Raw genomic sequence first — 57671 nt, forward strand, 5'->3', positions numbered from 1 at the left:
ATTTAGTTCCTTGGATGTAACCGTGCTTAGTTCCATATGAATTTTTATAAGTTACTTTCATCCATTTAGAAAAACCACGCCCCTTGCGCGTCACCTTAGAATTACGCCCTAAATATGACAAAGGAGTGCTGTTAGCATCAGCCTTAGTATATAAAATTGCAGAACTATTGACGTAATAAGTATTCGTAGAGTACTTTAATTCATGATAACCATAAAAACCACCAGCAACTAAGATTGCCACTAGTGCAACCGAGGCGCCACTAATCCAATATTTCCAATGGCCCCGACGGTCCTGTTGACTTCTTTTTTGCAACTTGTTCATCTCCGTTAATTAAACTTTTTAACTAACCTATATTAACATATAAAAAGTACTGCTTCCCAGTATATATCCAAAAGCTAATAATCTTAATAATTATGCACTAGTAGCTGCTCGTAACTGCTGATTTGATTAACCATTCACCATCTACTTGTTTAAATCGGATTCGCATTTGAAGACTGAAATCCCCCCGCATGCCATAAATTTTTGCACTAACCACGTTGCGACAAGTTAAAGTCCCCTGATCATCGATCCGCACGCTTTCTTCTTGATGGGAATAATAGGTCATTGAATGGTCTTCAATTGCTGCTATCCATTCCGGTTTCGTTTGTTTAATTCCGGTCATATGGGTCAATACAAAATCATCAGCTAAAATTTGCTTTAACAATAGGATGTTGCTAGTTACCATTGCTTGGTATAGTTCGCGGTACTTGGTAATAATGGCGGTGGTGATATCGTTCATAGTGATGCCTCCTTAAAAATATTAATTAGCTGAGAAATAACGTTTAACGCCCCTTTTCCATAAATAATATGAAAAATATAATAATATAATTGTAATTATAATCAACGGGGCAAATAGTGATGCTAAGTGAGCAAGCGTCATATTATTCTGATTTAAATAAATAATTCCGTTGGATAATGGTAATACTGGAATTAAGTTGGTTAAAATCATTCTGATGGGCTTGGGATAAATTGCTGCTGGTCGATTAGCAGCATCAATTAGATATTCTGGAACCCCGTTCAATGCGGTCATATTATCCTTCCAAAATGCAACTTCAACTACGATTTGGTTGATAGCAAAAACAAATAAAACACTAACTACGTAGAACAATAATATCAAAAGATAACTAGACTGGGGTTCAAACCTAATTAGTAGGTAAATCGTCAGGGGTAAATAAACCATTAAATTGATCAAACTGGGGAAATCTAGTTTCCTTAGGGTGTAATAAAAGTATGAATTCGTCGGGTAGAGCAACGGATAATCTAAATTGCCCTCAATAATATCTTCAGACAGCGATTCATGGGCGCCAATAAATAAAAATTGGTAAGTGTATGTAATCGCACTCAAGCTAATAATCAAAAGTTGATACTGAAGATAACTCAACCCGCCGATCGATTCAGTCAGTCCATAATAAATTTTGCCGGCTAGCAGCTCAATAATGGTAAACAAAAATCCGAATAACACAACTAGAACAGAGGTCGTTCGATAAACTATAAACTCCTTGAAGCTTTGTCGTGCTAATGAAAGGTAAAGCTTAACCGTCATAACCCCACCCCCTCAAACGTTGCGAGTCCGCTTTTAAACAGCCGCATGGAAAAGAATTTAAAGATGCCGAACCAAAATAGTGAAACAATGCCATATTCTATTAGCATTCCTACATTTGAATTTACCATGATCAACGCCTGAATATAGTCACTAGAAACTAACGCAATCGGGGAAAAACGAAAAAGCTGGTATAGGGTCTCTGGTAAAACCGTTAACGGAAAGAGTAGCCCGCCAAAAAACAAATAAAAAGCATTAATCATTGGTCGTAATGGCCACATTTGAATTACCCAAAATGACAGCGTCCCTACGATAAACATCATTTCATGCCAAAGCAGTAATGAGATGATTAGGTACCCAATTAGTAATCCGAACGTTAATAAGTTTAGTTCTGAAAAGATTAACATTATGAATAAAAAGGAACTAATGAAAATAACTTTGGAACCAACAAAGTCAGAAAGGCTTTCCAAATTAATGCTAATTGGCCTTAAAAGAAGGACGCTTAATTTCCCAGATTTTACCTTAGCGGATAGTTTAAAAACTGGTTCAAAGGTAAAAATAAGTGATAGCATTCCCGTAAGGAGTAAGTATTTAAACATTTCTGATTTATTATAGCCGTTTATGTTCCCGTTACTTGTGCTATAAATGGCGTTCCACATAAAAAAAGATAGCGAAAGTTGAATAATCCTGGATAACAAAGAAATGATAAAGTTAGAACGATAAATGATTGAATTTAAGAAACTAGCCTTAGCACTAGTTAGATACTTCACTTTCACCACCCCTAAACATTTGATAAATTGAATCCTCTAGCGAAGGCTGTTTAATGTTAACGTTATCGATCTGATCCAGGTTAAGCGTAATGGAGCCCCCATTAGAATAGTTAGTTACAACATAATTACCATCAACATCGGTCTTAACTTGAGCATCTTCATAACTAGTAATTGGGTTGCCACCCTTTGCCCTAACCACGATTTGTGGATCAATTTGTTTTTGGAGGCTCTTCAAATTATCAATGGACCCGTTAAATTTAATCTGGCCATCCAATAAAACCATGATTCGATCTGTAATTGCTTTAATATCTTGCATTTGATGACTAATTATTAGAACCGTTGTACCATCAGATTCATTTAATTGGTTTATAAAGTCATAAAGTGCATACTGACTAACAATGTCCATTCCCAATGTCGGCTCATCCAAAATTAAAATCTCTGGGCCGTGTAATAAAGAAGCAATTATCTCTAGCTTGGTTCGTTCACCTAAGGAAAGTTTTCTAACCGGTGTGGAGGCTACGCTTTGCAAATTAAACATCTTTAAGTATTGATTCAATCGCTGGTCGTATACATCATCAGCAATTTTATAAATCGATTTAATTACCCGAAACGTATCAAGCGCTGGCAAATTCCAATTTAATTGACCCTTTTGTCCCATCACGACCCCAATTTTTTGCAAAAAGGAATTATTATTAGTATCTGGAATGGTACCAGCCACCTTGATCATCCCATTTTGGGTTTGAATGATTCCAGTCATTAACTTAATTAGAGTTGATTTTCCCGCACCGTTCGGCCCCAATAAACCGACTTTTTCACCCTTTGCAATTTGAAATGAAATTCCCTTTAAAACTGATTTCAAAGTATACTTACGTGAAAAGAAGTCCCTTAGATTATTTTTTAGCCCCACCTTTTTATTAAAGATTTTATACTGGTAGCTAAGATCACTAATCTGTACATACGACATATCCGGCCCTCCCTTCTAATAATTAGCTTATAATATTATAACTTAATTTTAATTTTTTCAACACAAAAACGGCAAGCATAACCGAATATGCTTGCCGTTTTAAGTTAATCATGATTATTTTAATAAGCCCACGCGCTTCAATACTTCATCTGCCCGGCGGATGTGGTAGTGGTAATCAAAAGCATCTTCGATATCTTCCTTTGAAAGGTGACTAGTGATTTCCTTGTTGTTTTCAACTAATTCCTTGAATGGTAAGCTTTCGTCCCATGACTTGGCAGTCAATGGTTGTACCAAGTCGTAGGCAGCTTCTCGTGCCATCCCACTATCGATCAACTTAAGCATTACCCGTTGGCTGTAAATTAAACCATGGGTAATTTGCATGTTAGCCTTCATCCGATCTGGGAAGACGGTTAGGTCTCTCAAGATGCCAGTGAAACGATGTAACATGTAATCCAATAGGATGGTGGTATCTGGCATGATGATTCGTTCAGCGGATGAATGGGAAATGTCCCGTTCATGCCATAATGGAACATCTTCGTAAGCAGTAACCATGTGGCCACGAACGACCCGTGCTAAACCACAGATGTTTTCTGAACCAACTGGGTTACGCTTATGTGGCATTGCGGAAGATCCCTTTTGACCAGCATTGAAGTGTTCTTCAACTTCGTGGACTTCTGAACGTTGGAGCCCCCGAATTTCAGTAGCAAATTCTTCCAAACTAGTGGCGATCAAAGCGAGCGTGCCAACGTAATCAGCATGTAAGTCCCGAGGCAAAATTTGGCTCGAAATTTCTTGTGCTCGGATGCCCAACTTGTCACAAACGTATTCTTCAACAAATGGAGGAATGTTTGCAAAAGTTCCAACGGCACCAGAAATCTTACCAGCTTCAACTTCACGCGAAGTTTCTTCAAAGCGCTTTTGGTTCCGCTTCATTTCTGAATACCAACGAGCGATCTTAAGCCCAAAGGTGGTTGGTTCGGCTTGCACCCCGTGGGTCCGCCCAATCATAACCGTGTCCTTGTACTTAACTGCTTGTTTAGCAATCACGTCAATTAATTCTTGAATATCTTTTCTTAAAATTTCGTTTGCTTGTTTGAAACGAAGTCCATATGAGGTATCAACAACGTCAGTACTGGTAACCCCAAAGTGAACCCACTTCTTTTCAGGTCCTAATGATTCTGATACATTTCTAGTAAATGCAACGACATCATGATGGGTCACGGCTTCAATTTCTGAAATCCGCTTTTCATCAAATTTGGCGTTCTTTCTAATCTTTTCTACATCTTCAGCAGGAATGTGGCCTAATTTTGACCAAGCTTCATCAATCGCAACTTCAACTTCTAACCAAGCTTTGAACTGGTTGTGCTTAGACCAGATTTGGCCCATTTCACTTCGTGTATATCGATCTATCATTAGTTTAATCACCTTTTATTTAAATTTCGATTTCCGCCATTATTATACCACATTAATCGCTAATTTTCGGAAAAAAGTGAATATTATTCTTGAAAATGTTTAATATTAAATTAAATCCGAACTTTATTTTTTAAAAAAGGGGCATTGTTCTTGATTTTTATTTTTTTAATGGTAAAATCTTATAGGTTGCTTAAATTTAATAGCAACCCAAAAAATTCTACGAGGTGTTTATATGTCATCAATTGTTATCGTTGGAAGCCAATGGGGAGACGAAGGAAAGGGAAAGATTACTGACTTTTTAAGTCAGCGCGCTGACATGATCGTTCGCTACTCCGGTGGTGACAATGCCGGTCACACTATCGTTATCGACGGGAAAGAACTCCACCTTTCCTTAATTCCTTCTGGAATCTTCTTCAATGATAAGTTGAGCGTAATTGGGAACGGGGTCGTTGTGAACCCGAAATCCTTGCTCAGCGAATTGAAATATCTTAATGATAATGGAATTGATACTGATAACCTTCGCATCTCCAGTAGAAGTCATGTAATTATGCCTTATCACATTTTATTCGACGGCTTGCAAGAAAAGCTCAAAGACGAAAAAATTGGCACTACTAATAAAGGAATCGGTCCGGCCTACATGGATAAGGTCGAACGAATCGGAATTAGAGTGGCGGACTTAATTGATAAGGATACTTTTGCTGAAAAATTACACCAAGCCCTCAAGATTAAAAACCAATTCTTGACCAAGTTATTCGACGAAGAACCATTGAAGTTCGATGATATCTTCGATGAATACTACGAATATGGTCAACAAATTAAGAAATACGTTGTTGATACTTCATTATTAATCAACGATGCCTTAGACGCAGGCAAACACGTTTTATTCGAAGGTGCGCAAGGGGTAATGTTAGATGTCGATCATGGGACCTACCCATTTGTTACATCATCCAATCCAATTGCTGGTGGTGCTGCAGTCGGTGCTGGTGTGGGGCCTAGTCGGATCAACGAAGTCATCGGGGTTTGTAAAGCCTACACTTCCCGAGTTGGTGATGGTCCATTCCCAACCGAACTTCATGATGAAGTTGCCGATCGGATTCGTGAAATTGCTCATGAATACGGTGTCGTTACTAAACGGCCCCGTCGGATCGGTTGGTTAGACGCCGTTGTTTTACGTCATGCTAAACGGGTTTCTGGATTGACTTATCTTTCCTTGAACTGTTTAGACGTGCTTTCTGGTTTAAAGACCGTCAAAATTGCTACCAAGTACAAGGTTGACGGCGAAGTGATTGAAAACTACCCTGCTAATAATTCCGTTCTTGAACGCTGTGAACCAGTGTATGAAGAACTTCCCGGATGGGACGAAGACATCACCAAGTGTAAGACGGTCGATGAACTCCCAGTAAATGCTCAGAATTATTTAAAGCGGGTCAGTGAACTTGTCGGCATCAAACTTGATACTTTTGCCGTGGGTCCCGACCGTGATGCGACTAACATCATGATCAATGCATGGGATACTGCTGACAAGTAATCATTATTGTTGCAATTGTTTTTTAGAATTATGGAGGCGTTCAAATGAGAGTATTTGACTATGAAGACATCCAATTAATCCCTAGTAAATGTATTATTAAAAGTCGGCACGATGCCGATACGACCGTTAAATTCGGTCCTAAGACTTTTAAATTACCAGTCGTTCCTGCCAACATGCAAACTGTAATCAACGAAGAATTAGCAGAATGGTTAGCATCTAACGACTACTTCTACGTAATGCACAGATTCCAACCTGAAAAGCGGGCTCAATTCATCAAGGATATGCAAGCAAAGGGGCTTTTCGCATCAATCAGTGTTGGAATTAAGGACAGCGAATACGACTTTATCGATGAATTAGTGAACGAAGGCTTAAAGCCTGAATACATCACCATCGACGTTGCGCATGGTCATTCTGATTATGTAATTAAGATGATCAAGTACATCAAGGAAAAGATTCCATCAACCTTCTTGATTGCTGGTAACTTAGGAACTCCCGATGCCGTTCGTGAAATCGAAAACGCCGGCGCTGACGCAACTAAGATCGGAATCGGACCTGGGAAAGCTTGTATCACTAAGCTAAAGACTGGTTTCGGAACTGGTGGTTGGCAATTATCCGCCCTCAAGTGGTGTTCAAAGGCTGCTAGAAAGCCAATCATTGCTGATGGTGGTTTAAGAACTAATGGTGACATTGCCAAGTCAATTCGCTTTGGTGCTACCATGACCATGATTGGTTCCCTCTTTGCGGGTCACGAACAATCACCTGGTAGTGTTATTACCATTGATGGTAAGCAATACAAGCAATACTGGGGTTCTGCTTCTGACACCCAAAAGGGTGAATACAAGAACGTTGAAGGCCGTCAAATGTTGATCCCTTACCGAGGCGACATTAAGGACACCCTTCGCGAAATGCAAGAAGATTTACAATCATCAATTTCATACGCTGGTGGCAAGGATATTTCTGCGATCAAGACTGTGAACTACGTGGTTTTAGACTCAGATGATTAAGATATGAAAAAAGCTCACCAATGCCGAATGGCGTTGGTGAGCTTTTTGGTTAGAATTGTTTATTATTTTATTCAAATTATAATTTAGTAATTAATTGGTCATTATCTACCTGTGACTTTCCCTTTTCAAGCCACTTTAAATTAGCAGGATTACAAAGAACGTATTGATTTTCTAACATGTTGTTATATTCAACTTCAGAAATTAATACGGCGTTTTTATTATCTTTACGAGTAATAGTGATCGGTCCAAAACTATCGGTTGCTTTATCCATGTACATCTTTAATTGTTTACTAAAGTTAGAATAAGTTGTTGATTCCATCACTAATCATCCCTACTAATTTATATTGTGACTCATTTTGTAAAAATGAGATCAAAAATCATATTAATATCATTATACCAAAAAAGCCCACATCCACATCGGATTGGGCTTTTTCATATTTCAATTCATAAAATCTATTTCAATAACTTCGCAATGCCCTCTGGTAGTGCTTCCAACTTACCATCTAAAACATCATTCAAGTCATTTGATGGTACGTCTAGTTCACCAGCCTTAATGAGGTCTTGAACCCCGATTACAAAGCCAGCAGTTTGTTCATCCAAACCGCTCTTCAGCAATTCTTGCTTGTAAACATCATCGGTCAATGGCACTGGTGAAATTTCTTGGCCAGTCCCATCGGTCAAGAAGTCAACTAATTGTGGGTATGAAATTGGCTTACCACCGAATTCATAAACCGCCTTTGGATCATCTAATGTTAATACCTTGGCAGCCCCAGCAGCGTAATTTTCTTCGCGGGTCCAACCAACCTTGCCGTCTTCAGCAGAATATGGGAAATTACCCGTTTTAAGGGCCATTTGGATGGTCCCTAAATCATTTTGTAGGTACCAGTTATTACGCAAGAAAGCATGCTTAATGCCCGATTCCTTGATCCATTGTTCAGTCTTCTTGTGGTCTGCAGCCAAAAATGATTCAGCATGGTCCGCATCTGGGAAACTAGTGTAGGCAATGAATTGAACCCCAGCTTGCTTAGCAGCGTTGACCACGTTATGATGTTGTTCGTCCCGAGGCATTCCAGGGCCTGGTTGGGAAGAAACGAATAGCAACTTGTCGATTCCCTTAAATGATTCATTCAATTGCTCTGGCTTAGTGTAATCGGCTGGCCGAATTTCGGTCCCCGCTGGAAAAATATCCTTAGCCTTATCAACGTTTCTGACCAACGCAACGATGTCTGATGCGTCAACTAATTCTGCTAATGATTTGAATGCGGCTTGGCCAAAATGACCAGTTGCTGCGGTAATTCCATATTTCATAGTTAGTGGCTCCTTATTAATATAATTGATGTCTTTATACTAACTTACTTTTTGTAAGCCTGCAAGCATTTTAGCCAAAAAAAAGCGTCGGATCAGATCCGACGCTCATAATGAATTTAAATTTTAGATTAGTCCTAAATCTTAGTACCAACCGTGGCTTTGCCAGAATGCCTTAGCAGCAGCCCATGAACCGTAACGAGAAGCTACGTATGAATCAGCAACCTTTTCTTGGTTAGCAGCTGAGTAGTCACCGTTAAGGTATGATGAAGATAATTGATACTTACCAACGTATTGACCGTTAGTAGCAGTGTATGAACCACCAGATTCACGGTTAGCGATCCATGCCTTAGCGGATGCATCGTCACTTGAAGTAGTGGTAGTAGCAGCAGTGTTGTTGCTAGTAGTAGCAGCTGCAGTATTAGCACTGTAGCTTGAACTAGTAGTAACAGTATTTGCTTGGGTGTTAGCGTAACTACTTTGAGTAGCACCACTAGTTTGTGGAGTAGTTGCACTTTGTGTTGCAGTAGCAGTTGTGTTTCCGTTATCTGGTAAGTTCAATCTTTGACCAACGTAAATGATTGAGTTGTCATTTAAATCGTTAGCTTGTTCTAGGGCTGTTAAGTCAACGTTATATTGACGAGCAATACCCCAAAGAGTATCTCCTGATTGAACAGTAACCTTAGTAGAAGCATCGGCATTAACAGCACCGACACCAGCGACAAATAATCCAGCAGCAACAGTAGTTGAAGCTAAAACCTTCTTTAAATTCTTATTCCGTAAGATAAAAATCTCTCCTTCTATATAAAACATAATCTGGATATCGTTTCCTTGATATCGTTTTCTGGATCGTTTACATGAAAACAGCTAATCTGATTTGATTAACTGTGAGTATTCTACCTACCAGGTGTTACACCAAAATATCGTGAATATTAAATAAACGGGGTGTTTTTGTAATATTGTAACAGTTTTGTAACAATTAGTTGTTTTTTCATTGTCATTGCTGACTATAAATCAGCCTAAAATATACATTTTATTTATGCATTTTTGCATATTTTGTAATATTTCTACTTTTTAAATTTATTAAAATCCTTATTTAATCAGTTTTTAATAAAAACACTTAATCAAAAACTGTATATTTTACGTAAATAGTATGTAAAATATCGTTATCGAGAGAATGAAAAACGATAGCATGCTAAGTATTAACAACATGCTATCGCTCAAAAGGAATATTTAGTTAATAAATCATTTGAATTTATTTTTGAACGGGGTTTAAATGCTTGATTCCAATCCCAGTATAAGCTGAAATAATGGAAAAAACGGGTGATAATAAACTAACAAATACAAATGGTAGGTAGTGAATCGTAGGAACCCCTAATGCATTAGTAGCAAATGCTCCAGCGACCCCCCATGGAATTAAATAGTTAATAACCGTTCCCCCATCTTCAAGAGCCCGACTTAATGCCACTGGTGCTAAGTTATTTTCAGCAAACGTCTTTTTAAAAGCGTTCGCAGGTAAAATAATCGATAGGTATTGTTCACCAATAAAGATATTGACCCCGATACAAGTAGCGATCACAGTCGTGATTAAATTACCTTCTGTTTCAAGTTTGTCAGTTAATGGTTTGATTACGGCATCTACAATCCCAAGATGCATTAAAATCCCACCAAGGGCTAGGGCCACAAAAATCAATGACATTGTTCCCATCATTCCTGAAATGCCACCGCGGGTCAATAATACATCAACCTGTGGATTGCGTGTATGCGCAATGTAGCCGCTTTGAATTACGTTATTCAGTTTGACTAGGTTCAACCCAGGAGTTTGAACCATCCCAATAATAGAAGAAACAATAATGTTAATAAATAAAGTGGGGATGGTTGGAATCTTGGACCATGAACAAATAAAAAGCAGTAGGACTGGGATTGCTGCCCAAAATGAAATGGTAAAGTTTTGATGAAGTGTTAACACGGTATCTTGGATACGGCCCAAGTTAGCCTCTCCATTTCCATGACTCATAAAAGCATAAATAAAGAATGCCACAATACTAGCTGGTAAAGTTGACCACATAATGTTTTTAATGTGGGTAATCAAGTCCGCATCAGAGACTGCGGCGGAAAGGTTATTCGTTGCAGATAGTGGTGACGATTTATCACCAAATACGGCACCAGAGAGGACCGCTCCAGCAACCATCGCTGGATTGATCCCCATCGTCAGGCCAATTCCCATGAACGCAATCCCTAAAGTAGAAATAATGGTAAATGCACTTCCAATGATCGAACCCACCAGTGCACACACCACGAATACTGATGGTAAGAACCACCGAATGCTAATTAATTTGAAACCAAAAACCATTAAACTTGGGATGATTCCAGTAGCAATCCAAACCCCAATCAATGAGCCAATTAATAGAAAGATAAATAATGGTACAATCCCATTTTTAATTCCAATCACGAAGCTTTCATGAATATCATCCCATGAAAAGCCTCGTAATTTAGCCCAAAAAATTAATAGCATAATCCCCATTAAAATCGGCACTTCAGGACTAATCTTTAATCCGATGATTCCGAAAGCCATAATTGATAATAGTACAAATAATACTAAGATGCCCTCTTTCAATCCAATGGTTGGTCGTTTCTTTTCCATAACAATAACAAATCCCTTCTATATTTAAACAAACAAAAAGTCCCAATTACAAATTAATGTAATTGGGACGACTTTTATACCGTGGTACCACCCGATTTAATAGCCACAACAAAGTAGCTATTCACTCATTAGATGGTAACGGATCTAATTCCGATTAATAACGACGCTTAATTCCGGTATTTCGAATTCATTATCCTGATCGGTTCGCAGCAACCACCGACTTCCTGACCCCCAGACAATGCTCTACTTAAATGGAATTTAAATTATTCTTAATTGATTTATTAAAAATATTAGCATTTCTTAATCTGGATGTCAATTTAATTTTTAGCTGATCTCTGCAATCTTTTTTTCAATGAATTTGGCTAACATGGGTTCAGGAAAAATACCAGAGACCTTTTCAACACCCTTACCATCCTTAAAGACAACTAGGGTCGGAATGCTAAAGACCTTATATTTTTCAGCGATATCTTGGTTATCATCGACGTTAAACTTGGCGAATTGAACGCGGTCACCATATTCGGCTGCTAAGTTTTTGATAATTCGATCCATGATCTTACAGGGCCCACACCATGGTGCCCAAAAATCAACGATCGTTAATGGTGCAGCGACGCCTTCTGAAAAATTATCACGGGTTAGTTTATTGATCATTATTAACAGGCCCCCGTTTCTTTCTAACAACATGAATAATCATCGTAATGATTACCGTTAATAATACAATTCCACTAAAAAGTAGTGGTGGAATTTCAATATCGATTGCAGGAATTGAAATAAATAGCTTAATTGCAATGATTCCAATCAAGACATAGGCCATTGACTTTAGTTCTGGAATCTTCTTCATTAATATCATAATTACTTCAGCTACCCCACGCATCGATAAGATTCCAATCATCCCACCAATCAATACAATCACTGGGTTCGGTGAAACTGCTAATGAAGCTAGTACTGAATCAACTGAAAAGACGATGTCCATCATTTCAATTTGAATTACTACCATCCAAAATAACTTTCGATGATTCTTTGGATCAGTCGAATGTGTCTTTTGCGTCCGTTGTTTCTTTTTGCCATGGCTTGAGAAATGTTTGTAAACCAGATAAACCAAGTACAAACTTCCAATTACCTTGATTTCCCAAAGATGAATCAAGAACGTTCCCAATCCAATCACTAAGAACCGAAAGATGTAAGAACCCCAAATTCCATAAAATAGTGACTCTTCTTGGAGTTTCTTAGTTGGTAACGACTGCGTCTGTGCAGCTAATACCACCGCATTATCAACAGATAATAAACACTCTATCAAAACCAACGAAAGTATAACGAGCCAATCACTCCCCGATGTAATAACTGAAGTCCAGTTATGGGGGTCAAAGAATGGCCCATACATTTTAGACAATATATCCAGCATTGATCTTCCCTTCATTTTTAATTAATAACAAAATATACAAAATACTAAATAAATTATATTACAAGTAATCCCTAAATAGCTAGTCTAATAGTTTAATTATTATTCAAAGCTTGCAGATCATAACGACTCAAATCATATTGTTTAATGACACTAATTAACTTTTTAGCATACTGTGGATCAGTAGCATAAGTATTCTTTTGTAATAAATTAGCAGCCTTAACATAACTAGTAACGTTTTCTTCTTTTATGAAATGAGTCTTAATTGATTTATCATGATCCTTAATCGCAGCCTCTAAGGTTGGATATTTTCTAAATTGAGCAGCAACCGTAATTTTTTTACCATTCACGTACTCAGTCGTGTCATATGAAATCGATTGCCCATTGTATGTTCCCTTGATTCCAAATGGATTTTTAGCAACCTGGTACAGTTTGGAATTACCCCAGTCGGATTCCAAAATGGCCTGAGCAATTACAATACTAGGTAGCACATGAAAGTTATTTTGATAAACCTTTATTGCTGGTTCCGCAATTGTCTTTGCAAACGTTCTACGCTGCTTAATCTGTTGAATCTGCTCTGAGGTCAATACGTTGCTTGACTGTGATTGTAGTTGTTGTTTATTTTCTAACTTATTACTAATCTTTCTAACTGCAAATCCGAATACAAGGACAGCTAAAATTACGATAATGATCAAAATCGCAATCATCCCCCTGCCTCGCTTCTTACTATGCTTAGCATCACTGAGTTGACCCTTTTTTTGCTTTAACGGATTAGTTCTTGGTGTAAACTTTTTATCATTTTTATTATTCACTTATTTTCCCCTCTATCAATCATGCTTTTGAACAGCAACCTTTATTATAGTAATAAATTAGCTAAACGGAAACAAAATTTTACTTTTTTTCAACTTTTTTATAAAAATCACACCAAAACCATACTTTGATAAACTATAATAATAGGTAATTATAAGATAAAGGAAAGATGATTTTGATAACAACCCAGATGGTCAATAATAAGTTCAACTGGATAAGAGTGGAAAATCCGGATGAAAAAGATCGTGCTAAGCTCCGTGATACCTATCAAATTAGACATGATATCTTAGATTATGCGATGGATATTCATGAGCGACCCCGTGTTGAGTTCGATGAGGAAAATAACTACCGTTTATTTATCTACGATTCGCCAATCCAACCTCGATTTAAGGGTGACATTAGCATTGAACCCGTTGGTTTATTAATTAGCGACCATATGTTGTTTACTTTCACCAGAAAAAGAACTGAGTACGTGGTCCCACTAATTACTTCAATTATTAATAACCCTAATATTAAGGATCCGAACTTCATTTTTGATCTTATTTTAGAAACCATGTTTCAAATTACGATTAAATTTTTTGATTATATTAATGCTGCCAATCGAGATCGTACTAACATTCAAACCCATTTAACGCACCAAGCTAATCGGGATTCAATCAATCAGTTGTTAGGACTGCAGACCAAAACGGTTTATTTTCTTACGGCGCTCACTTCAAATCAGGAAATGCTTTCAACGGTCCAAAGAACCCTAAAGGGTCAATTGACAGAATTTCAAAGTGATCGATTAGAAGATATTGTCATTGAAGCGAACCAGGGACTTTCAATGGCCCAGGTCTCAAGCAGTGTTACCCGTGAAGTTGCAGATGCATATTCTAACCTACTCGATAGTAACCTAAATGCTACGATGAAGTTCTTAACAATCTTTTCATTAATTTTATCGGTTCCCAATATCGTGTTTGCGTTTTATGGAATGAACGTTAAGCTTCCATTTGCAGAATCACCAATTGGGTGGATCATTTCAATTTTAATTTCCGTCATTATCTGTGTTCTCATTTGGATTATGTACCACAAACATTTTTCATAAAACAAAAAGGAGTCTTTTAAGTGCAATTACTAAAAAGAATTAATAAAAATTGGCTAATTGTAATTGTTTTGTGGCTAGTAGCTGTTTTTTTCGCCCTAGCTAAATTACCAAACGTTACAGATTTAATTACTAACTATGGTCAACCAAAATTTAACCAATCATCACAGGTTATGAAGGCTGAACGATTACAAAATTCATGGGGCCATGGATTAGCAAACTCAACAACCTTAGATGTTGTTTACAATAATCCTAACGGTAAGATCAATAGTAACCAACAGGATCGAATCGATACGGTCACTCACAAATTGCAAAATAATCACAGCCTTGGCATTAAACAAATTAGCTCCATTAATAATAGCCCTAATGGTAAATTACAATTATTTTCTAACGATCAAACTACTCAGATCGTGAAGGTAACTGTTGATAAAGCTTATTTAACATCCAATGCTTTGGTTAGTAAGTTACAAGAACAAATGAATGTTTCAGGATTAAATACATACGTTACTAATCCTGCCTTAATTGAAAATGCCAACGCTCAAAAATTAGCTAGTGCATCTAAAACATTCATGTTGATTGCGTTTGTAATTGCAATCGTATTAATGATGATTTTCTTCCGTTCAATCATCGCACCAGTCATTTCAGCAGTGACCCTGTTAATCACAGAGCTAACTGCACTTAGCTTGATTGGTAATTTAACCATTCATAAAAACTTCTTGTTTTCAGAATTAACCCCATTGCTAATTACTTTGATCACCATCATTTTAGGCAGTATTTTTAATTTTATGATCATTAAGGCAGTCAGTGAGGAAAACAGCAGCCATCGGGATTCATTCAACGCCACTTCAAGTGGATTGGGACGGGTCGCTCCTTCGATTATCACAGTAAGTTTAGTCTTAGCAATTGGGTTTGCTGGTCTTTACTTCGTTCCATTCTACCCATTAAAGGCTCTAGCATCCCTATCAATCGTATTCTTGATTCTACTGGTCGCTGTCTTTACGATCAACCCAATCTTCACTAGTTTGATGGGGCCTGAATTGATTTGGCCACGCCATAACCCAATCAATGTTGAAAATCACCGTTTCTGGCATCAATTAATGCGCCTATCGTTATGGCAACCATTCGTAGGAATCATTCTTGTTGCTTACATTGTAGGACCATTTGCATATTCTTATCGGAATAACGTTACCTATAGTGATTTAGATAATGCTAAAAGTAGTCAACAAGCTGCAGTCGGGGCACGCATCCTCCAGGCTCACTTTAGCCAAGGAAAGGCCACTCCGATCACTATCTATATCCATAATAATCAAGCGTTGAATCAACAGGATAATCTTGAAAAAATCGATTCACTAACGACTAAATTAAAGTCAGTTGATAACGTCAATGCTGTTTATTCCGTTACCCAACCTAGTGGGGTACCAATCAATAAATATTATGTACAAAGCCAACTCAATAGTATTACCAGAAAGATTGACCAAGCTCAGGTTAGCTTAAATCAAACCATCAAGCAGGCAAATGAGGGCCAAAAGGATATCGATCCGGATGGATTAACATCTGAAATTAGTACGGTTAGCCAATTAAAATCGGCTGCGAGTGAGTTAATTGCAGAAAACAGTCAGTTATCGAGTCAACTTTCGGGAACGGCATCGCGTTCCAGTATCGCTAATCGAAGAACTGCATCTCGCAACATCCGTGACTATCAAAATGAAGTTAATGATTTAAATAACACGATTTCAAGTGCCGCCTCAAGCTTGAGTTCCATTCAAGCAAAGGGCCAACAAATTGCTAACTCCACGGACAGTATTTCCACTAAGCTCAATCGATACGCATCCAAACTGCAAGAAGCTAAAGATATCTTTAACGGAATTAGTACTGCTACCAAGGCCGTTAACCAAAAGCTTGATTCAATTTATGATTATTTGGATGGACTGGCTAAGAGTAGCGTCGGGGCAGTTTATTACATTACCCCTAATCAACTAGCCGATACTGATTTCCAACAATCACTTTATAACTATAATAGTGCCAATAACAAGACCACTAAAATAACGGTGATTCTACAATCAGATCCGACTAACGCTAAGCAAACTGCTCAAACGATCGATAATATCCAAACGAATATCGATGTAATGTTACAAGGCACCCCATTACAAAACTCAGAAGTTGCAATTGCTGGACAACCAGCTCAACAAACCCAACTGAAATCAAACTTTGCAAAATACGGCATTATGAGTATCACTTTAATTACCCTCTTCGCATTAATTGTGTTATTCATCATTAGTCGTTCCATCTTACACCCGATTTATTGGGTAGGTGCATTTGCACTTAGTTTAATAACTGGGTTACAACTAACTAACCTAACGACTAGTTATGCAATGGGCATTGATCGTACCAGTTGGGAAACCTTAATTATTAGTAGCACCGTCTTAGGGACTGTGGCGCTATTAGAAATCGCATGGATTGCAATTCATTATCGCAATCGAGAATTGCCATTCTTCGAATCACTTGCCGATGTGATGGATGCATTAGGACAAATCATTCGCTACTTCGCTGGATTTACAATCTTAGTCGGACTAGCATTGATTAGCGTTGATATTCAAGCAATTAGGCAGGCTGGAATCTTCATCGTTTATGGAACGATTATTTTTAACATTATCTTCCCAATCCTAGCAATCGCATTAAGTAAGTTAGCTGAACAAATCCCCACTACCAAAAATAAAGACTAATTTAGAAACCAAAAGACCCCGTAGTAAATTACTACGGGGTCTTTTTATGTTAATCCTAATCCACCGGCACGACTTGATATACTGGATCGTTATTATCATCTAAATAGCCATAAAGATAGTTCTTTTTTTGTTTATCAAAATAGCCTAAATTAAGCATTGTATGTCCATCGATATTTTCAATCCCATGAACAGCTTGGTTTAAAAAGCGGTGTAATTTGCGCATTGTTTCTTGACGCTGATCTGTCCGTTCTACAGCAGCCCTAAGGGTATATCCTTGATCTAAAAATTCCTTAATCAAACCAATCCTAAGGAGGTTTGGAAAATCGTATACCCGCGAGCTGCTTTCATCATGGCGATTTGATTGAATAAAACCCTTTTGATCCCAGTAACGTAATTGACGTGGCGACACATTACAAATCTTACTTACTTCACCAATTCGAAAAATTAATTTATGGATGTCAATGGGGCTAATAAACTTATGGTTGCAATTCATACGCATTATCTCCATTCGAATATATATAACAATACTTTATCATATTATGATGAAATTAAACTAGTATTTATGATAAACACAGTTAAATTACAGCCTTGTTATATGATTTAACTGACTTGCAAAGACCGTGTTATATTTCTGTAACATAAAATTGGTAATCTTATAACTGTTGATTTAAACATTATAAATAAATAAATAAATAATAAAACCAGAAATCGAAAGGAATTAACTTAGTCATGAATAATCATTTGAAAAAAATCTTTGTAAGCATCGCAACCGCATTCACACTCTTTACTGCAGGTGCATCACTCACTTCAGTAAAACAAGCTCATGCAGCTACTGCTGATGATGCAAGCTCACTATTGAGTGAAGCAGATACTCACATGGGTGCTAGATACGTTTGGGGTGCTACTGGACCATCATCATTTGATTGTTCTGGCTTTACTAAGTACGTTTACAAAAAGGCATTGGGCATTAACTTACAAAGAACTGCCCAAGCTCAATATAACTCAAACAAAAAAGTATCAGTTGATAACCTTAAAAAAGGTGATTTAGTATTCTTTGGTTCAAGTGCTAGAAGTATCACTCACGTTGGTATGTATATCGGTAACGGTAAGATGATCGATGCACAAAATCGTGGTGTGATCAAGGAAAGCATTCACGCTTCATGGTGGAACCTTGTTGGTGCTAGCCGTGTTGGTGATTAATTATTAATTAATCAAAAAAGACGTAACGATTATAATCGTTACGTCTTTTTTTATGGTTTTAGATTGTAAGCTGTAATTTCAGCATCGTCATCACTAATTCTCAATTTAGTAATACTGCCGTTTGCAGGTCGTTCGGTCACATCGTATTTACCATGCCCGAAACGTTCTACAATGCTTAAAACGGTATTACCATGGCTTATCAAAAGAACGTTATCATCATTTTGCAACTGCGCATTGTTTTTAATTAGATCCAAGCCCTGATTCAATCGCTGCCAATATTCTTCGTTATTTTCAGCATCATGGAACGGATCTGCTTCTTTCAAATAATCCTTAGCTTGCCCAATTGATGAACTTTCCACAATGGATTTAAAAGTAGGCTTACCATGCGGAGCACCAGCTAGGTACCACGCTTGATTCATATCAGTGCCCTCAAAATAACCATAAAATTCTTCCCGAAAGAATGGCGAAACCGTCAACTTAGCATTAGATACCTGGTTGGCACGCAATATGATATCAGCCGTTTGTTGTGCTCTGGTAGTATCACTACAATAAGCAGCTTTAAAATTGACCTGCGATAGATTTTCAGCAGTTTTTTTGGCGCCATCGATTCCCTTTTGGGTCAATGGTGAATTACTCCATCCCTGTAATTTATTGTAAATATTATAATAAGTCTGTCCATGACGGACAATATATACATTAAAGGCCATTTTTTCATCTCCCCGTAATTATAATCTTAATTATAATTCACGAGCGAGTTTCTTTCGATAATATTGATTTGCAATTTTAGAGTATCTCAACTGGCGAAGGGTTCTATAAACAATGCATTTTAAGTCAAATTGTTTAATCTCGGAATAAGATAATAATTGCGCAAAGATTAACATTTCAGAACGTTTAATTACCTCAGGGCTATCAGTGAACTCGTTCAACGTATTTCGTAATTGATCTGGATGAAATTCAACTACAGCGCCATCGTTTTTGATAACCTTAAGCTTAGCATTTGTAATTGATTTAGCTAAATCCACAATAACCCTCCTTCATCTATTAACTCATTTCTATATATAGGACATTCTTCCATTATTATAACAATATATTGTGTTTTACGCACTGATTAGATTAATTTTTTTAATATTTCGTAATCAAATCATGCTATTTAACAGATATTTTGATAATATTAAATAAGTTATATGCAAAAAAGGAGACTTGATCTTGTCACTTCTTAAACAAACCATTAAAAAATTAAATACTAGAATGGGCTTATTTTGGCTACTGGTTATTTTATTTTGGATCAAAACAATCGTTGCATATTTTGTTGACTTCCAACTTGGAATTACAGGTGGCTTTGAAATGTTTATCGCTATCATTAACCCACTTGCTACTACCGTTTTAATATTTGGAATCGCGCTATATTTTAAACGATCACGGATTTTTTATCCATTATTATTTATTCTCGATATTTTAAATACGTTACTTCTGTACCTGAACGTAATTTATTTCCGTGAATTTACCGATTTTATGACCATTAATACGATCACTGGTTATTCAAAGGTTAATCAAGGGCTCAGCGGCAGCTCCCTTGCACTCACTAATTTCCATGATTTCATTTATTGGATCGATATCGTATTAGTATTATTACTACTAATTTTTAGGGTCATTAAAATTGATAACCGTCCACTACGCCCCAAGGTTGGCTTTATGATGACTTCAATTGGTGTATTATTATTTGCTTTCAATCTTAGCCTTGGTGAAATGGATCGACCCCAATTGGTTACTAGAACCTTTGATCGGACCTACATTGTTAAATACTTAGGAATCGATGCATTTACCGGATATGATGCTGCTAAATCACAACATACAAAAGATTTAAGGGCAATGGCGACTAAGTCAGAATTAAAGACCGTCTTAAACTTTACTCGTAAACACTACGCCCCAGCAAACCCTAAAATGAAGGGGATTGCAAAGGGCCGCAACGTAATCGTGATTCACTTGGAAAGTTTTCAACAATTTTTAATTGATAAAAAGATTAATGGTCAAGAAGTGACCCCATTTTTAAACAAGATCTATCACAGTAAATCAACCTATGCATTTGATAATTTCTTCCACCAAGTGGGCCAAGGGAAAACATCTGATGCTGAAAACATGCTAGAAACTAGTACCTATGGTCTCCCCCAAGGATCTTTATTTGCCCAAGTCGGCAGTGACAATACGTTCCAAGCTGCTCCTGCGATCCTAAAGCAAAATGGTAACTACACCAGTGCCGTTTTCCATGGTAACGTTGCTAGTTTCTGGAACCGTAATAATACCTACAAGAATATGGGGTATCAATATTTCTTTGACGCTAGTTACTATGATGTTTCAGGTGATAAATCAACCGGTTACGGACTAAAGGATAAATTATTGTTCAAAGACTCGGTCAAATATCTACAAAACCTACAAGAGCCATTCTATGTGAAGTATATTACAGTTACTAACCACTTCCCATTTACCTTGGATTCCGAAGATAATGACGATGATTTTAAAACTACCGATACGGGCGATACGATCGTTGATAACTACTTCAAGACCGCCCACTATCTAGATGAAGCCGTTAAGGAATTCTATGCCTACCTTAAAAAAGCGGGACTACTGAAGAATTCGGTCATCATGATTTATGGTGACCACTATGGAATTTCTGATTCTGAAAATGCAAATCTCGCTAAGGTGGTAAGTGATGATCCTGAAAAATGGAATGACTTCGATAATACCCAAATGCAGCGGGTCCCATTCATGTTGAACATCCCTGGAACTAAAAAGGGATTCATCAGCCACAAGTACGGTGGTGAAATTGACGTCTTACCGACCCTCCTTCACATTTTAGGTGTTAATTCTAAGCCATTCGTTCAATTTGGAACTGATTTATTCTCAAGTAAACATGATCAAGTCGTTGCATTTAGAAATCGTGATTGGGTCGATCCACAATACACTTCCATTAGTGGTACCATTTATGACAATAAAACAGGTGAACCAGCTAAGTTGAACAAAGCACAGATCAAAGCGGTACAAAAGATCAAGGATAAAGTTGGCCTTGAACTATCGCTTTCTGATACCCTAAACGAACAAAATCTATTAAGGTTCTATAAACCAAAGGGCTTTACTGCAGTTGATGCTAGTGATTATAACTATGCTAATGGACTCCAAAAAGCTGAAAAGATTGAAAAAGAACTGGGCAAAAAATCAACCAGCGTTCTTTCTAAACACGGTGGTAAATCAACTGTTGATTTATACAAGACCGATGCACCAGAAGTAAGCCATAAATCAACTGATTCTAACCGCCTAAAGGTTACCAACCCAGATGCAAATAAGTAGTATCCCGTTAATCATTAAGGAAGTGAATTATCATTACTAAAATCAAAAAGCAAAAGTGGCAATTATTTTATAATATTGCAATCGTCATTTTGGCCATTACTTCAATCGTGATGGTAATTTTAGATTATTCACGAATTATTTACTTGTACCGTGGCTGGATAATGGGGATTTATTATGGAATTTGGATTATCTTTATTCTCGATTACATTATTAACCTGGTTATTAGTCAAAATAAACAACGGTTTTTCATATCAACTTGTTTGGACCTAGTTTCACTCATCCCTGGCCACCCGATCTTTGTATTTTTTCGCATTTATCGGGTCATTAGAATCATTCGGGGATACCATATTTTTTGGCACTTGGGTTGGGATGGTAAATTAACCAAAAAGATCCATCAATTTATATACGATACTGGTTTTATATATATATTCTCAGTCAGTATCATTATCTTAATTATTGCGGCACTTATCTTCTCTCATTTTGAACATTATCCATTAAAAACCGCCATGTGGTGGGCGATCACAACTGCCACTACCGTTGGATATGGTGATATCGCTCCCCAAACTGCTGGCGGCAGAATTGACGCTGCCTTCTTAATGATTGGTGGGGTCGGCTTTATCGGTTTGTTAACCTCTTCTATCACCGATTTCTTCACTAAAAATAACGCTCAAAATGAAGGAACTTCAGATAAATTGGACCGCTTGATGAAACAAGTAGAGCTACTGAATAAAGAAGTCCGCTATATGCGTAAAGAACTGGACCAAAATCAAAAAAACGTTTCTCGGAATCAAAAGAAACCTAAGAAACGTAATCATCATTAACGTCTAATCGATGTGCTATGAATGGGTTCATGACGGTCAGGATATAGCGACTTTGCAATATGGTTAATCGCAAGTGGAACTTCACCAAACCCGGTCGCAATTAACGTATCCTTCCCCTCATAGGTTGCGCTATCACCGACGGCATAGATGCCAGCAACGCTGGTCGCCATCTCTGTGTCCACATTGAACATGTGATGTGATTCATCTAAATCGATTGCCCAACCCTTGGTAACCTTATTACTAGAAATAAATCCATAATTCACTAAAATTTTATCCGCTAAAATGTCAATTGTTTCATCAGCTGTCCGCATTTTCTTGGCAGTTACTAACACTTGATCATCTTGAGCGGATATTTTTTTAATTAAATATGGGGTAATCAACTTAACTGAAGATGCATTTAGCGTCTCGACCATGTGTTCTAGGCCCCGAAAGTCGTTCCGTCTGTGAACTAAATAAACCTGTTTAGCAACGCCCTCAAGCAATAATGCATTATCAACAGCAGAATTCCCCCCACCTGCAACAATCACCGTCTTATCCTTAAAATCAGCACGGTTTTGAATACTATAAATAATATTGCTTCCTTCAAAGCGATCAACATCGGCAACCGCTAATTTACGAGGTTCAAATGAGCCCCCACCCGTCGCAATCAGCACCGTCTTTGAATAACTAGTTGCACTCGTGGTTGTGATTTCAAATCCATCCGATTGCTTCTTTAAGTCCGTAACCGCCTGACCAGTTTTAACATCCACATCCATTGTTTCTAACTGCGCTTTGAGCCGTTCAACTAGTTGTTTACCAGTAACACCAGTAAAACCAGCAACATCTAAAATCGTCTTTTCCGGGTAAATTGCATTTAGCTGTCCACCCAGTTCTGGTAAGCTTTCAATTAATTGAACCCTTAAGTTTCTCAACCCCGCATAAAAACCGGCAAACATCCCGATTGGCCCACCGCCAATGATTGTAATATCGTAAAGATTATCTTGCATTTTATTATTACCACTTTTCTTTTAAAATGTTTTATAATATCATGTTAATATTATATTAACATAGGTCATAAACCTAAGATAAGTAAAGGAAGTTTATCATGCGTATTGGTAAAAAACACATTGGGATTGCAATTATCCTTTTTATTGAAGCAATTATTTTCTGTTTTACTATTAATTGGCAATTCCGTGGGAACGTTTTAAACGATGTTGCCGTTAATAAAAGTCGTACCGCGACGGTCTTCATTCCTGGTTTCGCTGGTAATGCAGTTTCTACTGACGACTTCATTCAACAATACAGTGAACACAACATTGCCAGTCGGACCCTTAAAATTAATATCTCTAAAGATGGTAAGGTTTCTACTGCCAAGCAATATAAAAAAGTGGAGGCGGATAACCCGCTAGTCCAATTAGTCTTTAAGGACAATACCCATCCGTACAAGGAAAGCAACCAAATGGTCAACGTGATGAAGTATCTAAAGAACAAGTACAATATCACCCACGTTAACCTAATCGGGCACTCATCTGGTGGAAGTATTGCTTATTACTACATGGTTAACCATCCCCACCTAAAGGACGTTCCAGTAGTTTCTAAGTTCGTATCGATTGCTAATGATTACCCAACTAACGATCCATATGCCAAGGGTGGCCCTAAGAACCTTCCTAAAAACTTGGAAGTCTTAAACATCGCTGGAGAAATTTGGAACTTAAAGAGTGATGCTGAAGAAGCAGTCGACATTGTGAAACCAATGGGTGATTTAGTTAAACCCCACGTTAAGTCATACCAATTCTGGCTTTACCGCAGTGATCCATTAAGTGCTGAACACTCAATGCTGCATGAAAACCCAGTGATCGATAAACACATTGCTGGATTCTTATTCGGATTTAAAAAATAATTTCAACCAAAAAAGATGCTAATCGTTAAATTTACGACTAGCATCTCTTTTTAATTACTATATTGATATGGTTTCGGCTTCCTGTAGCCAAATACAATGATCAAAAAGCTAAATAACGCCAAAAAGCTCATTGATATCACTGCCAATAATGATCCAAATATTTCACCAAGTTGATAAGCCCTCATTGAACTAGTGCGAATCAGTGAAAAAAGGCTTGGGTTTACAGCGATGCTTAACCCCAATTGGAAAATCAAGAACAAGCCCGCTGTGATCATCACTAATTGCTTATTACTAGCTAATGGATGAAAATCACTTTGGGTCACATTGAATATAATCACGTTAATCAGTAACAACAAAGTTACAAATGGCAATTGAATATGCCAATAATTAACGGAATTAAAATAAAACAAAAATAGTAGGCAAATATTTAACCCATAACTGATCTTACTTATAACGTTAGTCCTTTTCATCATATCACCCTGTTTTTGATAATTATTTACGATATCGCTACTTTTCCGTAATAGCGCGTTTAAATCGATATCATAATCACTACTAATTTTTAGCAGCATTGGGATGTCAGGATATGAGCGTTGGTTTTCCCAACTGGAAATCGTTTTACGTGAAACATTGAGTTTTTGACCCAATTGTTCCTGCGTTAATGAATGCTGCTTTCTAAGTTGCTTAATATTTTCGCCAAACGGCATCATTACACCTCCCCTTTCGCTTGTTATAATTATTACTGCTTTTCTTCAGTTAGCCAAGCTAAGCTAGCGTTACATTAACGATTGCTAAGCTACTTAGCCCTATTAAATGACCGTTTCAAGCGTTGTCGAATGCGTTGCCCCTGCAGGGTACGAACCTCGCGCAAGCCAGCATCGATCAAAATGAAGATGACCAACCAGCCGATCACAATTAATACGATTTTTTGAACGTAGAATTCATCGACCCACCAAATGGGGATGTTCCAATCCCACATTGCATGTAAAAAGACCGCTAATAAATAAAAGCCAATGAAGTGCAGATTAGTAAATGCATCGTGGAAGGTAAATTGATGGTGCCGTTGTTTACCCAAAATGACGGCCGCGCCAATAATTGCCGCCCAGATGGTATGGGTGCCAATGGCCTGCCAACTGCGTAGAAAAATCGTTGCCAACCCAAATTCATTCGAATAACCAGCGGTTTCAAAAATCGCAAATCCCGCCCCAATCGCTGCACCGATCAAGATGCCATTCAAAATATAATTAAGTTTGAAGCGATTAATGAAGGTAATGATAATGATTGTTTTGGCAGTTTCTTCGATCAAGCCGACTAAAAATGCCGAGGCTAGTGACACCCCGTTCCCCGATGGAATCACGTCGTAAAACACCATCGTTAGGATCAAAGAGGCCACCCCACCGATTAGCAGGGTCGTATTAACCTGCATCAACGAAATATTGCGGTAAACATTCATTTCATAAAACATGATCAACAAAGAAAACGGGACTACTAGTGATCCGACCACCATCATACCTGGGATTGCCTTGGTGCTGCCGAAAACGAGGTCTAAGATCACTAACAACAAGAAGCTAAAGCTCAAAAGCGCAAAAAAGCGTGAGAATAGCCAGGGTTTAACGGGCGCGGCTGATACCTTGACCAGTGATGGCGTCGTTAACTTGGTCCCAGCAATCAAGATACGGTCGGCTTCATCACGACTATGACGGTGAAACACCTGTTGGAACAATCGCAAAAGGTGAATTTCAACAAATTGGTTACTCCTGTGGGCCTCATCCTTAAGATCGTTTTTAATCCGTGAGTAATTTCGTTGCACCCCCATCAGGGTCGTTGACATTATGATGCGCTGAAAATTAGAAATTAGTTTGCTTTTTACCACTTATTTACTACCTTCTTATTTTTTTGTTTGTGTTTAGGCTTAATTTAAAGTATTATTACAGTTAATAGTTAATTTTTATGATCAAATCGATTGGGAGAATGATTTATGACAAATAAAAAAGTAATTTTAGATTTAGATACTGGTATTGACGATGCAATGGCCCTTGCTTATGCCGTTGCTGCTCCTGGATTAGACCTAATTGGGGTGGCTAGCTCATACGGAAATCTGGTCGTAGAGGGAGCCGCTGAAAATTCGTTGAAAATTTTAGAACTACTTGGCCATACTGACATTCCCGTGTTCGTTGGTGAAGCCCATCCCGTTAACTCTGATCACTTTGATCGCCTTCCAGTTAGCGCTCATATTCATGGTGAAAATGGCATTGGGGAAGTTGAATTGCCGACCCCAACCCGTAAACCAGAAAAGCAAAGCGCCGTGGACTTTATGATTGAATCAGCTCATAAATATGGCAAGGATTTAGTCATTGTCCCCACTGGGGCATTAACTAACGTTGCCAAAGCGATTGAAAAAGACCCTAGCATTGTCGATTTAATTGGCGATGTTACCCTAATGGGTGGGGCTTTAACGGTCCAAGGAAACGTTTCGCCATTTGCTGAGGCGAACATCAACCAAGATGCAGAAGCAGCTAACACCGTTTTCACCAGCAAGCTACATGACACGATGGTCGGATTGGATGTCACCCTTCGGACACTGCTGACCAAAAAAGAAACTCAACAATGGCGTGATTTAGGTACCAATGCTGGTGCTAAGTTCGCTGATATTGTTGATTATTACATTGATATTTACGCTGAATTATACCCGCATTTAGATGGTTGTTCACTTCATGATCCACTTGCTGTCGGGGTAGCTGAAGACCCATCGTTCGTCCGCACCTTAGACATTGACATGATCGTGAATACCGATAAGGAAAAGTACGGCCGCACCATTGGCGACAACACTAGATTGGATGATCCCAATCCATCAGTCAGTGCTGCTATCGAAGTCGATGCGGACCGCTACCTAGAAACATTCATGAACTACTTAACAACCCTATTCAAGAATAACAAGTAATTAAAATACCGCTAGCAATAGCGGTATTTATTTATTAAAGGCTTGGTTTAAGAATCTACCGACCCCATCATGATCATTATCAAATTCAGTGACTTGGTTCGCAATTTGCTTTATATTAGGCTGAGCGTTTTGCATTGCTACTCCGATGCCAGCGGCTAAAAGCATTTCTAAATCATTTTCAGCATCCCCGAAAGCCATCAGGTCTGCAAAGGTCCACCCAAAATGGTTAAGTAAAGCCTCTAGGCCAACGGCTTTATTTATGGACGGAGCTAAAAACTCTAAAATATTGGGTTGGGAACGGACGATATGATAATGCCCCTGATTATCAAAATTAGCGCGGGCCGCATCTAATACACTTGGATCATCAGACATAATCGCCTTACTATACTGTTGATCATCTGGTAACATTGCAAACGTTTGGGGGATGAATTTTACATCTGCATTCATGATCTTATAATATTGGGATGGTGCCAACTCGGTCAATTCATAAATGGAATCAAAATCTAAAATATTCAACGGTAAATGATTTTGTTTAACAAATTTATAGATGGGTTCAAAATCAGCCTTCTGCATCCCTGATTTAAAAATCGGCTCCTTAGTCCGATTATTAATTACTAGTGAACCATTAAAAGTAATCGTATAGTCATCAGCTTGATTTAACCCCAATTGATCAAGATAACCCTTAATCACATTAATTGGTCGTCCCGTACAAACTACGATTTTCATTCCCGCTGCATGTAACCTATGTATCACCTGAGTGTTAAAGGGACTAATTGTTTTATCACTTGTTAACAAAGTTGCATCTAAATCCAGTGCAATCATTTTTATCATGTTTATTCTCTCCTATTACAAAAAAAGCATTAATTTCATCACAGAAATTAATGCTTGGTTTTTCAAATCACGAAACTAGGCACCCAATTGAGCTTCTAATTGACGCAATTCTGCTTCTCTAACCTTACGAGGTAGGAAACGACGAATTTCTTCTTCGTTATAGCCAACTTCTAGGCGTTTATCATCAAAGATGATTGGACGTCTAATTAAATCAGGATATTTCACAACCAATTTAATTAATTGTGAAACTGATAAGTCATCCAAGTTTAAGTTTAGCTTCTTAAAGATATTAGATCTAGTAGAAATAATATCTTCACTACCATTTTCAGTTAGACGAAGAATTTGCTTTACTTCATCAGCGTTCAATGGATTGGAATTGATATTACGTTCCTTAAAAGGAATATCGTGTTCCTTAAGCCAAGCGCGAGCTTTCCGACTTGATGCACTACTAGGTGCTACATAAAGATTTAACATGAACATCCACTCCTTTAAGTGTATTGGATATATCGACGGTTATAAGCGAAATATGTGAATCAGTCACAAAATTCACTTATAACAATTTTATATTATCATAGTTCAATAGATAGTCAAGATAATCGACAGCTTAATTAATAAAACATTATAAATTGTTTTGCAACCAGATACTAAATAAATTTACATTAAAGTTAAATCCGATTATAATTTTAATTAACTAAATATTAATGTAATGGAGGTATATGTATGAAATTGACGATTCTATCAACTAGCGATACCCATGGCTTTATCGAACCTACTAATTATGTCAGTGCCCAAAACGATAAACCATTCGGGTTAGAAAGAGCTGCTTCATGCATTAGCAAATTACAAACGGAAAACGATCATACCATTACAATCGACAATGGTGATTACCTTGAAGGTTCCCCATTGGCTTACTACATTGCTAAGATCAAAAAACAAAATGGCCCAGATCAAATTGACCACGCCTTTAATATGATTGATTACGACTATGGGGTGTTAGGTAACCATGAATTTAATTATGGATTAAAGTATATGCAAACATCGATTCAAAACACTGATCGCAAAATACTATGCGCTAACATCGTTGACAGTGAAGGAAATCACATATTGGGCGACCCGTATTCGATCCAAAACATCGGGGGCGTCAATGTCGGAATCATTGGAATGACTACCCGTGGTGCAACCAAGTGGGAATCATCCGAAAATATAATTGGGCTCAAGTTTCTTTCTGTCGCAGAAACCGCCAAAAAATACGTGCCGATCGTCCGTCAAAAAGCTGATATTGTTATCATTGCTTATCATGGTGGATTTGAACGAAATAGTAAGGGCGTGGCGACCGAGCCACTAGAAGATTCAGAAAACGAAAGCTATGCGATGCTAAAGGACGTCCCTGGGATTGATGCATTAGTGACGGGCCATCAGCATCGTAAAATTGCTGAAAAATTATTTAACGTGCCGGTCACCCAGCCTGGGCATCGTGGTGAATTCGTTGGTAAAATCGAATTAGACATTCAAAAGGTCAATGATCGCTATCAAGTAATCAATAGCGATGCTCAATTAATTAAAACTGCCGACTATGAACCCGATGCTGAAATTAAGAACTACATTAAGCCGTTGAGTAACCGAGTGAACGACTGGTTAGATGAACCCCTTTCTAAAATTAATGGTTCGCTTTATTTCGATGATGCGTTCGATGCACGGATTCATAAAACTAGTTTTATTGAATTTATTCAAAAGGTCCAAATGGAAACGATGGGGGTCGATATCTCAGCAACTGCGCTATTCAATAACGAAGCCCATGGATTTGAAAACCCCATTACCATGCGTAATATTATGACTAACTATGTTTATCCAAATAAATTAGCCGTCTTAGAAATCAGCGGAGCGGACCTAAAAGCTGCCATGGAAATTAGTGCGAAGTATTTTGCCGTTAAAAACCATCAAATCGTAGTCAACGAGGCATTCGTTTATCCAAAGGCGCGCCATTATAATTACGATATGTATGAGGGCGTCGACTACACGATTAAGGTCGGCAATCCCGTCGGTAATCGCATTATTAATTTAACTTACCATGGCCAACCGGTGCGCCCTGATCAAAAGTTAAAGATTGTATTGAATCAATACCGTGCTTCTGGTGGTGGTCACTTTCCAATGTATCAAAATGATAAGATCATTGCTAAGGATTCAGTAATGATGAGTCAACTAATTGCTAATTATCTTCGTAACCATCCCACCATTCAAGCCACTAATAATCATAACTTTAAAGTGATTGAGTAATTAAAAAGACATCATAATCAAAACTGATTATGATGTCTTTTTAATTAGAAGCATTTGCGTAACGTTTACGTTTTGAACGGTTCGGAATATCACCAACGTATTGGACTACGTTTAGCTTCCGAATCGAAGTTACTTTAATCTTACCTGGGTAACTTAAGTCATTTTCAATTTTAGATTGAACTTTTCTAGTCATATTAGCCATATCAGAATCACTTAACTTCTTAGGATCAACGATAATTCTAATTTCTCGTCCAGCTTGAATAGCATAACTTTCTTTAACACCAGATTGCGTATTTGCAATTTTTTCAAGGTTCTTAAGCCTAGTAACATATTCTTCAACTGATTCACTTCGTGCCCCAGGACGAGCTCCTGAGATAGCATCAGCGGTTGAAATGATGGTTGCAATTAAACTAATTGGCTCAACATCACCATGGTGAGCAGCAATTGCGTTTACAATAATTGGATCCTCGTGATAGGTCTCAGCAAGTTTGACCCCTAATTCAACGTGGGTTCCCTCAACTTCATGGTCAATTGATTTTCCAATATCATGTAACATCCCAGCACGACGAGCTAACTGTGAATTCAAACCCAACTCACTAGCAATGACCCCCGCAATTTGGGCAACTTCAATTGAATGGTAAAGAACATTTTGGCCATAACTGGTCCGAAATTTCAAGCGCCCAATAATCTTCATTAAATCAGGATTCATAGTCCCTAAATGCAACGAAAGCACCACATCTTCACCAGTTTCACGTAGTTCATCATTTACATCATGAGTCGCATTGCTAACCTGAGTTTCAATATTATTATTGTTAATTTGACGTGAAACGATCAGTGAATTCAGTGTCCGCCGAACTACCTCGCGTCGAATTGGATCATGGGTAACAATATGAAGCATCAAATAATCATCTGGATCAAACATTAGATGCGTCCCAGTCAATGATTCAATTAAACGAAGGTGTTGTTCATCATGACTTAACAGGCGATTTTTAATTTCTGCAGTTGGAACGTTAACACTTCGTTCAATGTGACTTCGTGGTACATCTTCAGGACCCCTTTGAATCGCCTCAATAATAATATTATCTGCTATTCGATTTGCGTAGGTTTCAGTGGATTCACGTAGGTATTTGACCTCAATATCACTTTCCCGTTTCAATTCATGAGCAGTGTTATCAAGAACGATTCGTTTAACGGTCTCATCATCAAGCTGACTGCTTTGATTTAAAATTAAGTGCCGCTTATTAACCAACTGATCAGCAGCAGCTTGGGTTTTTTTAACATTTTGCTTGCTTTGTGAGTTCAGCGTTTTCATCTCATTAAACCGTTTTTCATCATCATCAATCCGATTACTAAGCTGCTTCAGATATTCATCATGTTGCCGAATCCGAACTTCCCTAGTCTGATTATCAGCCCTTTGAGTGTTCAGGTCCTCTAAAATGGTCTGTTCATAATCAGCAGTTTGGGCTTGATTTTTCTTAATGATCCGTTGCTTTTTGTTTTCAATATGGGTTCGCTTCGCTTGTAAATAATCACTTGCCTGTTTTTTTGCTTCAGCTAACTTTTTGTCTGTTTGCTTATTACTGGCAATGATACCGCACATTCCCCCCACAACTAGCATTAATAATCCTACTAATGGGTACAACAAATATCCCCTCCCTTCTACTTTAAAATCCTATATAATATGATAACATATTTATTTTGTGATGGAATCCAATAATTGGTAAAGGACAGCCTTGTTTTGCGGCGCCACTTCAAAGCTACCAATTTGTTCAGGCGTTTGTTGAACTTGGTTGGGAGCGTCAGTATCGGCAATAAAATCATGGTCAAAATCAATTAATGAACTAACGCTATCTGGTTTCATTTCAAAATGGAACTGAAGCCCGATGATGTTATCTCCCAACATGAAACCTTGATTTTGATCGATTTGATTAGCAAATAATCTTTTGGCATCGGGAGGCAATGTAAATTGTTGGCCATGCCAATGCAAAACGGTCAACTCTTCTGGTAACTCCAGTGGGCTTTGGATATCTGAATGAACGGGGAACCAACCAATTTCAGGTACGATCGTGTTATCAATCATCCCACCAAAAGCAAGCGCGATTTGTTGAGCTCCCAAACAAACCCCAAAGATCGGCTTATGGGCGTCATGAGCACGATGAATTAAATCTCGTTCATCAGCAAGCCATGAATCACTATCTTCAGCACTGTTGCCACCACCCATAATGACTAGTAGATCAAATTGGTCGACCCGAAAACGATTCACAAGTGCTCCCATATCGGGGCGGATCGTAAACACATCGTAGTTATTGTCTTCGGCCCAATCCTGAATTAATCCAGGCCCTTCTACCTCATTATGTTGTAAAACTAACATTTTCATTTTAATAACCCTCTTTAAATTTAAGTTCATACATTATAATTATAACTAAAATTTGCTATTAGGTCGATTACTTGGCCCGTTCTAGTATTCAGAAATCATTTTTGGCTGTATAATACAGCTAAGGAGTGATCTTATGTTATCTATTTTCGGACAAAGACTACGGGCCTTAAGACGGGGACATAATTTGACCCAGAGCCAATTAGCCGCCGCTTTAAACAAACAGTTTGAGTCTAAGCCCCATCCCAATACGGAAGCACAATTGGGCAAATGGGAACTAGGCCTTCGTTCACCTTCGATTCCAGAACTAATCAAATTAGCGACCTTTTTTAACGTCAGCATTGATTTTTTAGTTGGAAGAAACGACGATAATATCAAGGATATCGCCCGTTCATTAATTAGTGCAGACGACTTACAATTCGATGAAAACCCACTTTCCAGAAACGATAAGCGCGAGATTTTTGAATTAATTCGTGCATACATGATTGGTCAACAAAATCATAACAATAAAAAGCAAGCTAATAACCGCCAAGAAGAATTAAACCTTGACTTTGGTCCTGAAACAGAAGAATAAGGAGGGTTCACCCATTAACCGTAAAAAATTAATCAAAAAGCTGAAAAAAAACAACCAAGTTACCCATCGGCCTAGTTATATTGAACAATTAAAACAATATGCTGACCTATTCAGCGATTTTGGTGAAATTAAATTTTTAATCAATAATGTGTTAATTAGTGATCAGCTATTGAGCGCTGGCAATCTACCGCAGGATATGCCTAATTTATTACTGCCAGATAATATCCAAGATACCATTTTTCAAACCGTTAATAAACAATTTCCAGCCGACAGTGATGAGGGCGATCAATTATGGAATCAATATTCAGATGCGCTTCCTAAACTAGATAAACAATTACGTTCTTATCGTGATTACCTCGAAGAACAGTACGGGATGTGGGCTTATATTTCAGCTCCATTCACAAAGGCAATTTCTGAATACGTTGGCAATGAAACGGTGTTGGAAGTAATGGCTGGCAACGGTTATATTTCAAAGGGGCTCAGGAATAATAATACAAACGTAATTGCAACCGATAGTTTAGAATGGGTCAATGAGAACGAAACTGGTAAGCATCCAGTGACTAATGTCGAACAACTAGATGCACTAGGGGCTTTTCATAAGTATGAATCAACCGTTGATACCATTATCATGTGTTGGTCACCAGATGGGGTTCCAGTTGACTGGGAGCTGTTACAAGCAATTCGTAAAGCTGAACGTAAAATTAAGTTAATTGTAATTGGTGAAAAAAATGGTGCTACCAACTCAAAGCAATTCTGGCAAAATGCTGAATTTACTGATCAAAAAGCAGCCAAAGAACTTAATTTACACCACCAACCATTTGATTTGATTCATGATCAGTTATACATCGTAAAATAAAAGACCCTGTCTAAGACGGGGTCTTTTTAGTAAATTAATTTGTTTGTTCGGCATCTGTATCGATCGCTTCATCATTAGAATTAATTTTGTCAATTTGAAGTTGGGCCCATTGGGTCACCTTATTTAACATTTCAGATTGATCAGCGATAAATTCATTAGCAGAAGCTAGTTCATCAATTCTAAGCTTAGAGCGATTAACTTCTGGTGATTCAACAATCATGTAAACGTTAATGGGTTGCACCCCATCTCCTGACATGATCTTACTGATTGCTTTTACATAGTTGAAAGGCAAATTGATAATTCCCGTTTCCAACTTAAAAATAATATCAGAATCATCTACAATTAAACGTGCTTGAGCAATTTGATCGCTTTGAATTTGTTCAGTAATAAATTTAAGCATTGGTGCAAAAATAGAAGCTAAATCATTTTCCAATGCAGATTTTTTAATTGTAAAATTAGTAGCAGCAAATTGTTCATTAGTCACCTGATCGATAAATTTTTGAACATCCATTTCCATTTTTATTTTCACCGTTTCCTATTTATTTTTTCGTTTTAACCTAGCAGCAACTCGTTTTTGAGAATTTTTAAACACCATTTGAAACCACACAACACTAATCAAGATGCCTAAAATTCCAAACAAGAGGTTAATAATTCTAATCCAGATGTTAATAGAACCATCAGTAATTAAAGTAACCGATGTAATAAAACTAAGCGTGTAAAAAATCATTATTAATCCTAAAATATGATAAGCAAATTGAATTTTCAAGTAAGCTAGTCCAATTGGCAATAAGTATAACACACACGCAATCAGGACCGTTTTAATTAGTGCGTCTCCGCTAAGTAACGAAGACCCCACCCACATCACTACATTAATTAAAATATACACAAATAGTGAGCATATGGCTCCGATATTCAACTCTTTATTTTGCATTTTCCCCATCCATTCTGAATCATTATCTAGTATAACAATGCCACAATCCATTAACATAAACAACTATTATTACTAATTTTTATTAGTCGGGAGGACTTCGAATGAGTTGGCAATACCATTTAACCGCAAGGAGAACTTGCACAGTTCGTGAATTATTAAGTCAACAACTGTTAATTCCCAAACACCTTATTTTTAAACTAAGACGGGCCCAGCGGGTTTTGGTTAACGACCATTACCTGCCAATGAATTTTACAGTTGAAAATGGTGACCAAGTAGCCTTAACCTTTGAACCCACTGATTTTCAACCCGTTCAAATTCCGATTGCCGATTCATCGATCGGCGTAGAACCAATTTATGAAACCGACGATCTAATCGTTATCAACAAACAGCGTGGTGATAAAACGCATCCGAATCAACCTGGCGAAACAGGGGCCACCATTAATCATGTGGCAGCATACTTAGCTGATAAACAACAACGACCATATATCATTCACCGACTCGATCAACAAACATCTGGGGCAATCATCTTTGGTAAAAATCCGGTCGTTGTCCCAATTTTGACCCGTTTAATTAGTGAGAAACAAATCAAACGCACATACCTAGCTTGGGTTACAGGAACAATGAACACCATGGCTGGAACCATTGAAATGCCGATCGGATTGGATCCAAATGATCAAAGAAAGCGCATGGTAAACGGTCAAAACGCCGTTTCAGCTATCACCCACTATCAAGTAATTCAGCAGCGAACGAACCAAACATTGCTGGAAGTCCGCCTAGCAACTGGCCGCACCCACCAAATTCGGGTCCATTTAGCAGCAATTGGGCACCCATTGATTGGTGATCCATTATATAATCCCACCAGCAATGGCCCGCTTCAACTCCATTCATATCGGTTAGATTTAATTCAACCATTTGAAATGCAACATCATTTAATTGAAGCCCCGATACCAGATGATTTCATTATGTAAAAAAAGTTCCGAACCCATTCAGGTTCGGAACTTTTTTGCTTGTCAGCAATTAATGTTTAAGATTAATTACTTCTTTAAAGGCTTCCATTTCCAGTCGTTAACTTCTGGTAAATCAGTACCTTCATCACGGATGTAAGCATTGTGCTTAGCAACCATGTCTTCCATCCGACGAACGAATGATTGACCCTTAACGGCGTATTCTGGAACGTCGTTAACAACTTCCTTAGCAAGGTCGTAACGGTCAAGTTGGTTAAGAACACGCATGTCAAATGGAGTAGTAATATCACCATTTTCACGGTAACCGTGAACGTGAACGTTGTGGTTGTGACGATCGAAGAAGATACCCTTGATCATGTCTTCGAAGCCGTGGAATGCGAATACCACTGGCTTGTCAGTAGTGAACAATTGATCGAACTTAGCATCGCTCAAACCACGAGGGTCGTTTTCAGGAGTACGAAGTCTTAATAAATCAACAACGTTGATGAAACGAATCTTCATTTCTGGGAATTCATCGTTTAATAATGAAATTGCAGCTAAAGCTTCCCAAGTAGGTTCAGTACCAGCAGCAGCGATAACTACGTCAGGTTCTTCACCTTGGTCAGTAGATGCCCAGTCGATGTAACCTAAACCATCCTTAACAAGGTTGGTAGCTTCTTCGATTGAGAACCATTGTGGACGTGGGTGCTTTGAAGTAACGATTAAGTTAATCTTTTCGTAACTTCTGAATGCAACGTCACCAACAGCTAATAAAGTATTAGCATCGGCTGGCAAGTATTCACGAATGAATTCAGGCTTCTTTTCAGCCAAGTGAGTAAGCATACCTGGGTCTTGGTGAGTGTAACCATTGTGATCTTGTTGGAATACAGTGGAAGTATCAACAAAGTTCAATGATGGGTAGTGCTTACGCCAAGTTTGTTCAGCAGCCTTACGTAACCACTTGAAGTGTTGAGTTAACATTGAGTCAACAACACGACCGAATGATTCGTAAGTAGCAAAGAATCCATGACGACCAGTTAGAACGTAACCTTCTAACCAACCTTCAGCTTGGTGTTCTGATAATTGTGAGTCAATTAATTGACCATGGTTAGCCATGTAAGCATCGTTTGGTTCTTCAATTTCTTCCATCCATTGACGGTTAGTGTTTTCAAACACACCGTAAAGACGGTTTGACATTGATTCATCAGGACCAAATGCACGGAAGTTAGTTGGGTTAAGTTTAACAACTTCACCTAACCAGTTTGACCATACAACCATGTCTTGAGCAACTGGTTGACCGTGGCCTTCAGCGTTAACGTCAACGGCAAAGTCGCGGTAGTCAGGTAACTTCAATGGTTCTGGCTTGATCCCACCATTAGTGATAGGGTTCATAGCCATTCTTTGGTCACCCTTAGGTGCCATGTCGATAACTTCTTGCTTGATAGTACCATCATCGTTTAAGAAGTCTTCTGGCTTGTATGACTTCAACCAGTCAACAAGCATGTCAGCATGTTCCATCTTTTCAGCAGAGATGTCAAGTGGAACTTGGTGAGCACGGAATGAGTTTTCGATTGGTTCGCCTTCAAGGTTCTTCTTTGGACCAGTCCAACCCTTAGGAGTACGAACAACGATAACTGGCCATACAGGTTCCTTAACGTGGTCAGGAGTTTCGTTTTCACGAGCATGCTTTTGGATTGCTTGGATGTCTTCAATAGCAGCATCCAATACCTTAGCCATCTTTTCGTGGTAAGCCATATGATCGTCGAAGTCAGTACCATTTTCAACAAAGGTAGCCTTCCAGCCAAGACCCTTGAAGTAATCAGAAATTTCTTCGTCAGTCATACGGTTTAATAAAGTAGGGTTTGAAATCTTGAACCCATTTAAGTTAATGATTGGTAAAACGGCACCATCAGTGATTGGGTTGATGAACTTGCTTGAGAACCAACCAGCAGCTAATGGACCAGTTTCGAATTCACCATCACCGATTTCAGTAGCAGCGATAACGTCTGGGTTATCAAGGATTGCACCAACACCGTGTGAAAGTGAGTAACCAAGTTCCCCACCTTCGTGGATTGAACCTGGAGTTTCAGGAGCAGCATGTGAAGCAACCCCACCTGGGAATGAGAATTGCTTGAACAATTTAGCCATACCCTTTTCATCTTGTGAGATGTTAGGGTAGATTTCTGAGTAACTACCATCAAGGTATGAGTTGGAAACCATAACTTGGCCACCATGACCTGAACCTTCGATGTAGAACATGTTAAGGTTGTACTTCTTAATTGCACGGTTTAAATGTGCGTAAATGAAAGTTTGGGAAGTAATAGTACCCCAATGTCCGATTGGTTTAACTTTAACATCATCAGAAGTCAAAGGCTTCTTTAATAATGGATTGGCACGCAAGTAAAGTTGACCTACTGATAAGTAGTTAGCAGCACGCCAGTACTTGTCAACTTCTTCCAAATATTCTTTGGAATCGAAATTTTCTGCCATTTAATAACACTCCTTTAGTAAATTAAATACATAGATTAACGTCAACATAAAATTAACCATATACGATTAATTTTATTTACAATCACTATGATAATAGATTTAAATTAAAAGTCAACCTTTTTGCAAATTGATACGCACCAATTTGAAAGTCGACTTTTAATCATTACGTATATTATGAATGAAAACGGTTAAATAGTCCAATCTTTTATGATAATTATTAACCTTTTCTTAACTGATTTGAACAAACGTATTATACTTCAGATATTGATAGTGTAATCGCATATTAGAAAATTCAAACGGGGTTCCATCATCAAGGAAAAAAATTCCTTCCATAACTCCAACGGGTTCATTTGGCTTTAATCCCAATAGCTTTTGATCATCTTCAGTTGATGGCTCAGCCATAATTGACATAAACGACCTGGTCACCGTTTTACCGACCTCCGATTCCAAATAGTTAAAAATCGATCCAGAGACAATCTGTTTTGTTAACTTCGGGGTAATACTAATCGGAATGTACCCCGTTTCGATCATAAACGGTTGGTTACCAAAAGAACGTAGGCGCTTAATTTCATAAACAAAATCATCTTCATCTAAAAATAAGTCTTGCTGTAAATCCTCACTAGCAGGCACCACCTTAAAATCCAGTAACTTGATCTGTGGGGATTCTCCCTGACTTTCCATACTATCTGTGATTCCAATATTAGAACCATCATAATGAAAAATTGTTTTTGCTTTCATAAAAAGGGGATTAACAAATGTTCCTGCGCCCCGCTTTTTGAAAATAATTCCCTGATCAGCCAGAAATGATAACGCACGTTTGATTGAGCTTCTACTAACTCCGTAAGATTCACTCAAAGAACGTTCATCTGGTAATCGATTGTTGGGAAATTCATTGCGGCTAATTCGCGTTTTTAAATCTTGCATCACTTTGTGATAAACTAAATCTGCCATTTCACTACTCCTCGAAAACGTCCAATTAATCATAATTGTATTCAGTATAACAGAATATTAAACGCTTTTTAAAAATGAAAATTCAATATGCTAGAATATATAAATAAAAAGGTGGTAATTAATGTGTCTAAAAAATCAAAATTAAAAAAAACGCTGGTTGAAAAAATTCTAGATAAGGCTAAGGTTAGCTATAAACAATTTGAATTTGCGACCCACATGCAAGGCGATGTTGCTCAACTTGACGTAAATCATGGTGATATTGATGAACATCGGGTTTACAAAACCCTTGTGTTGACTGGTAAGACGACCGGCCCTGTTGTCGGAGTCGTTCCGTTGGACAAGCATCTCAACGAAAAAGAACTCGCCCGTGTCTCTGGAAATAAAAGGGTCAACATGGTGCCATTAAAAGAACTTGAGAAAACCACTGGTTATGAACACGGTGCTAATACCCCAATCGGGATCTGGGAAAAATTTGAATACCCGATTTATATCGATCGTTCGGCGGAAAAACAGGGTAAAATCCTTGTTTCTTCAGGTAAAATTGGTAGATCTGTAGAATTAGAAGCAGTGGATTTAAAAAATCTCGTTCATGCAGAATTTGCTGATATCGCAACGGAAAATTAACATGACAGATATTATCCAGTTATTAATTAGCACAAACGCAATTGTGATGGTAGAAATATTAATATTTCCCATCATCATTATTTGTGCGTTAAGAAAAGTCAGTCATGGCTGCAAACAGCTAATTGCTAATCGCTATGGGGTGCGAGGACAAGTGCTTTTTGGTAGCTTAGGGATTTTTATCCACGAACTCAGTCACATGATAGTTGCAATTTTGTTTGGTCATAAAATCACAGGGGTTCGCTTAATTCACGTTCCCAGAGGAGCAGAAGATAATAAATTAGGATATGTTAACCACTCCTTCAACCCGAAAAGTGGTTACCAACGATTTGGTAACCTCATGATCGGCATTGCGCCCATTTTCGGCTGTACAGCAATCCTATTCATTGCAACTTGGTTATTAGAACCAGCGCTACTCAACAGCTTATCCACCCTGCCAAACTGGTCATTTCCAATCAGCATTCTTTCAATTTCATCTATCTGGAAGCTATTAGTTTTAATATTAGTTGCTAGTTCTATTGCAATTGGTGGATTCGACCTAAGTGCAGATGATTTAAGCAATATTAAATTTGGGTTATTCATCCTTTTGATCTTAATCATCGTGGTATCTAGTTTTGCCACCCTACTGGGCGTTGCCCCAATTTATCTAAATTGGATGCACACAACTAGCATGATTATCAACGGAGTCCTTTGCCTATCACTGATCGTTACGGTATTAAGCAACGGGTTGATTCGCCTTATTACGAACCATTAGTCCCCCCATTCGACCTTAAATTCAGTCAAGAATTCCTGCATTACTTTTTGACGAACTCGTGCCATTTCACGTGCTGTATCGGTATTTAAACTATTTTTGATATTCAATAGTTTTTCATAAAAATGATTTACGATCGTTGTAGGGTTCCGATATTCTTCAATCGTCATTTGAGAACGCGGTTTTAAGGATGGATCATACATCTTTTCACCCAAGTGACCTCCGTAGTAAAAGGCTCTAGCAATTCCGACCGCACCAATGGCATCCAATCGATCGGCATCTTGGACGATCTGCCCCTCAACGGTTAATTCATAATGATGTTCTAGGTTTTTACTAAATGACATGTGTTCAATGATATCTAAAATGGCATCAATTTTAGACCCAGAATAATGCCATTCTTGCAGCTTAGACTTAACGATCGCAATCTGTTTACCAGGATCATCAACTAGTTTATCGTCAATTAAATCATGCATATAAGCAGCTGTTAGGGCAACGAGCGCATCTGCACGTGATTCGTTCACCAAAATCGATTGAACGTTGTTCACTACCCGTTCAACGTGGTCAAAGCTATGGCCAGTCCGATCGTTTCGCATCTGATTTTTAACATATGGCGCAACTTGATTAAAAGCAGTTTCCATTGTTTATTCATTCCTTCTCAATAATAAATATCAATAGTTTATCATAGTTTATTTTCTAAATTATACCAATTAGAAATTAAAAGCAATCCAGTTGGCAATTTGCCGCAAAATGGATTGCTTTTTTAATTATCATGATTTAAATTCACCGTTCGATGCTAATTGGTCCTAAATTTATCAAAGAGCATCCCCAACTGTGTTCGAACCCATTGCATTAGTAAAATCAGTGGATAAGCACTCACAACGATAATCAAAGCAAATACCCATAGTGGACTATTGAACACCGAAACTAGTGAGAAAAAGTTACCAACTACCATAAAAGTAAATAGGAAGATCAGACCAGTTGCAGCTGCCACCAGTGCCTTAAATTTATTAAGCGGTTGTGAGACCATCAGTAATGCGATCCAACAACAAACCCCAGTTGCTAATACACTTAGGGTTGAAGTTTGTGAATATGCCATCGGCCATTCTCGCGACGCAAATAAAATTGCTAACACGTAAAAGACAATGCTAATTGCCACTGGGCCTGCAATATCAATAATCTTCTTGGTAAATTGGTCGGTCACTCGTTGATAATTAGGCTCCAACGCTAAGATGAACGAAGGTAACCCAATCATGAACGTAGAGATTGGGGTCAATTGAATCGGTAAGAATGGATAGTCATGAGTTGCAAAAATAAATAGCACCGTCAGAATCGTTGAATAAATCGTCTTGATCAAATAAAGCGAGGCCACACTTCCGATATTATTGATTACTCGACGGCCTTCTTTTAAGACATCGATCATTGAATCGAAATTCGAGTCGATCAAAACGAAGTTCGCAATACTCTTTGCGCTTTCACTTCCTGAAGCCATTACAATTCCACAGTCAGACTGTTTCAAGGCCGGCATGTCATTAACTCCATCTCCAGTCATAGCCACCGTATGCCCATCATTTTGATACCCCTTAATTAACTCGCGCTTTTGGTTAGGCGTCACCCGTCCAAAAACGGTGTAAGTTTTAGTTAATTGTTGATAGTCAGGATCGGACCCCACCGTTGACATATCGATGTATCGATCGGCATTCTTAATTTTTACTCGTCTAGCAATGCTCGATACGGTAACGGGGTCATCACCAGAAATCACTTTAATATCAACATCTTGCGATGCAAAAAATTTTAACGTTCGTTCAGCATTTGGTCTGATCACATCTGATATCAAGATCAAGCCAATTATTAACGGATTAACGGGGCGTTCATCTGCAAAGCGATCAGCTTTAGCAATCGCTAGCACCCGATTTCCCTGGGCCGCATATTTTTTCACCAGCGCTGCTTGGTCATCGGATAGGTGATCCACCACAAATTGAGGCGCTCCCACCATAAAACTACCATTGTTAAAAGATGCACCGCTCCACTTTCGAGCCGATGAGAACGGATGGACCTCAGTCGCCTGCCAACCAGGATTAGGCATCGCAGCTTTCAAGGCGGTCGCAGTTTCATTATCATCACCGATACTGTGGACAGCAGCACCAACCATTTCCTTTAAAGCGTTGGTTGAATAACCAGTAAACGGGACTAATTTTTCAAACGCTAATTGACCACTCGTGATGGTTCCGGTCTTATCAAGGCAAATCGTATCGACCCGTGCTAACGTTTCGATTACGGGGAGGTTACGAACCAATACCCGTTTGTGGGCTAATTTCATTGCAGAAACCGCAAGCGTCATTGATGATAACAAAACCAGTCCTTCCGGAATCATTCCAGTTGCGGCCGCCACCGTTCCTAAAATTGCGTTATTAACATCGCTGCCCCGTAAAATTTTGGAAGTAAAAAGGATAATCCCTAATGGGATGATGATAAACGTCAAGATCTTAATGATGCGATTAATCGCGTTCAACATCTTACCGTTAGAATCACCGTCATCTTTTGCTACCGCTGAAATTTGATTAACGAACGAAGCCTGCCCTACCTTAACAGCAACCATTTTAGCATTGCCACTAACGACCGAGCTGGCCGAGGTGATTTCATCCCCTGGTTGTTTGGAAATCGAATCCGACTCACCAGTAATCTGGGATTCATCAACCTCTAAAGCGCTAGTGGTGAGGACGATTCCATCAACTGGCACCTGACTACCACGCGTTAATTCGATCACATCCCCGACCACAATTTGATTCGGGTCAATCGTCACGGTTTGTCCGTCCCGAATCACCGTTGTTTTATCACGCGATAACAAAGTCATCTTATCAATTTGGCGTTTCGAACGAATTTCTTGAAACGAACCAATTACCGTATTAATAACTGCAACCACCAGGAATAATAAGTTTTTATAACTCCCTGTGTAAATAACAAAAGCTGCTAAAACAACATTAATTAAATTAAATAACGTAAATGTGTTAATTTTAATTATCTGCCAGACGCTCTTCGTTAACGTCTTGGGCGAATGATTAATTTCATCAGCTTCAACCTTAGCCTTGACTTGATCTGCGGTTAATCCGCGATCAAAATCGACTTGATGCCAATCGATAGCCATAGATGACCACCCTTCCTAATAATAGTTCTAATACCTATTGTATAATACTTTAGTGCAGAGGTGAAAATGTTTGCTATCATAAAACCATTCGTCTTATTATATTCTTATTAAATAAGAGGAGGCTTTTTTCTTCATGGATAATTCAATTATGGATACTTTTAAGTTACGTGATGGAAACGAAATTCCAATGGAGGGATTCGGAACATATAAAATCAACGAACAAGCTGAAATGGATGCCGCTATTAAAATGGCCTATGAAGTCGGTTATCGGCTTTTCGATACTGCTCAATTTTATGGCAATGAAGCCGTTTTAGGTCAGGCCATTAAAAACGTTGGTTTAAGTCGGAGTGACGTTTTTATTACGACTAAGATTCCAGAACCAAAGCAGGGGTATGATTCAACCCTTAAAGCCGTTGACGAATCACTACAAAGACTGCAAACTAACTACCTTGACTTAGTATTGATTCACTGGCCAATCCACTCTGAATTTTTCAATACCTGGCGGGCGTTAGAAGATGCTAAGGACGCTGGTAAAATTAAATCAATTGGGGTTAGTAATTACCATCGTACCCATTTGGAATTCCTGAAGACGCAAGCCCGTGAAATGCCCGTGGTGAACCAAATCGAACTCCATCCCTACCTCAGCCAACCCACGATGGTTGATTTCAACCACCAAGCTGGGATTTTAACCCAAGCATGGAGTCCGCTTGGCCGTGGGGCAGTCTTAAACGACCCCGTCATTGCTAAGATTGGTGCAGCTCATGATAAGTCAGTTGCCCAAGTAATCTTAAGATGGCATCTCCAACGGGGGGTGGCGGTTATCCCAAAGTCCAACAAACCCGAACGAGTAAAACAAAATGCTGATGTTTATGATTTCACCCTTTCAGATACCGAGATGAAATTAATTAACGAATTAAATAAGAACCAAAGAACCGGTGACGATCCAGAATTAGTATATGAATTAGAACACCAATACCATTAAAAAAACAGCTTAGTTAGCAAATCATTGCTAATTAAGCTGTTTTTAAATTAGTGACCAGTAATTTGTTTTAACCACTTTTGGTGAGGTTTTAACATGCTAGGACGTAGGATCGTAAAAGCAATTGAGGAAAAAATAGCCAATATCATCAGGGATTGCAGTCCCTCTTGCATAAATGACTTCACTGCTTTTTCACTAATGCTGCTCGTAACAAATGCAGAGTTAAAATCCCACAATCCATGGATCAGCATCGGCACCAGCAATGATTCTGAACGAATGTACATTGCACATAAAAAACATCCTATGCCAATTGCGAAAATAATTTGGACCAACGTTGTCGGGATACTTTGGTGTAAAATATTCAAGCCATGAAGGAAGCCGAACATTAGGCTTGAAACAACGACTGCGATGTAAACAGATCGATTCGTCAAGTTTTTAAGCGTACCTAATACCTGTGGGAAGATAATCCCCCGAAAAAGTGTTTCTTCTAAAAGCCCTACGGAACCCACCAATATGGCTATCAACAAATCCACTAAGATTGAATGATGCACCTGATTACTGAACACCTCTGAAAACAGGGCTAATAAAATCAACAAGACTATAAAAATAAATGGGACTTTAAAGTCAAACCGACTAAACTTAAATGATAATCTTTGTTTAATTACCCAATGGTTAAAAGCCAAAATGATAATAATCCAAAGCCATTCATGGGCTAAAAGCATCATGATGTTAAAAGTATTCAATTCATAGCCAAAACGAACTGGCAACACTAGGTCGAATAAATATGACGATATCGGTAACAAGGCAATTGAAATTACCAGTAAAAGCCAGGTGACTGATTTGGAACGCATTTAAGAATCACCACTCCTAAAATAAAATTGATAAATACAAGAATATGCTTATTTAAAATCGTTTGCAATCATCAAAAAAATCCAGTAACCAATTTAGTTACTGAATCATTTTAATTAATGAATATAAATTGTGATAAAGGTGACTAAACCAAAGATAACTCCTGGAATATTCGAAATAATCAATGGCCAATCACGATAAGTTTTAGCCCATCCATAGTATACCCATAGCGAAGCATTAATTGTCGCAATTGCGTATTGAATTGGTGAGCCGGGTTGCCCGTTTAAGTTCGCAATGATTTGTGGAAAGTAAAAGATGTACATAAGTGAACAGGTAACGATTGCTACCTTACTTAAGTTCTTTAACCGCCGCACTTTTTGTTCGGAAACCTGTTTGCGCTTATCTTTTGGGACGTAGTTGTCTACTTTCAAGTAATAAATCCTCCCTCCGAGAAACAATTTGAAATATCTACATATAGTAAGTATACCATAATTGTTTAGCGGTCTGAAATTACTTCTTATTCGGTATGAACAGAGTCATCTGCCATTTCGCCATGGTCAATGAGATCCATTCCCTTGATTTCTTCTTCCTTGGTTGCTCTCATTGGAGTTACAAAACTAAGAAGTTTAGCAATTACATAAGCAGCAATCGCTACAAAAACAATCGTGAACAACGTTGCGCCGATTTGAACTAATACTTGGTGCGCACCACCACCGTAAAATAGTCCATTATCAGCAATCGATGGGTTCGCTAACTTAGATGCAAATAATCCAGTTGCGATACTGCCGACCATCCCACTAATTCCATGACAACCAAAAGCATCAAGGGTATCATCCAATTGAATCTTAGGTTTAACGTAGGTAATGAATGTAAAACTGGCAATCGTTGCGATAATTCCGATCCAAAATGCTCCAGCAACGGTTACGTACCCAGTAGCGGGGGTAATTCCAACTAATCCACAGAGCGTTCCTGTACATACCCCCATCAAACTAGCTTTTTTGTTTACCCATACATCTAATAAGAACCAAGTCATCATCGATGCTGCAGTCGCAACGGTCGTTGTCACTGCGGCTTGCATTGCAACATCATTCATTGCTAATGCTGAACCAGCATTGAATCCATACCAACCGATCCAAAGCAATGTTGTTCCAATTAGAACTAGTGGAACACTGTAAGCTTGGAATGGTTTGCCATAGTTAAGACGCTTACCAATTAGCTTGGCTAATACAAAGGCAGTCACCCCAGCATTAATATGAATAACCGTTCCACCAGCAAAGTCTAAAGTCCCCATCTTAGCTAAGAATCCAGTTGAACTCCAAACCATATGTACCATTGGGTAGTAAACTACGATTGACCAAAAGAAGATAAATAGTAAGATAAATTTCAACTTGGTTCTGCCAACGATCGCACCAATAAATAATCCAGGAGTGATAATCGCAAACATCATTTGGAATAACATGTAAACTCCCGTTGGAATTTTACTTGGCTGCAGAGAATTTAAATCAATCCCACTCAAGAAGAAATGCTTAAAATCACCAATAAAAGCCCCGTTACCAACAAATGAAAATCCATAACCAAAAATCACCCACATTAGGGCAATCATACCAGTCATGATGAAAACTAAGAACATAGTATTAACAACGTTCTTCTTGGAAACTAATCCACCATAGAAGAAAGCTAACCCAGGGGTCATTAATAACACTAGTATTGCAGAAATCAAAACAAAGACTGTACTTCCTAAACTCATCACAATCCACATCCTTTTAACTTTATGTTAGATATTATAACACTGATTTTTTTATTTACCAGTCCTTTTTTAATCAAATGTTTAAAAACTAGCGTTCAATGTTATTTCTTATGACATAAAAATAAGCAGCTAGCCAATAATGACTAACTGCTTATTTGAATTGAACCATTAATTATTTAATTTCAATATGCGTATTCTTTTTATTATTAGCACGCTTTGGTAACGTAATCTTCAAAATTCCACCATCATAACTCGCGGTAATCTTTTCGTCATCGATACCTGGTAGGTAGAAGGAACGCGCAACATTGCTAGAAGAACGTTCGCGCCGTAAGACGTTGCCATCCTTGTCATTATCTTCCTTCGTCAAATCATGAACCGCACGAACACTGAGTGTGTCATCATTATAATCTAACTTAATGTCATTTTTCTTAAAACCTGGTAATTCTGAATCCACTTCATAGTTATCATCATTTTCAACGACATCAGTCTTCATTTGATTACCTGACACAGAAGATAAGAAACTCTTGCCAAAATTACCAAAGAAATCATCCATTGGATCAATTGCAGAATCAATACTTCTTAAATCATTTGTCATAATCATAAGACTCCCTTTGTCATTAAATTGTTTGTAACCTTGATTACATTATCTATGATAGTCGCTTTAACTCAGAATTCAAATATTTAGCACTCGTTAATTGAGACTGCTAAAAAGCAGTCTGCAATATTTATTTTAATATCGCTAGTTTAGCTGTATAATTAACATATTATATAAATAAAATATATATTATAGATTCAGAAATGAGGGAACCTTATTGTCTAGTGGGATACAATTAGTAATTATTCTATTTACGTTTTTCTTTGCCGCATTTTCCGTTGCGAGTGAGTTTGCATTAGTGCAAACAAGACTTAGTTCATTGGAAGATGATAAAGCTAGTGGCAACGGTAATCAAAAAAAGTTGGATCGCCAAATTTACATGGTTACACATCTTAATGATTACCTATCAACCACTCAAGTGGGTGTTTCACTTGCTGGAATCATCTTAGGGTGGATTGGTGAACCATTTATTGATCACATGCTTTCTGATGTTTTAGATTTAGTTCACATCAGCGAAGCATCAGCAAAGGGAATCAGTGTTATTATCGGGGTTGGATTGCTAACTTACTTAGAAGTGGTCTTTACTGAAGTTGTACCAAAGAACTTGAGTACTGATAAACCACGGCAGATGCTAGATGTCGTATCCGGACCACTTCATTATCTGCACACCATGTTCTACCCATTTGTTTGGCTACTTAACATCTCTGCTGGTGCGGTAGTTAAAATGATGGGGATCAAGATGGCAGATGAAAACGATGATACTTATTCACAAAACGAAATTCTAATGTTATCCAGAAATGCCGTTCAATCTGGGGAACTAGAAAAGAATGACTACCTATATATGCGGCGGGCTTTTGATCTTAATGATAAGGTTGCTCGTGATATCATGGTCGACCGAACTCAATTAGTGGTGTTAGATATCACTGCAACGGTCAAGGAAGCATTGCGCCTGTACCTACAAATGAAATTCAGTCGAATTCCTGTGGTCGCTAATGGTGATAAGGATCGCATCTTAGGGTACGTTTATAATTACGATTTAGTTCGGCAATCCCGTGTTGATCCAAACATTGGAATTGATAAACTGCTTCGTGATATTACGACGACCTCTGAGAACACGCCGATCACAGAGGTTCTTCAACAAATGATCAAGAACCGCGCTCCAATCGTGGTTGTGGTGGATGAATACGGTGGGACTTCTGGAATTATTACCGATAAGGATATCTACGAAGAATTATTCGGAACTGTCCGTGATGAAATCGATCCAGCTACCAACGAATTTATTTTTAAGCAACCTAAGGGGACCTACCAAGTAAACGGTCGATTAACGACCTATGACTTTGAAAGATACTTTAATACTGATATTAAAGCTTTTGATCGGTCAGACATCGTTACAATTGCCGGGTTCATCATTGATAATTATGATGACCTTAAGGTTGGCAAAGTAATTAAAATCATGAACTTTGAATTTAAGATTTTGGATTATGAAAACTCATTCATTAACTGGTTCGAAGTTACGAACTTGAACGAAGCCAAACCTAAGATTCAAAAGTCGACTTTAGACCAAGTTAAAAAGCATGAATCTGAAGCAGCCGCTGCAAAAGCCAAAGCTGCAGATCAAAGTAACGCTAAATAAAATATCAAAAACGAGCGGTCAATCCCGTTCGTTTTTTTAATTTGATACAATATTAACAGTCAACAAAATTAAGTTAGGAACGTGATATTAGTGGAACCAATTCAAGCCCTCTTCATTTCAATTAGTGGTAATACCAGAAATTTCATGGAATCATTAACTGAATACGCAAGTACCCAACACGCCAACAATAAATCAATGCCATTATTTGAGGCACGAGAAATTAGTGATGCGAGTGATTTTGCAATTGAAGCAAAGCCTTATTTTGCATTCGTCCCCACATATTTGGATGGTGGCAACGGAATTGATAATGGCGTCAAGGAGCTAATGACTAACGTCCTCGGTGAATACATTGCATATGAAGATAATCGCACCCGTTGTCTAGGCGTCATCGGCAGTGGTAATAAAAACTTTAATGAACAATACTGCCTCACTGCCAAGCGTTACGCTCGTGACTTTGGGGTTCCATTTATTGATGATTATGAGCTACGGGGCACCAATGTCGATGTTAAAGGAGTGTATCAAACAATGGTAAATCGACTTAATGAGAGCAACTTTTAAATATCAATATTTTAGCAGTCAGCTAAAAAAGATTAGCCCAAATCGGGCTAATCTTTTTTATAATACTTATCCTTAATCGGCGTTCCATCAGAAATAATTGAAATCACTTGATAGCCACGCTGTGCTTTTTGCATTACTGCGGTGGTTTTAAATACCTGCATATGAATCTGATCACCAATATCAAAATGATAGGTTAATTTATAAACAACTACGTATCGATTCCGTCCGATGCGTTTAAAACTACTTACGCTTGGCCGATATGTAGCCTTAAATTGACGTTGATAAAATGAATAAGCGAGTTGATAGATTGATTGATAGAAACGATTATCTTTGCCATCAACAAAGTAATGCCTTAATTTACCAGCATCAGAACCCTTGTTATTTAAGCGCCCTACCTTCGCATACATTGCAGCCAATGTGGTTTGTGCTTGTTGTGAGCCATCAGAACGCTTTTGCAAATGCTTTTTGAACAACATGATGGTACTATTATCATCCTTTTGGGTCACTTTAATTTGCTTTGTGGTCACACCCCGATTAGCGTAATGATACTTGGCGCTTATTTTGAGCGATGCACTCGTTAGGTGCTTTAAATGATAATTTCCATCGGCATCTGCATAGCTCATCACCTTCCCATTTAATAAGATCAAAGCATATGGCATCGTTTTAATTTTCACCGCATAGGTTTTTTGAGCGATCAAGTCATTGTCAATCACCACCTGATATTTAGGAAAAATACCAAAATGAGTCCCCGTTTTCTGATATGTAAAAAAACCATCACTAGTATGGTTCCCAGAACCTAAATCACTTTTTAAATGTTCCACTAATTTGGGATTGGCTTTAAAATAGCCAGCGATCATTTTCGTATCATCATGGTGAGTGCGTTTAGAAACAAAATCATGATCAGGGACACCATTGGAAACGCTTGCTACCAATCGATTTAGAGTAACCGACTTAGAGTAGTAAAAATGACCATAACTATACCCACCAACCACGAAGATAATAATGGCAGCTGCAAACGCCCACCGTTTTTTATGCTTAAACGTTTTGAACGTTAGGCGTACCCTTTTCGTATCTAAATGAGAGTGGTCTAAATGAGTTTTATTACTGTACTCTTGTAGCCGCGATGGAATTTGTGGAAAAGCGTATAAATCTTCAGGAGTCGGATTTTCCGCTTCTTCATCCTTACTAAAAAAGGCAGTTAAGTTAAATCCACAGTAATCACAGAATTGATTTTCAGCATCATTGGAATGTTGACAACGTGGACATTGAACTTGTTTTTCGGCTGCCATTTAATCACCTCCCCCCTAAAAAATGATAGATAATCTAATTATACTATATTTATTTTAATTTCTCATTTTGTTTTAGCATTCGATTGCGAATCAAGACCATTATGATTGCAAATATAATCAAACCAAATGAAAAGATAAATAGTGAATTATAATTTAAATATTCAACAAAGACGCCAGCATAAAGCGGACCGATTGCGCGCCCTAACGACATTGAAATACTAAAGAATGATTGGTAAAGCCCCTTTTGCGAGTCATTTGCTAACGTATCGATCCAAGCTGGTAAATCTGGAAAGCCAATCATTTCTCCAATCGTAAGGAATGCAATTGTAAATGCAAATGATAGGTAAGAACGATCAAATACCAAGAATAAAAAGGCTAATCCAAAAATAAAGATTCCAAATGAAATCTGTTTACTAATTTCAAATTTACGTCCAATTTTGCTAACGATCGTTTGGCCGAATATGATCATTAATCCATTAATCGTCCAAATAGAACTATACTCCTCAAAAGACATCCCTAATTGCGTCATATGAATCGGCATGACACTGCCCCAAATCGCATAAATTAAGTAAATACTGAATATCAGAAAACAAATTGCCAACAGTAAATGCATCGTATTTGCCTTGGGGCCGTCAACGTTCTTTACCTGATGGTTATGGTCATATCCTGTAAAGTCAATGTTAAAGAGCTTGATCGCCATTAGCAATAAGATCAAATAAAAACCAGCAGTCACCGTGAACACAGTTGTTACTCCATATTTCAACAGGTAGCCAACCATCGCAGTCCCTAGCACCACTCCAATATTCATCCCAATATAGAGGGTATTAAAAACGTACCTAGGACTTTTCGACTTAATCGTCGTGGCGTAAGAATTAATCAAGGTCAAGCTGCCCCCATCCCCTAGTCCATGGATGAGCAATAAAATTGCAAACATTGGCCAACCATGAAAGAAGACCAACGTAACAATCGATGCCGTTGAAATAAAGATACTGATCAAGGCGGTTTTATAAGCCGACCAGTTGTCGAATAAGAACCCACCAATATAATTTCCTAATATCATAAAGGCTGACATTAAAAATAAGATCAACCCGGATTCAGTTAAAGAGCGATGTAAGTAATCGTGCATATACATGGTTGTTAGCGGCCACAAACATGATGAACCTGCGTTTAAAAGCGTTGAATAAATCAATACTGATTTCATTCCAACTTCTTTTGGCTTTCCCATTATCTCACCCCATTCCACGTTAAAACCCATTCTAACAAAAAACCACCCTCGCGTTTACTAGGGTGGCCAAAAAGATTAAAATTAATTATTTAATTTTAGTGAACGTATAAGTAGCAGCCGGTGCTGATCCAAACTTAACCTTGGCTAACTTATTATCACTGGTTACCAAGTAGAATTTATTCTTACTTACTAACCGAATGTACATTGTACTGGTCTTCTTAATGCCTTTACCACGATAAGTTAAGGTAATTACGTTTCCATTGACGTTTTTAACGTTAAAAACGGCGTTGTTAAGCAATTTACTATCATAGGTCTTGCTCTTGTATAGGGTTTGATTTAAACCAGTTTCATTATTAAATACCCAGAGTTGTGTGTATTTACCACTGGCACTGGACTTCCAACTGCCCATTAATTCATTGACCTTAGCTGTATTGACACTACTTGAAGAAGTTGAGCTACTAGTAGTCGAACTTGATGAACTAGTGGTTGAACTACTAGTATCCGTAGATCCCTCCTTAACAGTTACGATTCGGTAAAAGTAGTTATATGCATTGGATGCCTGGGCATAAACGTAAAGTTTAGTATTAACTGCATACTTTTTAGGAAGTTTGATCGTGTAATTACCCTTACTATCAGAGGTAGTTGAGGCAACCTTTTTACTATTATTCAACTTAACATAAACATTGACGTTCTTAGTAGCAGTTCCTGAGATTTCATTATCTGAAGTAGTAACAGTTGGCACTGTAATTGAAGGTTCTTTAGTATTGACCTTAGCAGCGTTTGCGCCATTCCCAAATGCAAAGAAAGCTAGGAACAGTGCGCCAATTGCAAAAAATAATGGTTTTTTCATGATGGTTCTCCTTTTTGTCATTCGTGACTAGTATATACTTTTATTATATATTAATCATTTTAGAAATTAATAGCAATATAAAAATGGCAAAATCGTTCTTATATTATGTAAATTTAATTAATTTTACTTCCCCTTATTATTTAAGATAGCGTTTACATATTATTAGTGTAAACTCTTTCTTTGATTTTGCATGTGGTATATAATAAGCAACGTGTATTCTGTATGATAAATATTGAATTAATAATTTAAATCTAGGGAGTGTGACAGTATTGGCAACTGAACAAACTGCTTTGCTAACGCTTTTTGGTGCAACTGGTGACTTAGCTTCACGGAAGTTGTATCCTGCCCTTTTCAATTTATATAAAAAGGGAGAAATTAAGGAACATTTTGCATTAATCGGTACTGGTAGAAGAGAATGGGATGATGATAAGTTTCGTTCCGTTGTTTCTGATTCAGTTAAAGGCGCTGCTGAAAATGATCAACAAGTAAGTGACTTTGCTAGTCATTTTTATTACAAGGCACACGATGTTACTAATCCTGAACACTACAAGGTATTAAAGGGATTAGCAGATCAATTAGATGCTAAGTACGACTTAAAGGGTAATCGGATTTTCTACATCTCGTTAGCCCCTCGTTTCTTTAGCTTAGTTGCTAACAACTTAAAACAACAAGATGTTTTCTCAGATAATGGTTTTAACCGCCTCATTATTGAAAAGCCATTCGGACACGACTTTGAATCTGCTCAAGAACTAAACGATTCATTGAGTTCCGCTTTTGATGAAGACCAAGTATTTAGAATTGACCATTACTTAGGGAAGGAAATGGTTCAAAACATCGCCGCCCTTCGTTTTGGTAACCCAATGATCGAATCAGTTTGGAACAACCAATTCATCGATAACGTCCAAGTGACCCTTGCTGAAAACATGGGGGTTGGTGAACGGGCTGGATACTACGATACTTCAGGAGCCCTTCGTGATATGGTGCAAAACCACATCATGCAAATCCTAAGCCTATTGGCAATGGACGAACCTAACAAGTACAAGGATACTGAAATCCGTGCTCAAAAGGTGAAGGCATTACAATCACTTCATATTTACGATGAAGAAGAAGTTGCTAAAAACTTCGTTCGTGGCCAATACGGTTCTAAGGGTGACCAAAAGGACTACCGTCATGAAGACAACGTTCCAGAAGACTCCAACACCGAAACATTCGTTGCTGGAAAGCTTGAATTCCAAAACAACCGTTGGGCTGGCGTACCATTCTACGTTCGGACTGGAAAGCTATTAGCTGATAAGTTCGCACGAATCGACGTTGTATTTAAGAAACCTGCATTGGATGACTTTGCACGTGCAAATGGCACTGATCCTCAATTGGTACCAAGTGTAATTACGATTAAGATCGAACCAGACTCTGGTTTTGAAATGCAATTAAACAAGAAGCACGTTGGCCAAGGTTACACGACCGACAGCTTCAAGTTCACTCATGATCTTACTGATGATGAAATGAAGGAAGTTCCACTTCCATACGAACGACTGATCAACGACGCAATGAAGGGTGACCACACTAACTTCGCTAGTTGGGCTGAAGTTGGTCAAGCTTGGAAGTTCGTTGACCAAATCGAAAAGCTTTGGAACAGCACTAAGGCTGATTTCCCTAACTACACACCAGGGACAATGGGCCCTAAGGCTGCTGAGGAATTACTCACCCGTTCCGGTCGGAATTGGGCATTCAGAGCTGAAGATTAATGATTTGAATAAGTTAATTCACTTTTAACGCTCTAAATGTTAAAATAGAGTTGTATTAAAACAAATAATCATATCAAAGTAAGCGTTTACGTTACTTGATGAATTCTTTTATAAAGGAAGGTTTATTTCAATGGCTGATCAAAAAGCAAATATTGGTGTTGTTGGGATGGCTGTTATGGGTAAAAACCTTGCCCTTAACATTGAAAGCCGCGGCTACACTGTAGGTATCTACAACCGTACTGGTGCAAAAACTGAAGAAGTTATGAAGGACCACAGTGACAAGAAGTTAGTTCCAAGTTACTCAGTGGAAGACTTCGTTAAGTCACTAGAAACTCCACGTCGGATTCTTATCATGGTTAAAGCTGGTAAGGCTACTGATGCTGTTATCGATGAATTATTACCACTTCTTGACAAGGGTGATGTTTTAATCGATGGTGGTAACACTAACTTCCACGACACTATGGCTCGTAACGCTCGTCTAGACAAGTCTGGTATTAACTTTATCGGAATGGGTGTTTCAGGTGGTGAACTTGGTGCATTGCACGGTCCATCATTGATGCCTGGTGGTCAAAAGTCAGCTTATGACTTAGTTGCCCCAATCTTGGAAAAGATCTCTGCTAAGGCCGAAGATGGCAAGCCATGTGTTGCTTACATCGGACCTAACGGTGCAGGTCACTACGTAAAGATGGTTCATAACGGTATCGAATACGGTGATGAACAATTAATCGACGAAAGTTACGACATTTTACGTCGCGTTGCTGGAATCGATGTTGATGAACTTTCAAACATCTTCAAAGAATGGAACAAGGGTGAACTTAACAGTTACTTAATCGATATCACTGGTGATATCTTAAGCCGTAAGGATGACCTTGGTTCAGGTAAGCCAATCGTTGACTTAATCTTAGATGAAGGTGCTAACAAGGGTACTGGTAAGTGGAGTTCCGAAGATGCTTTAGCATTAGGTGTTCCTCAATCAGTTATCACTGAATCAGTTTACGCTCGTTTCATCTCAATGCTTAAGGATGAAAGAGTTGCTGCTTCTAAGGTTCTTCCAAAGCCAGGTCTTGAATTAGACTTTGACAAGAAGGAACTTGTTGAAAAGGTTCGTGAAGCACTTTACTTCGGTAAGGTTATGAGTTACGCACAAGGTTTCGAACAATTACGTTTCGCTTCCGAAGAATATGACTGGGCCCTCAAGTTTGGCGAATTAGCTCAAATCTGGCGTGAAGGTTGTATCATTCGTGCACAATTCCTACAAAACATTACTGATGCCTTTGAAAAGGATCCTAAGTTAACTAACTTACTATTAGACCCTTACTTCACTGACATTGCTAAGAAGTACCAAGACTCAGCTCGTGAAGTTGTTGCACTTGCTACTAAGGCTGGTATTCCAGTACCTACCCTTTCAGCAGCTGTATCATACTACGACTCATACAGAACTGAAGTTCTTCCTGCTAACTTACTACAAGCTCAACGTGACTACTTCGGTGCTCACACTTACAAGCGTGTTGACCGTGAAGGTACTTTCCATTACCCATGGTACAAAGAACAATAAAATTAATTTATTAATTTTAAAAAAGATCTCATCTCTGATGGGATCTTTTTTTTATGCATTTATCTAAAGTATTTATTAATTTATAAGCATTATAAATTAAATTTCAGCGCAAAGGGTGTAAAATACAGTTGAACCCAAATTGAAAGGATGATCAAAATGAGTGACAGACAATTATTTACTGATTATTTTTACAATAAGGAAGATTATGACACCCAAGATGGTGGCTACGTTCCTTTAGAAGAACCTAAAGTTCCTCAACAAAAATTGAAAATTCCTGAAGTATTAGCTCCTGACAAGGAAACTGATACTGATATGTACTACACCGTTGTTTCCCAAACTGGTGAAGTTCAATTATTACCAGGGGAAAAGACTAAGACGTGGGGTTACAATGCTCCCCTTCTTGGTAAAACAATTATTTTCAAACGTGGTAAGCATATCCATATTACATTGAAAAATGAATTACCAGAACTAACTACATACCATTGGCATGGTTCTGTAATTCCTGGGGT

At 38.1% G+C, this 57671-nt stretch carries 57 protein-coding genes (2 of these 57 running past the window's edge); 21 read left to right on the plus strand and 36 right to left on the minus strand.

The window, feature by feature from the left end:
* The 6 genes from ACSVI6_RS00490 to purB form a co-directional block, all read right to left on the minus strand.
* Positions 1-313 carry the 5' portion of a glycoside hydrolase family 68 protein gene (locus ACSVI6_RS00490; RefSeq protein WP_491720719.1) on the minus strand. Its footprint begins 1703 nt before the window's first position, so only the first 313 of its 2016 coding nucleotides appear in the window; its start codon is at positions 311-313; the stop codon falls past the left edge of the window.
* Between the two features lie 106 nt (positions 314-419).
* Positions 420-779 carry a nuclear transport factor 2 family protein gene (locus ACSVI6_RS00495; protein WP_491716778.1) on the minus strand — a complete coding sequence of 120 codons (360 nt, stop codon included), beginning with the start codon at positions 777-779 and terminating at the stop codon, positions 420-422.
* Positions 780-800: 21 nt separating this feature from the next.
* Entirely contained in the window at positions 801-1583 is a 783-nt protein-coding gene (locus ACSVI6_RS00500) for an ABC-2 family transporter protein (protein WP_491716779.1), read from the minus strand.
* Positions 1580-2350, minus strand: coding sequence for an ABC-2 family transporter protein (locus ACSVI6_RS00505; RefSeq protein WP_491720720.1), 771 nt, complete (start codon positions 2348-2350; stop codon positions 1580-1582). Before ACSVI6_RS00505 ends, ACSVI6_RS00500 begins: the two co-directional genes overlap by 4 nt.
* The gene (locus tag ACSVI6_RS00510) at positions 2334-3314 is read right to left on the minus strand and encodes an ABC transporter ATP-binding protein (RefSeq protein WP_491720721.1); all 981 of its coding nucleotides are present in this window, start codon (positions 3312-3314) and stop codon (positions 2334-2336) included. Before ACSVI6_RS00510 ends, ACSVI6_RS00505 begins: the two co-directional genes overlap by 17 nt.
* 114 nt (positions 3315-3428) lie before the next feature.
* Positions 3429-4727 (minus strand): adenylosuccinate lyase, encoded by a 1299-nt coding sequence (gene purB / locus ACSVI6_RS00515; RefSeq protein WP_491720722.1) that lies wholly within the window; start codon positions 4725-4727, stop codon positions 3429-3431.
* Between the two features lie 232 nt (positions 4728-4959).
* Between purB and ACSVI6_RS00520 the strand changes: the two genes are divergently transcribed.
* Both ACSVI6_RS00520 and ACSVI6_RS00525 read left to right on the plus strand, forming a co-directional pair.
* Complete coding sequence (locus ACSVI6_RS00520) at positions 4960-6255, plus strand: adenylosuccinate synthase (RefSeq protein WP_491719795.1); 1296 nt, start codon at positions 4960-4962, stop codon at positions 6253-6255.
* A gap of 44 nt (positions 6256-6299) precedes the next feature.
* Entirely contained in the window at positions 6300-7259 is a 960-nt protein-coding gene (locus ACSVI6_RS00525; RefSeq protein ID WP_491716784.1) for a GMP reductase, read from the plus strand.
* Positions 7260-7335: 76 nt separating this feature from the next.
* Here the strand turns inward: ACSVI6_RS00525 and ACSVI6_RS00530 are convergent, their stop codons facing one another.
* From ACSVI6_RS00530 to ACSVI6_RS00560, 7 genes are all read right to left on the minus strand, one after another.
* Positions 7336-7578: a type II toxin-antitoxin system Phd/YefM family antitoxin gene (locus ACSVI6_RS00530; protein ID WP_491719797.1), complete on the minus strand. Its 243-nt coding sequence runs from the start codon at positions 7576-7578 to the stop codon at positions 7336-7338.
* Positions 7579-7712: 134 nt separating this feature from the next.
* Positions 7713-8567: an SDR family oxidoreductase gene (locus tag ACSVI6_RS00535; protein ID WP_491716791.1), complete on the minus strand. Its 855-nt coding sequence runs from the start codon at positions 8565-8567 to the stop codon at positions 7713-7715.
* Positions 8568-8708: 141 nt separating this feature from the next.
* Positions 8709-9377 (minus strand): aggregation-promoting factor, encoded by a 669-nt coding sequence (gene apf, locus ACSVI6_RS00540; RefSeq protein WP_491716792.1) that lies wholly within the window; start codon positions 9375-9377, stop codon positions 8709-8711.
* A gap of 442 nt (positions 9378-9819) precedes the next feature.
* A complete protein-coding gene (nhaC, locus tag ACSVI6_RS00545; protein WP_491720723.1) occupies positions 9820-11208 on the minus strand; it encodes a Na+/H+ antiporter NhaC in 1389 nt (462 codons plus the stop codon).
* A gap of 324 nt (positions 11209-11532) precedes the next feature.
* Positions 11533-11856, minus strand: a complete 324-nt coding sequence (gene trxA, locus ACSVI6_RS00550) for a thioredoxin (RefSeq protein ID WP_491719801.1) — start codon at positions 11854-11856, stop codon at positions 11533-11535.
* Positions 11846-12607: a TerC family protein gene (locus tag ACSVI6_RS00555; RefSeq protein WP_491717263.1), complete on the minus strand. Its 762-nt coding sequence runs from the start codon at positions 12605-12607 to the stop codon at positions 11846-11848. Before ACSVI6_RS00555 ends, trxA begins: the two co-directional genes overlap by 11 nt.
* A 92-nt stretch (positions 12608-12699) precedes the next feature.
* Entirely contained in the window at positions 12700-13416 is a 717-nt protein-coding gene (locus ACSVI6_RS00560; RefSeq protein ID WP_491720724.1) for a glycoside hydrolase family 73 protein, read from the minus strand.
* Positions 13417-13583: 167 nt separating this feature from the next.
* Here ACSVI6_RS00560 and ACSVI6_RS00565 point away from each other — a divergent pair, with 167 nt between their 5' ends.
* On the plus strand, positions 13584-14498 hold the full coding sequence (locus ACSVI6_RS00565; protein WP_491720725.1) for a magnesium transporter CorA family protein: 915 nt from the start codon (positions 13584-13586) through the stop codon (positions 14496-14498).
* A 20-nt stretch (positions 14499-14518) separates the two neighbouring features.
* On the plus strand, positions 14519-17218 hold the full coding sequence (locus ACSVI6_RS00570; protein ID WP_491720726.1) for an MMPL family transporter: 2700 nt from the start codon (positions 14519-14521) through the stop codon (positions 17216-17218).
* A gap of 55 nt (positions 17219-17273) precedes the next feature.
* Here ACSVI6_RS00570 and ACSVI6_RS00575 read toward each other — a convergent pair whose 3' ends face one another.
* Positions 17274-17717: a MerR family transcriptional regulator gene (locus ACSVI6_RS00575; RefSeq protein ID WP_491716798.1), complete on the minus strand. Its 444-nt coding sequence runs from the start codon at positions 17715-17717 to the stop codon at positions 17274-17276.
* A gap of 230 nt (positions 17718-17947) precedes the next feature.
* On the opposite strand from ACSVI6_RS00575, the gene ACSVI6_RS00580 reads away from it, so the two are divergent.
* Entirely contained in the window at positions 17948-18418 is a 471-nt protein-coding gene (locus ACSVI6_RS00580) for a C40 family peptidase (protein ID WP_491719804.1), read from the plus strand.
* A gap of 50 nt (positions 18419-18468) precedes the next feature.
* Here ACSVI6_RS00580 and ACSVI6_RS00585 read toward each other — a convergent pair whose 3' ends face one another.
* Together ACSVI6_RS00585 and ACSVI6_RS00590 are read right to left on the minus strand one after the other, a co-directional pair.
* The gene (locus ACSVI6_RS00585; RefSeq protein ID WP_491716800.1) at positions 18469-19125 is read right to left on the minus strand and encodes a histidine phosphatase family protein; all 657 of its coding nucleotides are present in this window, start codon (positions 19123-19125) and stop codon (positions 18469-18471) included.
* 30 nt (positions 19126-19155) lie between these two features.
* A complete protein-coding gene (locus ACSVI6_RS00590; protein WP_491716801.1) occupies positions 19156-19440 on the minus strand; it encodes a hypothetical protein in 285 nt (94 codons plus the stop codon).
* 184 nt (positions 19441-19624) lie between these two features.
* Between ACSVI6_RS00590 and ACSVI6_RS00595 the strand changes: the two genes are divergently transcribed.
* A complete protein-coding gene (locus ACSVI6_RS00595; protein WP_491716802.1) occupies positions 19625-21760 on the plus strand; it encodes an LTA synthase family protein in 2136 nt (711 codons plus the stop codon).
* Positions 21761-21834: 74 nt separating this feature from the next.
* A complete protein-coding gene (locus ACSVI6_RS00600) occupies positions 21835-22581 on the plus strand; it encodes a potassium channel family protein (protein ID WP_491717264.1) in 747 nt (248 codons plus the stop codon).
* Here the strand turns inward: ACSVI6_RS00600 and ACSVI6_RS00605 are convergent.
* A complete protein-coding gene (locus tag ACSVI6_RS00605) occupies positions 22578-23567 on the minus strand; it encodes an NAD(P)/FAD-dependent oxidoreductase (RefSeq protein ID WP_491720727.1) in 990 nt (329 codons plus the stop codon). The two genes, ACSVI6_RS00600 and ACSVI6_RS00605, sit on opposite strands and share 4 nt — an antisense overlap.
* A 98-nt stretch (positions 23568-23665) precedes the next feature.
* On the opposite strand from ACSVI6_RS00605, the gene ACSVI6_RS00610 reads away from it, so the two are divergent.
* Positions 23666-24460 (plus strand): alpha/beta fold hydrolase, encoded by a 795-nt coding sequence (locus ACSVI6_RS00610; RefSeq protein ID WP_491716804.1) that lies wholly within the window; start codon positions 23666-23668, stop codon positions 24458-24460.
* 50 nt (positions 24461-24510) lie between these two features.
* Here the strand turns inward: ACSVI6_RS00610 and ACSVI6_RS00615 are convergent, their stop codons facing one another.
* Both ACSVI6_RS00615 and ACSVI6_RS00620 read right to left on the minus strand, forming a co-directional pair.
* A complete protein-coding gene (locus tag ACSVI6_RS00615) occupies positions 24511-25164 on the minus strand; it encodes a helix-turn-helix domain-containing protein (protein ID WP_491720728.1) in 654 nt (217 codons plus the stop codon).
* Positions 25165-25253: 89 nt separating this feature from the next.
* On the minus strand, positions 25254-26288 hold the full coding sequence (locus ACSVI6_RS00620) for a PrsW family intramembrane metalloprotease (protein ID WP_491716806.1): 1035 nt from the start codon (positions 26286-26288) through the stop codon (positions 25254-25256).
* Positions 26289-26435: 147 nt separating this feature from the next.
* Here ACSVI6_RS00620 and ACSVI6_RS00625 point away from each other — a divergent pair, with 147 nt between their 5' ends.
* Positions 26436-27398, plus strand: coding sequence for a nucleoside hydrolase (locus tag ACSVI6_RS00625; RefSeq protein WP_491716807.1), 963 nt, complete (start codon positions 26436-26438; stop codon positions 27396-27398).
* Between the two features lie 27 nt (positions 27399-27425).
* Here the strand turns inward: ACSVI6_RS00625 and ACSVI6_RS00630 are convergent, their stop codons facing one another.
* Together ACSVI6_RS00630 and spx are read right to left on the minus strand one after the other, a co-directional pair.
* Complete coding sequence (locus ACSVI6_RS00630) at positions 27426-28229, minus strand: Cof-type HAD-IIB family hydrolase (protein WP_491720729.1); 804 nt, start codon at positions 28227-28229, stop codon at positions 27426-27428.
* A 75-nt stretch (positions 28230-28304) separates the two neighbouring features.
* The gene (gene spx / locus ACSVI6_RS00635; protein WP_260116952.1) at positions 28305-28703 is read right to left on the minus strand and encodes a transcriptional regulator Spx; all 399 of its coding nucleotides are present in this window, start codon (positions 28701-28703) and stop codon (positions 28305-28307) included.
* A gap of 246 nt (positions 28704-28949) precedes the next feature.
* Here spx and ACSVI6_RS00640 point away from each other — a divergent pair, with 246 nt between their 5' ends.
* Positions 28950-30503, plus strand: a complete 1554-nt coding sequence (locus ACSVI6_RS00640) for a bifunctional metallophosphatase/5'-nucleotidase (protein ID WP_491716809.1) — start codon at positions 28950-28952, stop codon at positions 30501-30503.
* Positions 30504-30543: 40 nt separating this feature from the next.
* Here ACSVI6_RS00640 and rny read toward each other — a convergent pair whose 3' ends face one another.
* Positions 30544-32145, minus strand: a complete 1602-nt coding sequence (rny, locus tag ACSVI6_RS00645; protein ID WP_491716810.1) for a ribonuclease Y — start codon at positions 32143-32145, stop codon at positions 30544-30546.
* 51 nt (positions 32146-32196) lie between these two features.
* Positions 32197-32880 (minus strand): type 1 glutamine amidotransferase, encoded by a 684-nt coding sequence (locus ACSVI6_RS00650; RefSeq protein ID WP_491720730.1) that lies wholly within the window; start codon positions 32878-32880, stop codon positions 32197-32199.
* A 133-nt stretch (positions 32881-33013) separates the two neighbouring features.
* On the opposite strand from ACSVI6_RS00650, the gene ACSVI6_RS00655 reads away from it, so the two are divergent.
* Both ACSVI6_RS00655 and ACSVI6_RS00660 read left to right on the plus strand, forming a co-directional pair.
* Positions 33014-33451 (plus strand): helix-turn-helix domain-containing protein, encoded by a 438-nt coding sequence (locus ACSVI6_RS00655; protein WP_491720731.1) that lies wholly within the window; start codon positions 33014-33016, stop codon positions 33449-33451.
* Complete coding sequence (locus tag ACSVI6_RS00660; RefSeq protein ID WP_491720732.1) at positions 33429-34307, plus strand: SAM-dependent methyltransferase; 879 nt, start codon at positions 33429-33431, stop codon at positions 34305-34307. Before ACSVI6_RS00655 ends, ACSVI6_RS00660 begins: the two co-directional genes overlap by 23 nt.
* A 34-nt stretch (positions 34308-34341) precedes the next feature.
* Here ACSVI6_RS00660 and ACSVI6_RS00665 read toward each other — a convergent pair whose 3' ends face one another.
* Both ACSVI6_RS00665 and ACSVI6_RS00670 read right to left on the minus strand, forming a co-directional pair.
* A complete protein-coding gene (locus ACSVI6_RS00665) occupies positions 34342-34818 on the minus strand; it encodes a hypothetical protein (RefSeq protein WP_491720733.1) in 477 nt (158 codons plus the stop codon).
* Positions 34819-34842: 24 nt separating this feature from the next.
* Entirely contained in the window at positions 34843-35094 is a 252-nt protein-coding gene (locus ACSVI6_RS00670; protein WP_491719428.1) for a hypothetical protein, read from the minus strand.
* Between the two features lie 245 nt (positions 35095-35339).
* Here ACSVI6_RS00670 and ACSVI6_RS00675 point away from each other — a divergent pair, with 245 nt between their 5' ends.
* Positions 35340-36206, plus strand: a complete 867-nt coding sequence (locus ACSVI6_RS00675; RefSeq protein ID WP_491720734.1) for an RluA family pseudouridine synthase — start codon at positions 35340-35342, stop codon at positions 36204-36206.
* A 66-nt stretch (positions 36207-36272) separates the two neighbouring features.
* Here the strand turns inward: ACSVI6_RS00675 and ACSVI6_RS00680 are convergent, their stop codons facing one another.
* Both ACSVI6_RS00680 and ACSVI6_RS00685 read right to left on the minus strand, forming a co-directional pair.
* The gene (locus ACSVI6_RS00680; protein ID WP_491716817.1) at positions 36273-38672 is read right to left on the minus strand and encodes a phosphoketolase family protein; all 2400 of its coding nucleotides are present in this window, start codon (positions 38670-38672) and stop codon (positions 36273-36275) included.
* Positions 38673-38900: 228 nt separating this feature from the next.
* Positions 38901-39623: a GntR family transcriptional regulator gene (locus ACSVI6_RS00685; RefSeq protein ID WP_491716818.1), complete on the minus strand. Its 723-nt coding sequence runs from the start codon at positions 39621-39623 to the stop codon at positions 38901-38903.
* 87 nt (positions 39624-39710) lie between these two features.
* On the opposite strand from ACSVI6_RS00685, the gene ybaK reads away from it, so the two are divergent.
* A complete protein-coding gene (gene ybaK / locus ACSVI6_RS00690) occupies positions 39711-40247 on the plus strand; it encodes a Cys-tRNA(Pro) deacylase (RefSeq protein WP_491720735.1) in 537 nt (178 codons plus the stop codon).
* A gap of 196 nt (positions 40248-40443) precedes the next feature.
* Complete coding sequence (locus tag ACSVI6_RS00695) at positions 40444-40998, plus strand: hypothetical protein (RefSeq protein WP_491720736.1); 555 nt, start codon at positions 40444-40446, stop codon at positions 40996-40998.
* Here the strand turns inward: ACSVI6_RS00695 and ACSVI6_RS00700 are convergent.
* Together ACSVI6_RS00700 and ACSVI6_RS00705 are read right to left on the minus strand one after the other, a co-directional pair.
* Positions 40995-41633, minus strand: coding sequence for an HD domain-containing protein (locus ACSVI6_RS00700; protein WP_491716821.1), 639 nt, complete (start codon positions 41631-41633; stop codon positions 40995-40997). The two genes, ACSVI6_RS00695 and ACSVI6_RS00700, sit on opposite strands and share 4 nt — an antisense overlap.
* Positions 41634-41788: 155 nt before the next feature.
* A complete protein-coding gene (locus ACSVI6_RS00705) occupies positions 41789-44137 on the minus strand; it encodes an HAD-IC family P-type ATPase (RefSeq protein ID WP_491719817.1) in 2349 nt (782 codons plus the stop codon).
* A gap of 133 nt (positions 44138-44270) precedes the next feature.
* Here ACSVI6_RS00705 and ACSVI6_RS00710 point away from each other — a divergent pair, with 133 nt between their 5' ends.
* A complete protein-coding gene (locus ACSVI6_RS00710; RefSeq protein ID WP_491720737.1) occupies positions 44271-45119 on the plus strand; it encodes an aldo/keto reductase in 849 nt (282 codons plus the stop codon).
* A 47-nt stretch (positions 45120-45166) separates the two neighbouring features.
* Here ACSVI6_RS00710 and ACSVI6_RS00715 read toward each other — a convergent pair whose 3' ends face one another.
* The 4 genes from ACSVI6_RS00715 to ACSVI6_RS00730 form a co-directional block, all read right to left on the minus strand.
* On the minus strand, positions 45167-45967 hold the full coding sequence (locus tag ACSVI6_RS00715) for a CPBP family intramembrane glutamic endopeptidase (RefSeq protein WP_491720738.1): 801 nt from the start codon (positions 45965-45967) through the stop codon (positions 45167-45169).
* A 114-nt stretch (positions 45968-46081) separates the two neighbouring features.
* On the minus strand, positions 46082-46396 hold the full coding sequence (locus tag ACSVI6_RS00720; protein ID WP_491716825.1) for a hypothetical protein: 315 nt from the start codon (positions 46394-46396) through the stop codon (positions 46082-46084).
* An 86-nt stretch (positions 46397-46482) separates the two neighbouring features.
* Positions 46483-47712 carry an ammonium transporter gene (locus tag ACSVI6_RS00725; RefSeq protein WP_491720739.1) on the minus strand — a complete coding sequence of 410 codons (1230 nt, stop codon included), beginning with the start codon at positions 47710-47712 and terminating at the stop codon, positions 46483-46485.
* Between the two features lie 172 nt (positions 47713-47884).
* Complete coding sequence (locus ACSVI6_RS00730; protein WP_491716827.1) at positions 47885-48307, minus strand: Hsp20/alpha crystallin family protein; 423 nt, start codon at positions 48305-48307, stop codon at positions 47885-47887.
* A gap of 217 nt (positions 48308-48524) precedes the next feature.
* Between ACSVI6_RS00730 and ACSVI6_RS00735 the strand changes: the two genes are divergently transcribed.
* Positions 48525-49940 carry a hemolysin family protein gene (locus tag ACSVI6_RS00735; protein WP_491716828.1) on the plus strand — a complete coding sequence of 472 codons (1416 nt, stop codon included), beginning with the start codon at positions 48525-48527 and terminating at the stop codon, positions 49938-49940.
* A 90-nt stretch (positions 49941-50030) separates the two neighbouring features.
* Entirely contained in the window at positions 50031-50498 is a 468-nt protein-coding gene (gene nrdI / locus ACSVI6_RS00740; RefSeq protein ID WP_491720740.1) for a class Ib ribonucleoside-diphosphate reductase assembly flavoprotein NrdI, read from the plus strand.
* 47 nt (positions 50499-50545) lie between these two features.
* Here the strand turns inward: nrdI and ACSVI6_RS00745 are convergent, their stop codons facing one another.
* The 3 genes from ACSVI6_RS00745 to ACSVI6_RS00755 form a co-directional block, all read right to left on the minus strand.
* Positions 50546-51787 carry a zinc ribbon domain-containing protein gene (locus ACSVI6_RS00745; RefSeq protein ID WP_491720741.1) on the minus strand — a complete coding sequence of 414 codons (1242 nt, stop codon included), beginning with the start codon at positions 51785-51787 and terminating at the stop codon, positions 50546-50548.
* A 49-nt stretch (positions 51788-51836) separates the two neighbouring features.
* On the minus strand, positions 51837-53012 hold the full coding sequence (locus ACSVI6_RS00750; RefSeq protein ID WP_491716831.1) for an MDR family MFS transporter: 1176 nt from the start codon (positions 53010-53012) through the stop codon (positions 51837-51839).
* An 85-nt stretch (positions 53013-53097) separates the two neighbouring features.
* On the minus strand, positions 53098-53862 hold the full coding sequence (locus ACSVI6_RS00755) for an Ig-like domain-containing protein (protein WP_491720742.1): 765 nt from the start codon (positions 53860-53862) through the stop codon (positions 53098-53100).
* A gap of 269 nt (positions 53863-54131) precedes the next feature.
* Between ACSVI6_RS00755 and zwf the strand changes: the two genes are divergently transcribed.
* The 3 genes from zwf to ACSVI6_RS00770 form a co-directional block, all read left to right on the plus strand.
* Positions 54132-55607, plus strand: a complete 1476-nt coding sequence (zwf, locus tag ACSVI6_RS00760; protein ID WP_491716833.1) for a glucose-6-phosphate dehydrogenase — start codon at positions 54132-54134, stop codon at positions 55605-55607.
* 130 nt (positions 55608-55737) lie between these two features.
* Positions 55738-57162, plus strand: a complete 1425-nt coding sequence (gnd, locus tag ACSVI6_RS00765; RefSeq protein WP_491716834.1) for an NADP-dependent phosphogluconate dehydrogenase — start codon at positions 55738-55740, stop codon at positions 57160-57162.
* 156 nt (positions 57163-57318) lie between these two features.
* A protein-coding gene (locus tag ACSVI6_RS00770) for a multicopper oxidase family protein (RefSeq protein WP_491719823.1) crosses the window boundary here: on the plus strand, positions 57319-57671 show its 5' end (the start). Its footprint extends 1192 nt past the window's final position; 353 of the gene's 1545 nt are visible here — the first part of the coding sequence; its start codon is at positions 57319-57321; its stop codon lies beyond the right edge, outside the window.

This window comes from Nicoliella sp. ESL1106 (genome assembly GCF_058509965.1).

Coding starts and splice junctions, on each gene's coding strand:
- ACSVI6_RS00495 (WP_491716778.1), bottom strand. CDS start 779: ATGAACGATATCACCACCGCCATTATTACCAAGTACCGCGAACTATAC.
- ACSVI6_RS00500 (WP_491716779.1), bottom strand. CDS start 1,583: ATGACGGTTAAGCTTTACCTTTCATTAGCACGACAAAGCTTCAAGGAG.
- ACSVI6_RS00510 (WP_491720721.1), bottom strand. CDS start 3,314: ATGTCGTATGTACAGATTAGTGATCTTAGCTACCAGTATAAAATCTTT.
- purB (WP_491720722.1), bottom strand. CDS start 4,727: ATGATAGATCGATATACACGAAGTGAAATGGGCCAAATCTGGTCTAAG.
- ACSVI6_RS00520 (WP_491719795.1), top strand. CDS start 4,960: ATGTCATCAATTGTTATCGTTGGAAGCCAATGGGGAGACGAAGGAAAG.
- ACSVI6_RS00525 (WP_491716784.1), top strand. CDS start 6,300: ATGAGAGTATTTGACTATGAAGACATCCAATTAATCCCTAGTAAATGT.
- ACSVI6_RS00530 (WP_491719797.1), bottom strand. CDS start 7,578: ATGGAATCAACAACTTATTCTAACTTTAGTAAACAATTAAAGATGTAC.
- ACSVI6_RS00535 (WP_491716791.1), bottom strand. CDS start 8,567: ATGAAATATGGAATTACCGCAGCAACTGGTCATTTTGGCCAAGCCGCA.
- apf (WP_491716792.1), bottom strand. CDS start 9,377: ATGTTTTATATAGAAGGAGAGATTTTTATCTTACGGAATAAGAATTTA.
- nhaC (WP_491720723.1), bottom strand. CDS start 11,208: ATGGAAAAGAAACGACCAACCATTGGATTGAAAGAGGGCATCTTAGTA.
- trxA (WP_491719801.1), bottom strand. CDS start 11,856: ATGATCAATAAACTAACCCGTGATAATTTTTCAGAAGGCGTCGCTGCA.
- ACSVI6_RS00555 (WP_491717263.1), bottom strand. CDS start 12,607: ATGCTGGATATATTGTCTAAAATGTATGGGCCATTCTTTGACCCCCAT.
- ACSVI6_RS00565 (WP_491720725.1), top strand. CDS start 13,584: ATGATTTTGATAACAACCCAGATGGTCAATAATAAGTTCAACTGGATA.
- ACSVI6_RS00575 (WP_491716798.1), bottom strand. CDS start 17,717: ATGCGTATGAATTGCAACCATAAGTTTATTAGCCCCATTGACATCCAT.
- ACSVI6_RS00580 (WP_491719804.1), top strand. CDS start 17,948: ATGAATAATCATTTGAAAAAAATCTTTGTAAGCATCGCAACCGCATTC.
- ACSVI6_RS00585 (WP_491716800.1), bottom strand. CDS start 19,125: ATGGCCTTTAATGTATATATTGTCCGTCATGGACAGACTTATTATAAT.
- ACSVI6_RS00605 (WP_491720727.1), bottom strand. CDS start 23,567: ATGCAAGATAATCTTTACGATATTACAATCATTGGCGGTGGGCCAATC.
- ACSVI6_RS00610 (WP_491716804.1), top strand. CDS start 23,666: ATGCGTATTGGTAAAAAACACATTGGGATTGCAATTATCCTTTTTATT.
- ACSVI6_RS00615 (WP_491720728.1), bottom strand. CDS start 25,164: ATGCCGTTTGGCGAAAATATTAAGCAACTTAGAAAGCAGCATTCATTA.
- ACSVI6_RS00620 (WP_491716806.1), bottom strand. CDS start 26,288: ATGTCAACGACCCTGATGGGGGTGCAACGAAATTACTCACGGATTAAA.
- ACSVI6_RS00625 (WP_491716807.1), top strand. CDS start 26,436: ATGACAAATAAAAAAGTAATTTTAGATTTAGATACTGGTATTGACGAT.
- ACSVI6_RS00630 (WP_491720729.1), bottom strand. CDS start 28,229: ATGATAAAAATGATTGCACTGGATTTAGATGCAACTTTGTTAACAAGT.
- spx (WP_260116952.1), bottom strand. CDS start 28,703: ATGTTAAATCTTTATGTAGCACCTAGTAGTGCATCAAGTCGGAAAGCT.
- ACSVI6_RS00640 (WP_491716809.1), top strand. CDS start 28,950: ATGAAATTGACGATTCTATCAACTAGCGATACCCATGGCTTTATCGAA.
- ACSVI6_RS00650 (WP_491720730.1), bottom strand. CDS start 32,880: ATGAAAATGTTAGTTTTACAACATAATGAGGTAGAAGGGCCTGGATTA.
- ACSVI6_RS00655 (WP_491720731.1), top strand. CDS start 33,014: ATGTTATCTATTTTCGGACAAAGACTACGGGCCTTAAGACGGGGACAT.
- ACSVI6_RS00665 (WP_491720733.1), bottom strand. CDS start 34,818: ATGGATGTTCAAAAATTTATCGATCAGGTGACTAATGAACAATTTGCT.
- ACSVI6_RS00675 (WP_491720734.1), top strand. CDS start 35,340: ATGAGTTGGCAATACCATTTAACCGCAAGGAGAACTTGCACAGTTCGT.
- ACSVI6_RS00680 (WP_491716817.1), bottom strand. CDS start 38,672: ATGGCAGAAAATTTCGATTCCAAAGAATATTTGGAAGAAGTTGACAAG.
- ACSVI6_RS00685 (WP_491716818.1), bottom strand. CDS start 39,623: ATGGCAGATTTAGTTTATCACAAAGTGATGCAAGATTTAAAAACGCGA.
- ybaK (WP_491720735.1), top strand. CDS start 39,711: ATGCTAGAATATATAAATAAAAAGGTGGTAATTAATGTGTCTAAAAAA.
- ACSVI6_RS00695 (WP_491720736.1), top strand. CDS start 40,444: ATGATAGTTGCAATTTTGTTTGGTCATAAAATCACAGGGGTTCGCTTA.
- ACSVI6_RS00700 (WP_491716821.1), bottom strand. CDS start 41,633: ATGGAAACTGCTTTTAATCAAGTTGCGCCATATGTTAAAAATCAGATG.
- ACSVI6_RS00705 (WP_491719817.1), bottom strand. CDS start 44,137: ATGGCTATCGATTGGCATCAAGTCGATTTTGATCGCGGATTAACCGCA.
- ACSVI6_RS00710 (WP_491720737.1), top strand. CDS start 44,271: ATGGATAATTCAATTATGGATACTTTTAAGTTACGTGATGGAAACGAA.
- ACSVI6_RS00715 (WP_491720738.1), bottom strand. CDS start 45,967: ATGCGTTCCAAATCAGTCACCTGGCTTTTACTGGTAATTTCAATTGCC.
- ACSVI6_RS00725 (WP_491720739.1), bottom strand. CDS start 47,712: ATGAGTTTAGGAAGTACAGTCTTTGTTTTGATTTCTGCAATACTAGTG.
- ACSVI6_RS00730 (WP_491716827.1), bottom strand. CDS start 48,307: ATGACAAATGATTTAAGAAGTATTGATTCTGCAATTGATCCAATGGAT.
- ACSVI6_RS00745 (WP_491720741.1), bottom strand. CDS start 51,787: ATGGCAGCCGAAAAACAAGTTCAATGTCCACGTTGTCAACATTCCAAT.
- ACSVI6_RS00750 (WP_491716831.1), bottom strand. CDS start 53,012: ATGGGAAAGCCAAAAGAAGTTGGAATGAAATCAGTATTGATTTATTCA.
- ACSVI6_RS00755 (WP_491720742.1), bottom strand. CDS start 53,862: ATGAAAAAACCATTATTTTTTGCAATTGGCGCACTGTTCCTAGCTTTC.
- gnd (WP_491716834.1), top strand. CDS start 55,738: ATGGCTGATCAAAAAGCAAATATTGGTGTTGTTGGGATGGCTGTTATG.